Origin of the sequence: Micrococcus sp. (genome assembly GCF_034179925.1) — a bacterium.
Lineage (GTDB): Bacteria > Actinomycetota > Actinomycetes > Actinomycetales > Micrococcaceae > Micrococcus.
The window spans coordinates 1-50421 of record NZ_JAXFPG010000011.1 but is presented as its reverse complement, the minus strand read 5'-3'; the positions used below and the strand labels follow the sequence as shown (position 1 = coordinate 50421).

Here is a 50421-nt window from a genome sequence, read left to right as displayed (position 1 = left end):
GGGGGGGGTGGGGGGGGGGGGGGGGGGTCCCGTGTTGGGGGGCCCGCCCCCCGCACTAGACTCGACCCCGACCCGACGCCCGGAGCGCCCCGCGCCCCGGGCCGTCCTCGAGACCGCGTGAAGGAGATCCATGCCTGAGATCACCCGGGAACAGGTGGAGCATCTGGCCCGCCTGGCCCACATCCGGATGACGGACGAGGAGCTGGCCACCATGTCCGGCGACCTCGAGCAGATCCTGGGGCACGTCTCCCAGGTGCAGGCGGTGGCGGGTGCGGACGTGCCGCCCACCTCGCACCCGATCCCGCTGTCCAACGTGTTCCGCGAGGATGTGCCCACGGGCATGCTCACGCAGGAGCAGGCGCTGGATCAGGCTCCGGACGCGGAGGACGGCCAGTTCAAGGTCCCGGCGATCCTGGACGGGGAGTGATCGGCATGACGCAGACCTTCGACGTGAACGCCCCCCTGGACGCGGACGGGCTCGTCCGCCTCACCGCCCTGCAGATGGCCGAGCGCCTGCGCGCCGGCACCACCACCTCCGAGGAGTTGGTGCAGGCCCACCTGGACCGCATCGCCGCGTATGACGGCGACCCGCGCGCCGAGGCGGCCACTGACCGCGGCGTGCGCTCCTTCCTCCATGTGGACGCCGAGGGTGCCCTGGCGACCGCTCGTGAGGTGGATGCGATCCGCGCCGCCGGCGGCGAGCAGGCCGAGGCCCTGCACCCGATGGCCGGCGTGCCCGTGGCGCTGAAGGACAACATCGTGACGGTGGGCCAGCCCACCACGGCGGCTTCCCGCATGCTCGAGGGCTGGATGAGCCCCTACGACGCGACCGTCGTGGCCCGCATCCGCGAGGCCCGCCTGCCGATCCTCGGCAAGACCAACATGGACGAGTTCGCGATGGGCGGCTCCACCGAGCACTCGGCGTTCGGCCCCACCCGCAACCCCTGGGACCTGGACCGGGTGCCCGGCGGCTCGGGCGGCGGCTCCGCCGCGGCCGTGGCCGCGTTCCTGACCCCCTTCGCCCTCGGCTCGGACACGGGTGGCTCCATCCGTGAGCCTGCCGCGTTCACCGGCACCGTGGGTGTCAAGCCCACCTACGGTGCGGTCTCCCGGTACGGCGTGATCGCCATGGCCTCCTCCCTGGACCAGGTGGGACCGGCTGCCCGCACCGTCGCGGACGCCGCGGCCCTGCAGCAGATCATCGGCGGGCACGACCCGCAGGACTCCACCTCGCTGCCGGATGAGCAGGCCGACCTCCTGGCGGCCGCCCAGGGCGGCGCCCTGGAGGGCCTGCGGGTCGGCGTCGTCGCGGATCTGCTCGGGGAGGGCTTCCACCCCGGTGTGAAGGCCGCCTTCGAGGAGCGCCTGGCCGCGCTGCGCGAGGCCGGCGCGGAGGTTGTGGAGGTCTCCTGCCCGCACTTCGCCGCAGCGCTGGGCGCCTACTACCTGATCATGCCCTCGGAGGCGTCCTCGAACCTCGCCCGGTACGACGGCGTCCGCTACGGCCTGCGGGTCGTGCCGGACGGCGGCGGGACCATCGAGCAGGTCATGGGCGCCACCCGGGCCGCCGGCTTCGGGGACGAGGTCAAGCGCCGCATCATCCTGGGCACCTACGCGCTCTCGGCCGGGTACTACGACGCCTACTACGGGTCCGCGCAGAGGGTCCGCACGCTCGTGCAACGGGACTTCGCCGCGGCCTTCGAGCAGGTGGACGTGCTGCTCACTCCCACCGCGCCGACTCCGGCGTTCGAGCTGGGCGCGCAGACCGCGGACCCGGTGACGATGTACCTCAACGACATCGCCACGATCCCCGCGAACCTGGCCGGCGTGCCGGGCGTCTCGGTGCCCGGCGGTCTGGTGGACGGTCTGCCCTTCGGCCTGCAGCTGATGGCCCCGGCCCGTGAGGACGCCCGCCTGTATGCCGCGGGTGCCGCCGTTGAGCGTCTCGTGGAGGAGCGCCTGGGCGGTCCCGTGTGGGCGCAGGCACCCGAGCTGGAGAAGGGCGCCGAGCGCGCCGCCGCGACGACCCCCGCAGGAGGCCGCAAGTGAGCACCGCAGATGTGATGGACTTCGCCGAGGCGATGGAGCGCTTCGACCCCGTGCTCGGGTTCGAGGTGCACGTGGAGTTGAGCACCGCCACGAAGATCTTCTCCTCCGCGCCCAACGCGTTCGGCGACGAGCCGAACACCAATGTGACCCCGCTGGACCTCGGGCTGCCGGGCACCCTGCCGGTGCTGAACCGGCAGGCCGTGGAGTACGCGATCCGTCTGGGCCTGGCCCTGGACGCCACGATCGCCCCGAGCTGCCGGTTCGCGCGGAAGAACTACTTCTACCCGGACACCCCGAAGAACTTCCAGACCTCCCAGTACGACGAGCCGATCGTCGCCGACGGGCACCTGGATGTCGAGCTCGAGGACGGCACCGTCTTCCGCGTGGAGATCGAGCGGGCGCACCTCGAGGACGACGCCGGCAAGCTCACCCACCAGGGCGGCTCCGGTCGCATCCAGGGCGCCTCGGCGTCGCTGGTGGACTACAACCGCGCCGGTGTGCCGCTGATCGAGATCGTCACCCGGCCCATCGTGGGCGCGGGGGAGCGGGCCCCGGAGATCGCCCGGGCGTACGTGACGGCCCTGCGGGACATCGTCAAGGCGATCGGCATCTCCGAGGCTCGTATGGAACAGGGCAATGTGCGCTGCGATGCGAACGTGTCCCTGATGCCCAAGGGCGCCACGGAGTTCGGCACGCGCACGGAGACGAAGAACGTCGGCTCCACCCGCGCCGTGCAGCAGGCCGTGACCCACGAGATCCAGCGCCAGGCGGCGATCCTCGCCGCCGGGGGCACGATCACGCAGGAGACCCGCCACTGGCACGAGGACACCCGCACCACCACCTCGGGCCGCCCCAAGTCGGACGCGGACGACTACCGCTACTTCCCGGAGCCGGACCTGCTGCCGGTGGTCGTGGACGAGGCCTGGATCGAGCGTGTGCGCGGCGAGCTGCCGGAGCTGCCGGCTGTGCGCAACAGGCGTCTGAAGGCCGAGTGGGGCTTCTCGGACGCGGAGTTCCGCGACGTGGTCAACGCCGGTGTGGCCGAGCAGATCGCCGAGACTGTGCAGGCCGGGGCGACCCCCGCAGCCGCGCGCAAGTGGTGGATGGGCGAGATCGCCCGCCTGGCGAATGTGGCGGAGAAGGAGGTCGCCGAGCTCGGCGTCACCCCCGCGCACGTGGTGGAGGTCGAGGAGCTGATCGCGGCCAAGACCATCAACGACAAGATCGCCAAGCAGGTCCTCGGGTTCGTCGCCGAGGGCGAGGGCACCCCGAAGCAGATCGTCGAGGCCAGGGGCCTGGCGGTGGTCTCCGACGACGGTGCCCTGACCGCCGCCGTGGACGCCGCCATCGCCGAGAACCCGGATGTGGTGGAGAAGATCAAGGGCGGCAAGATGCAGGCCGTCGGCGCCCTGATCGGCCCGGTCATGAAAGCCACCCGTGGTCAGGCCGACGCCGGCCGGGTGCGCGAGATCGTGCTCGAGCGCCTCGGGGTCGGCTGACCGATCCCTGCCCGCGAGGGTGCCGTGGCGGCTGCCACGGCACCCTCGCCCAGCGTGAGCACGTTGGGGCGGGCAGGGAGGTCATGGCCCCGCGCCACGCTCGACAGGCCGCCGCTTCCCACGCAGGCGTCCCTAGCCTGCGGCTCCCACCACTGCTCTTACACTGGCGCCCATGACCGCGCCGGCGCCCCGTACACACCTTCCCGCCCCGTCCGCCCGGACCGTCCGGTGGGAGGTGGTGATTGTCCTGGGCCTGTCCCTGGGGCGTTCGGCGGTGTACGCCGTGGTCCAGCTGCTCGACAGGGCCACGCAGGCGCCCCTGGGCGAGCAGACCACGGTGCTCAACCCCAGCCAGTCGGACCGCTGGGTGTTCGACCTGACCTACCAGCTGTTGGGGATCGGCTTCTCCCTGGTGCCTGTGGCGCTCGTGCTGCACCTGCTGTGGCTGCGCGGCCGGAACCCGTTCCGGGTGCTCGGGCTGGACCTGCGCCGCCCGGGCAGGGATCTGCTGTGGGCGTTGGCTCTGTTCGCGGGCATGGGGGCGGGGACCCTCGCGGTCTATGCGGCCGGGCGCACCCTCGGGGTGACGACGGCGATCGTCGGCTCCGCGATGGACGGCCACTGGTACACGGTGCCGGTGCTGCTGCTCTCGGCCGCCCGGCACGCGCTGCTGGAGGAGGTGATCGTCGGGGCGTGGCTCGTGGACCGGTTCGGGTATCTGCAGCAGCTGCGGGCTGCCGGGCTCGCGCGGGACCCCCAGCCGAGGCTCGCCGCCCCGCGCACCACGCCGGCCGGTCTGTTCCTGCCGGTGCGGGTGTGGTCCGTGCTCCTGGGGCTGGCTGTGCTGCGCGGGGCCTACCACCTCTACCAGGGGGTGGGTCCGGGGGTTGGCAACGCCCTGATGGGGGTGGTGTTCGTGCTTGTGCTGCTGCGGGTGCGGCGGGTCATGCCGCTCGTGCTCGCACACTTTCTCCTGGATGCTGTGGGCTTCGTGGCGTTCCCGCTGCTGCAGCAGGCAGGGTTGCTGGGCGTCTGAGCGGGTGCCTGATCGGCTGCGAGAGGCGGGGCGCGCCGGCTCGGGGCGCCCCGCCGCCGTCGTCGGAGGGTCAGAGAGTGACGTCGCCCTTCGGCGTCGAGAAGGTGACCGCGAGGATTCCGGGGGTGCCGGAGGGGGCCGAGTACTCGAGGTTCACGTCCGCGACCATCGCGTCGTCATCGCCACCGAGCCACTCGCGCAGGCGCTCGGGGGAGCCGGCGATGGAGATCCTCTCGATGGAGGCCTGCGGCTCGGCCGCCTGGGAGGGGTGCATGTCCTCCTGGCCGTCGGCCCAGCGCACGATGAACGGCAGCTGCGGGTCCGAGAGGGTGCCCTTCACGCCGATCTGACGCCAGGTGAGCTCGCGGCCGTCGGGGAAGCGGCGCAGCGCGTGCACGGCTTCGCGCTCGAGGCGGCGCTCGAAGCGGCCGATGTCCGTGGTGGCCACAGCCCAGGACATCCAGCCGCCACCCTGCTCGGAGCGGGCGCGCACGAGCTGGCCGAACGGGGCGCTCAGGGCCGCCGGGTGGTCCAGGGCCTCGACGACCTCGAGGAACTGACCGTTGCGCATCGGGAACACCACGTTCTGGGTGCCGAACCGCGGGTGCACACCGCCCTTGATGCGCTCGATGCCGAGAGCCTCGCGGATGCGCTCGGTGGTCGCTTCCAGGCCCTCGGGGCCGGCGGCGTAGGAGACGTGGTCCATGCGGCAGGTTTTCACGATGCGATCCTCTCGGGGCGCCGCGCGGGACGACGGCGGATTCCAGATGCGAGCGGGAAGGCAACCGTCCTGCGAAGGGGCGGCCGGTCCCCGTGCCGGAAGCGTATCCGTGTGTGACACGGCAGACGAAATCGGCCGCCGTCCAGGGTCTCGACGTCGGCCGGCGTCGGAGCGGGTCGGCCGTACCCTGGTGCCCATGACCGACACCGATGCTCCCACGCCCGCCCCCACCGTCCGCTGGTCCCGCCCCGAGGCGGAGCGCACCGAGCACCTGCTCGTGCTGCTCCACGGCTACGGGGCCAACGAGGACGACCTGTTCGGCCTGGTCCCGCAGCTGCCCGACCACCTCACGGTGGCCGCAGTGCGCGCCCCGCTGACCCTGCAGCCCGGGGCCTACGCCTGGTTCCCGCTCACCCAGGACCCGGCCACCGGGGAGCTCGGCGCTGAGCCCGCCCCCGTGCGAGAGGCGATCGAGGGCCTGCACGCGTGGATCGCCGCGGTCCGGGGCGGGTTCCGCACGGTGTCCCTGCTGGGCTTCTCCCAGGGCATGGCCATGGCCACCTCCCTGCTGCGCCTGGACCCGGAGGCGTACACGTGCACGGTGGGACTGTCCGGGTTCGTGGTGGACCCGGACCGCCAGGAGGGCCTCGGGGACCTGTTCAGCCGGGACGAGGAGGTCGCCCGTGTGCGGCCCAAGGTGTTCTGGGGGCGCGGCCAGGACGACCCGATCATCTCCGAGGCGCGGGTGGAAGCGGCCCACGCCTGGCTCAACGAGCACGTGGACCTCATGAAGGTCGTCTATGCGGGCCTGCCACATGCGATCAACGCCCAGGAGCTCGGGCACGTGGGCGAGTACCTGCAGCACACGGTGCCCCGGGGCTGAGGCCGGGGTCTGCGCCGGGGGCCGTCTCCGGGCCTGCAACCGGACCGGGCATGGCCCGGGCCGGGCTCAGCCCTGCCCGGCCTCCACCACGATCGCCTCACCGTTGAACTCGACGACGTCACCGTCCCGGAGCTGACGGCCTCGGCGGGTCTCCACCTCGCCGTTCACCTCCACCAGCCCCTCCTGGACGACGTCCCGGGCCATCGCCCCGTCCTCCACGAGGGCGGCGAGCTTGAGGGCCTGGCCCAGGCGGATGGACTCGTCGCGGATGGGCAGGGGCTGGGGGGCGGAGATCTCGCTCATGGTGTCCATTGTGGCCGGTACCCTGGGACGGACTGCCCTCCCGCCCCGTCGATGTATACGGATGTGATGCCCCATGGCTGCCAAGTCCCCGCTGGACAACGTGATCAACCTGGCCAAGCGCCGCGGTTTCGTCTTCCAGGCCGGTGAGATCTACGGCGGCTCCCGCTCAGCATGGGACTACGGGCCCCTCGGCGTGGAGCTGAAGGAGAACATCAAGGCGGAGTGGTGGAAGACCTTCGTGCGCTCCCGCGAGGACATGGTCGGTCTGGACTCCTCGATCATCCTGCCCCGTGAGGTGTGGAAGGCCTCCGGCCACGTGGACACCTTCACGGACCCGCTCGTGGAGTCCCTGCACACCCACAAGCGCTACCGCGCGGACCACCTGATCGAGGCGTACGTGGCCAAGCACGGCCACGAGCCGGCCAATGGCCTGGCAGACATCCGGGACCCGGAGACCGGCCAGGAGGGTGCCTGGACCGAGCCGCAGATGTTCTCCGGGCTGATGAAGACCTACCTCGGCCCCGTGGACAACGAGGAGGGCCTGCACTACATGCGCCCGGAGACGGCGCAGGGCATCTTCGTGAACTTCCTCAACGTGGTGGGCGCCGCCCGCAAGAAGCCGCCGTTCGGCATCGGGCAGGTGGGCAAGGCGTTCCGCAACGAGATCACCCCTGGCAACTTCATCTTCCGCACCCGCGAGTTCGAGCAGATGGAGATCGAGTACTTCGTTCCGCCGGCGGAGGCGCAGGAGCACTTCGACCGCTGGGTGGAGGACTGCTGGAACTGGTTCATCGACCTCGGCATCGACCCGGCCCACCTGCGTCGGTTCGACGTGCCCGCCGAGGAGCGCGCCCACTACTCGGACGGCACCATCGACCTCGAGTACAAGTTCGGCTTCGCCGGCGGCGACGGCTGGGGCGAGCTGATGGGTGTGGCGAACCGCACGGACTTCGACCTCACGAGCCACACGAACGCCTCCGGTACCAAGCTGCAGTACTTCGACCAGGCCAACAACGAGCACTACACCCCGTACGTGATCGAGCCCTCCTTCGGCCTGACCCGCTCCATGATGGCCTTCCTCGTGGACGCCTACGCCGAGGACGAGGCCCCCAACGCCAAGGGTGGCACGGACGTGCGCACCGTGCTCAAGCTGGACCCGCGCCTGGCCCCGGTCAAGGCTGCGGTGTTGCCGCTGTCCAAGAAGCCCGAGCTGGCCCCCGCCGCCCGAGGCCTGGCTGCGGAGCTGCGCGGGCTGTGGAACGTGGAGTACGACGACTCCGGTGCGATCGGCCGCCGCTACCGCCGCCAGGACGAGATCGGCACCCCGTTCTGCATCACCGTGGACTTCGACACCCTCGAGGACCAGGCCGTCACCGTGCGCGAGCGGGACACCATGTCCCAGGAGCGCGTGGCGCTGTCCCAGGTGAAGGCCTACCTCGTGGAGCGCCTGGTCAAGTGAGCGGGGACGTGACGCAGTCCGCGCTGGCCCAGGACGACGCCGGCCCCCTCCCCGAGGGTGTCACCGTGCGCCCCTGGCGGGACGGGGACGACCTCGCTCTGCTCCAGGTGTGGGGAGACCCGGCGGACGTCCAGCAGCACCAGGACCGTGCCCTGCTCGGCCCCGATGCGGACACCCCGTGGCGCCGCTGCCTCGTGGCCGAGGAGAACGGCGTGCCCGTGGCGGCCGGCGTCGTGGCGGCCCAGCCGCTGCACCCACGCAGGCTGTGGGCGTATGTGGAGGTCGCCCCGGCCGAACGCCGCCGCGGCATCGGAGCCGGCCTGCTGGGCCGGCTCCGGGCCCTGGCCGCCGAGGCCCACGCAGCCGGCACGGTGCCCACCACCGAGCTGCGCACCCGCTTCGCTGTGGCCTCCCGCCTCGAGGTCGGAGCGGACGGGGAGCCCCGGGAGCCGGACGAGCAGGCTGCCGCAGCCCACGCCGCCCAGGTGGCCGGGACCGAGGCCGCCTGCGTGGCCGCCGGATTCACGCCCGTGCAGCGCTCGCGCCGGGTGGCCGTGGTGCCCGGGGCGGTTGCCCTGCCCGCCCTGCGGGACGAGGACCACCCCGACGCCCCCGTGCTCGAGGAGATCGCCACCGGCTCCGTGGAGCTCACCCGCGCCGTGGCCGAGTTCTACGACGCCGTCCACTCCTGGGACCCCTCCACGATGAGCGTTGGCGCCGCCCAGCGCCTGCTGCTGGCCCCCGAGACCGGTGCCGCTGGGGCCGTGGCCCTGCGCACGGCCCCGCGTGCCGAGGGCGGCCGGGTGCGGGCGTTTGCCGTGTCCTACACGCCCGAACGGCAGGAGGCCCCCACGGACGTCTTCCTCGGCTGGGACCCCGCCCTGCCCGAGGACGAGGCACGCCAGGCCGTCGCCGACCTGCTGGCCATGCTCGTGGCCCAGCACCCGGTGCAGCTCGAGGTGGACGAGGCCATGACGGCCCTCGAACCGATCGTGGACGGTTTGCTGGCCCGGCACGCGGCCCTGACCCTTGTGGACACCCGCATCTGGGTGACGGACCCGCAGTGATCCCCGCCCCCGCAGACCCGCGCCGGGTGCGGGCGCTGCGCGGGACGGTGCTCGCCGTCGCCCTGCTCAACGCCGCCTACATGGTGCTGGAGCTCGTGGTGGCGGTGCGCATCGGCTCGGTGGCGCTCGCGGCGGACTCGGTGGACTTCTTCGAGGACTTCGCCGTCAACCTGCTGATCTTCGTGGCCCTGGGCTGGTCCCTGCGGGCCCGGGCGGTGGCGGGCAGGGCGATGGCCGGGATCATCGTGCTCCCGGCCCTCGCCGCCCTGGTGATGGCCGTGCTGAAGATGGGCGACCCCGAGCCGCCCGCCGCCGGGGCCCTGCTGTGGACCGCGGTCGGTGCCATCGCGGTGAACCTCGTGTGCGTGGGCCTGCTCTCCCGCTTCCGGGCCGACGGCGGCTCCCTCACCCGGGCGGCGTGGCTCGCCGCGCGCAACGACCTGATCGCCGGCGTCGTGTTGATCGCCCTGGCCGGGGCCACCGCCCTGACGGCCTCAGGCTGGGCGGACATCGTCGTGGGGGTGCTGCTGGTGGTGCTCAACGGCTCCGCCGCCAAGGAGGTCTGGGAGGCCGCCACCGAGGAGCACCTGGCCGCCAAGGCCCTGGCCGGGGACTTCGACGACGACTGAGCCGTGCCGCGGCCCTCTGCGATGACGGCGTCGTGAGCGTCGGTCAGTGCCGTGGATGTCCGCCGGGCAGCCGCCCGACGAGGCAGGCGCCCAGCAGGGCGAGGGCGGGGAACAGCCACAGCGCGGCCGGCAGGCCGACCCCTCCTGCGAGCAGCCCGACGCTCGGGTTCAGGGTGAGCCCGGCCAGGCGCATGAGCCAGCTGACGACCGCCAGCCCGGTCTGGTCGGTGAGGCCGGGCACCTCGTCGCCGAGCGCGAAGGCCACGGGCACCACGACGGCGCAGCCCAGTCCCGCGAGCGCCAGCCCGGCGTAGACCACGGGGACGGGCGCGGCGGGGACCAGCACGGCCGCCAGGCCCACGACGACGGCCCCCAGTCCCGCGCGCAGCACACCCTGGCGTCCCAGGGCGCCGATGCGCCGGTCCCCGGTGAGGCGCCCGAGGAACTGGGCGAGCAGCAGAATGCTGGCCCCGAGGGCGGTGGCGGAGGGGCGCAGGCCGCGCTCGGCGTGGAGGTACAGGGCCGTTCAGCCGTTGCCGAACTCCTCCACGGCGAACCCCTCCAGAGCCGCGAGCAGGGCGCCGTTGGTGAAGAACGCGGCGGTCGCCGCCCAGCGGGCGCATACCGCCCGTGCCCGGTCCGGGGGTGTCGGTCACGGACGTGGGCACGGGCGGTGGGCAGGGTGCTGGGCGGAGGCGTGGTCGGGGGCTCAGTCGGTGCCGGACTCGGCGGAGGGAACCTCGATGGGCGGGACCATGTCCGCCGGACGGGGCCGCAGGGCGGGCACGTCCACCTCGATCACGGAGGGGCCGCCCCGCTTGAGGGCCTTCTTCAGGGCCTTGTCGAAGTCCTCGGGGGTGCCCACGAGCTTGTGGCGCAGGCCCACGGACTCCGCGAGGAGCGCGAAGTCCGGGGTGAGCAGGTCCACGGCCCGCTTCGTGACCCCGCGGGCCTTCTGCAGGTTGCGCAGCACGCCGTAGCCGGCGTCGTTGAACACCACGAGCACCACGTCCGGGGTCTCGGCCGCCAGTACCGCCAGCTCACCCTGGTGGACGGCCAGTCCGCCGTCGCCCACGATCGCCAGCACCGGGTCCTTCGGCCGGCCCACGCCGGCGCCGATCGCCATGGCCAGGCCCTGGCCGATGCCGCCGCCGGCGGCGAAGATGTTGTCCCGCGCGTCGTACACGGACAGCAGGCGGTTGCCCCATGAGCTGCCCGGCACGGTCACGTCCCGCACGATCACGGCGCGGCGGGGGAGGCGGTCGCGCATCGCGTCGCAGATCGCCGCGTAGGCACCGATGTCCTTGCGGTGCCCGGCCCGGGCAGCGTCGGCGGCCTCACGTACGCGCTGGTCCCAGCCCTCCTCGGTGGCCGGCTCGCCGAGCTCCTCGAGCAGAGCGGCGACGGCGGAGCGCGCGTCCGCCTGCAGGCCCACCGCGACGGGGAAGTTCAGGCCGATGACCTCGGCGTCGAGGTCGATCTGCACGTGCTTCTCCGGCAGGGGCAGGGTGAAGTTCTGCGTCTCATTGCCCCGTAGGTGCGAGCCGATGGTCAGGAGGCAGTCGGCCTCCTCCCACAGCGCAAGGACAGCCTCGTCTGCCGGGAAGTTTCCGATCAGCAGGCGGTGGTCCTCGGGGACGGTGCCGCGGCCGTTGGTGCCGGTCAGCACCCCCGCGCCCCACGCCTCGGCCAGGGCGAGCACGTCGGCGCCGGCCTGGCGGGCGCCGCCGCCGGCCCAGATGAGGGGGCGGCGGGCCTCACGCAGCAGGGCCGCGGCCCGCTGGATGTCCCGGCGGGCGCCCGTACGCAGGGCCGTGCTGCGCTCCTGCACCGTGTTCTGCTCGTCCGGCTTGGCCAGGTACTGCAGGTCGATCGGCCAGTCCACGCTCACCGGGCCGTTCGGGGCGGACTCGGCCAGGTGGACGGCCTCGGTGCGCACGGCCCGGGCCTGACGGGGGGTCTCCACACGCAGGGCGTGGGCGCTGACGGCCTCGAGCATCTGCAGCTGGCGGGGGACCTCGTGGTAGGCGCCCTTGCCCTCGCCGATGAGGTCCGCGTTGATGTTGCCGGTGATGTGCAGCACCCGGCTGGAGGCCGCCAGGGCCTCGACCATGGCACCGGCCGCGTTGCCCGCTCCGGTTCCCGTGGAGGTCAGGGCGACGCCGATCCGACCCGTGGCCCGGGCGTAGCCGTCCGCCGCGTTCACGGCCGCGGCCTCGTGGCGCACGGGCACGAACCGCAGCTCACGGTCCACGGCCTCCACGAGGGGGAGGTTGTGGATGCTGATGACGCCGAAGGCCACCTCTGCGCCGGCCTCCTTCATCACCTCCACGAGCACGTCGCCGCCGGTGCGAGCATCGCCGGTGAGGCTCTCGGTGGGGATCCGGTGGGCTTCGGTGCTGACAGGGGACGAGGTCGTCATGTGTGGTCCTCTCGTGATCGGGCCCGCCCCTGGTCCGGGGCGCCGGGCGGCCAGCCTATGGGGTGACCTGGGGCGATGTCCCGGGGTGATCGCCCCGACAGTCCCCGCTCCGGACGTCGCACCTCAGGCGCTCCGGGGGCGAAAGTGGCCGGAATTCAGCCCCGATTCCGACCACTTTCGCCCCCGGAGCGTCGAGAGGGGGCTGGCGGGGGCGGTGGGGGGGGAGGAGGGAGGAGAGAGGCTGATGGGGGAGAGGGGACAGCCGAGGTGATGGTGAGGCGGCCCCCCTCTCCCCGGGTGGAAGAATGGTCCGTGACATGACTGCCTCCCACACTCCCGACGGCGCCCCCGCGCCCGCCGCCCCCGCCGCGGACCCGGACGCCGCGCACTACGCGAAGTCCGCCGGCGCCGGCCGTCGCATCGCGGACGACGACCAGCTGCACGAGGGCGGCCACGCCGCGCCCACCTCGGACCGCCTCGCCCTGCCGCCGCTGCGTCTGGGCCCGCTGACCATCGACGTGCCGGTGGTGCTCGCACCCATGGCCGGCATCACGAACACCGCCTTCCGCCGCCTCTGCCGCGAGTACGGCGGCGGCCTCTACATCAACGAGATGGTCACCGCCCGCGCCCTCGTGGAGCGCAAGCCCGAGTCGATGCGCATCATCCAGCACGACCCGGACGAGGTCCCCCGCTCCGTACAGCTGTACTCCGTTGACCCGGTCACCACCGGCGCCGCCGTGCGGATGCTCGTGCAGGAGGACCGTGCCGACCACATCGACCTGAACTTCGGCTGCCCCGTGCCCAAGGTGACCCGCCGCGGCGGCGGCTCGGCCCTGCCGTGGAAGTCGGAGCTGTTCGCCGCCATCGTCAAGGCCGCCGTCACCGAGGCGTCGGCGAAGGACGTCCCGGTCACCGTGAAGATGCGCCGCGGCATCGATGAGGACCACCTCACCTTCCTCGACGCCGGCCGCACCGCCCGGGACCTCGGCGTCGCCGCCGTCACCCTGCACGGGCGCACCACCCGCCAGTTCTACTCCGGCACCGCCGTGTGGGAGGACATCGCCCGGCTGCGCGAGGCCCTGCCGGAGATCCCCGTGCTCGGCAACGGGGACATCTGGTCCGCCGAGGACGCGATCGCCATGGTCGAGCAGACCGGGGTGGACGGCGTCGTGATCGGGCGCGGCTGCCAGGGCCGCCCGTGGCTGTTCGGAGACCTGCAGGCCGCCTTCGAGGGCCGCCCGGACCGCTTCCACCCGGCCCTCGGCATGGTCGCGGACACCCTCTACCGCCACGCCGAGCTGCTTGTGGACACCTTCGAGGGGGACGAGACCAAGGCCCTGCGGGACATCCGCAAGCACGTGGCCTGGTACTTCAAGGGCTACCCGGTGGGATCGGAGGTCCGCACGGGCCTGTCCACCGTGCCGGACCTGGCCACCCTGCGCGAGCTGCTGGACCGCCTGGACCGGGACATCCCCTACCCGGGGGAGGCCGCCGAGGGCCCGCGCGGCCGGGCCGGCGCCCCCAAGCGCCCCCACCTGCCGGACGGGTGGCTGGACTCCCGTGAGCTCAGCGCCGAGCAGCAGGCCATGATCCACGCCGCCGAGCTGGACGTATCCGGTGGCTGAGCCGCACACCCCCGGCACGACGCCGCCGCCGCCCGCCTCCTCCGCGCAGCGCACCTCCCAGCCTGCCCTGTTCGGCCCGGAGGGCCGCCCGCCGTATGCGGGGCGCGCCACCCCGACCCCTGGGTACACCGACTGGGACCGCGAGCGCTGGCTAGCCGAGCCGCCGAAGAACTCCTACCGCTCGGACTTCGAACGGGACCGGGCCCGTGTGCTGCACTCCTCCGCGCTGCGCCGCCTGGGCGCCAAGACGCAGGTGGTCGCCCCGGATGTGGACGACTTCTCCCGCACCCGCCTCACCCACTCTCTCGAGGTCGCCCAGATCGGCCGGGAGCTCGGCCGCTCCCTCGGCTGCGACCCCGACCTTGTGGACACGGCCTGCCTCTCCCACGATCTCGGTCACCCGCCCTTCGGTCACAACGGGGAGACGGCGCTGGACGCCGTCGCGCAGGCCTGCGGCGGCTTCGAGGGCAACGCCCAGACCCTGCGCCTGCTGGCCCGCCTGGAGCAGAAGAAGGCCTTCGACGACGGCACCCCCGCCGGTCTGAACCTCACCCGCGCCGCCCTCGACGCGGCCTGCAAGTATCCGTGGGCTCGTCAGGACGCCCCGCTGCGCCCGGACGGGGTGCGCTCGCGGAAGTTCGGCGTGTATCAGGACGACCTGCCGGTGTTCGTCTGGTTCCGGCAGGGGGTGCCGGCCACACGGAAGTCGATGGAGGCGCAGGTCATGGACCTGGCCGACGACATCTCCTACTCGGTGCACGACGTGGAGGACGGGGTGGTGAACTCCGCCTTTCGGCTGCGGTGGGTCACTGAGCGGGCTGAGCAGCGGGAGCGCGTGGTGGAGACCACGCGGCAGTGGTACCTGCCGGGGGCCGACCCGGCGGAGATCGAGGCGGCCCTAGCGCGGCTGGAGTCGCTGGAGGTGTGGGTCCCGGAGATGGACGGTTCGCGCCGGGCCCTGGCGGCGATGAAGGACATGACCAGTCAGCTGATCGGCCGGTTCTGCTCGGCGGCGTTCGAGGCCACTCGTGAGGTGTTCGGCAATGAGCCGCTCACCCGGCATGGTGCGGATGTGGTGGTGCCGGCGCACACCGAGCATGAGATCGCGGTGATGAAGGGCATCGCTGCGGCGTTCGTGATGACCTCCGAACAGCGCCAGCCGTTGTATGCCCGGCAGCGGGAGCTGCTGATGGAGCTGGTGGAGCTGCTGCGGTCCACGGGGGACCGTTACCTGGAACCGATGTTCGCCGCGGACTGGCGTGAGGCTTGTGATGATGCCGCGCGGGAGCGGGTGGTGATCGACCAGGTGGCCTCGCTGACGGACTCCACGGCGATCGAGTGGCACCGCACCCTGGTGCGTGGGGAGACGTTCACCCGCGCCTGGGTGTGAGGCCAGAATCCGCCCCCGTCTAACATCCAGCGCCCAGCGCTCGGCACCCAGGACCCAGCACCCAGCGCTCCGGGGGGGGAACGGGGCCGCAATTACCCGGAAATACGGGCCCGGTGGCCCCCCGGGCGGGGGGGGCCTCCCGGGGGCCGCCTCCCCCCCTCCCGCCCGCCCCCCCCCCCCCCCGGAGCGGATGAGAGAGGGGCGATGCTGGGCAGTCAGTCGAGCAGTGCGGGCAGCACCGCCCCGGCGGTTCCGCGCAGCACATGCGTCGCCGCAGACGTGAACTCGGTGACGTCCGGGTTCACCTCGACGACGGGCGCCCCGGCTCCCAGCGCCACGAACGGCAGCGTCGCCGCCGGGTGCACCACACCGGAGGTCCCGACCACGAGGCACAGATCGCAGCGCTCGAGGGCCGCGTAGGTGGCCTCCCACTCGCGCTCGGGCAGCATCTCCCCGAACCACACGATCCCCGGGCGCACCCGGCCGACCCCACACACGGTGCACATCGGCGGCTCGATCCGCAGCATCGCCTCCAAGTCGGCCTCGGACCCGGCCGCCGCCGGGGGCGTGCCGACCGGGGCTCCGGGGCCGGCGTCGTCGTGGCCGAGGGCCACCGGATCCACATCCGCCTCCGCGCCGCAGGCGGCGCACCGGAACGCGAACAGGGAACCGTGCAGGTGGGCGAGGACGTCGGCCCCGCCGCGTTCGTGCAGGTCGTCCACGTTCTGGGTCGCCACGGTCAGCTCCGGCACGCGCCGCTGCCACACCCCCACCGCCCGGTGCCCGGCGTTGGGCTCCACGGCGCGCACCATGCGGGCCCGCCACAGGTACCAGGACCACACGAGGGCGGGGTTCGCCAGGAACGACTCCTCCGTGGCGAGCTGCTCGGCCGAGTACTTCTCCCACAGTCCGGTCTGCGCGTCGCGGAAGGTCGGCACACCGGACTCCGCGCTCATGCCCGCGCCGGTGAGGACCACGGGGCGGCGGGCGGTGCGGACAAGGGCCCGGACCTCGTCGAGGGTGCCCGGGTCGAGGGTGCCCGGGCAGAGAGCATCCAGGCCAGGGGCGGCGTCGGGGGCGTCAGCGTCCATGGGCCCACGGTACGGGGTGGGGGTGCGTCCAGGCCCGGGGCCGGCGTCGCCGGGTCCCGACGCCGGCCCTCACCCCGCTGTGCCAGCCCTCACCCCGCCGTGCGGGCCATCGCCGCTCGCACGGAGCGGGCCTTGAGCAGGACCTCGTCGTACTCGGCGTCGGCGTCGGAATCGGCCACGATCGCCCCGCCGGCGCCGATGCTCCACCGGCCCCCGGCCAGCACCGCCGTGCGGATCACGATGTTCAGCTCCACGGCACCGTCCGCCGAGAACATCCCCAGGGCCCCGGAGTACACCCCGCGCGGGGCGGCCTCCCATGCGGTGAGCAGCTCCACGGTGCGCCGCTTCGGGGCCCCGGTCATCGAGCCACCGGGGAACAGGGCCCGCACCACGTCCAGGGGCTCCACACCTTCCCGGGCGGTCCCGGTCACGGTGGAGACGAGCTGGTGGACGCTCGCGTAGGACTCCACCGCCATCAGGGCGGGCACCTGCACGGAGCCGGGCACGCACACGGTGGAGAGGTCGTTGCGCAGCAGGTCCACGATCATCAGGTTCTCGGCGCGCGTCTTGGGGTCCTCGGTGAGCGCCCGGGCGGCGGCGGCGTCCCGCTGGGGGTCGGGTTCGCGGGCGGCGGTGCCCTTGATGGGTTTGGTGCTGTACCGGCCGCCCCTGCCGGAGAGGAAACGTTCGGGGGAGGCCGAGACCACCGCGAGGGGCCCCTCGGGGCCGTGGTGCTCGAACAGCGCAGCGTAGGGGGTCGGGTGGTGTGCGCGCAGGTCCTCGAACAGGGCGAGCGGGTCGATCCGCACGGCCGGGTCCGCCTCGAACCGGGTGGTCAGGCACAGCTCGTAGGACTCGCCGTCGCGCAGGGCACGGTGGCACCGCCGGATCAGCGCGGAGTATGCGGCGTGGTCGTGCCGCCAGCGGCCCTCGACGACGGCGTCCCCCGCCGGCCGCACTCGGCCCGCCTCGGCGCCGTCGCCCGCCTCAGCGTCCCCGACCATTGCGGTGCCCCCGTCCGGCACGGCGGACAGCCCCGCTCGGACGGCCTGCTCCCAGCGGTCGGCGGCGTGCTGCAGCGTGGTCGGGTCCTCACCGACCACGCAGCAGTGCAGCGTGCCGGTGACGTGGTCGAGCACCGCATACCTAGCCGGCCGCACCCACAGGGCGGCGGGCACCTCGCGCCCACCGGGCACCGCCACCCCCAGGCTCGCGACGCCGAGCTCATAGGAGAGGAAGCCGACCCAGCCACCCCTCAGGGGCAGCCCCTCGCCACCGACCACCGTGCGTGGGGCCAGGCGTCGGGTGAGCGTGCCCCACACGGTGGGGTCGGCGGGGTCTTCGAGGCGCAGCACCTCGGGGGCGTCCGCACCGGGCATGGGGCAGGCGTCGCCGAGCACGGACCAGCGGGCACCCTCGTCCTGCTCCCCGGCCGGATCGGTGCGGGCCGAGTCCAGCCAGAACAGGCCGCGGCCGCGCGCGAGAACGCGCGAGGCCAGTGCGGAGCACGCCGACCGCGGGCTGTGGCCGAGGGCGGTCAGGGCGGCCACGTCCAGGGCACGGACGCTCACGTGCAGCACGGGTTCTCCCGGCGTCGCTCCCGGCTCCGCCCTCGCACCCTGGCTGGCTCCCGCCGGCAGGCCCCCGCCGTTCACGCGGACGGCACCACGGCACAGGGGGACTGCACCCGCACTTGCACGGGCCCGGTGCCGGTGCCCCTCACATGGGCGCGCAGCACGGTCCCCTCAGGCAGGGCCACGTCCGCCACGGACTCGTGGCCGCGGTAGTCCACCGACGTCACGACACCGGCCACGCCCACCCTGGACTCGGCCGCACCCGCCCCGGACCCGTTTGTCTGCGTTCCCGCAGCGGCCTCCACAGCGATCGCCTCGGGCCGGACCACCACGAGGTCACCGGGCTGTGCCGCCGCCGCGTGAGGACCGGCCAGGGGCACCGGGCCCAGCACGGTGTGCGCGAGGGGGGTGCCGGCGTCGTCGGCGAGGGCGAGCACCGGCAGGAGAGTGGCCTCGCCCACGAACCCGGCCACCCAGGCATCCGCAGGATGGGTGTACACCTCCTCCGGGGTGCCGAGCTGGCGCAGGCGCCCGTCCTTGAGCACCGCCACCCGGTCTGCCACGGAGAGCGCCTCGGCCTGGTCGTGGGTCACGAGCACCGCGGTGGCACCGTCCTCCTTCAGGGCGGCGCGCACGTCCCGGCGCAGGCCCACGCGCAGGGAGGCGTCGAGAGCGCCGAAGGGCTCATCAAGCAGGATCAGCGGCGGCTTCGGGGCCATGGCCCGGGCCAGGGCCACCCGCTGCTGCTGCCCTCCCGAGAGCTCGTGCGGCATGCGGTCCCCGTAGCCTGCGAGATCCACCAGGGCCAGGCACTCGCGGATCCGGGCCATGCGCCCGGGGCGGCGTCGGCGCAGCCCGAAGCCCACGTTCTCGGCCACGCTCAGGTGCGGGAACAGGGCGCCCTCCTGGGGCACCACGGCCACCTGACGCCGGTGCGCCGGAACATGCACGCGGGGCAGGGCCACCACGGAGTCGGCCAGGCTGATCCGCCCGGCCTCGATCCGCTCGAAGCCGGCCAGGCAGCGCAGGAGGGTGGTCTTGCCGCAGCCGGAGGGCCCGAGCACGGCCAGCAGCTCGCCCGGGGGCAGGTCCATGCTGATGCCCTGCAGCACGGGGTCCTGCCCGTAGGAGGCGGTCAGGTCCGCGACCGAGACGGCCAGGGTGGGGTCAGCTCTGGTGGGCATGCGGGTCATCCTTCCACGGGCACGGCGTCGTCGGCCTCGGCATAGGCGCGGGCGGGGGCCTCACGGTGCGTCCCGGCGACCACCACCCCGGTGCGGTGCACCACCACCCAGGCCGGCACCGCGGCCAGCAGCACGAGGGTGAGCGCGTACGGGGCGGCTTCGGCGTACCGGCCCACCCCGGTGGCACTCCACAGGCGGGTGGCGAGGGTGTCCGTGCCGGTGGGGCGCAGCAGCAGCGTGGCCGGCAGCTCCTTCATGGCGGTCAGCAGCACGAGTGCGGCCCCGGCACCGATGCCCGGCAGCGCCAGCGGCAGCGTCACCCGGCGCACCACCTCGCCAGTGCCGGCGCCGAGGGAGCGGGCGGCCTCCTCGAGGGCGGGGGAGGATTGCGCCACGGCGCCGGCCACGGCCGTCACCCCCATCGGCAGGAACAGCACGGCGTAGGCGAACGCCACCATCCACACGCTCTGGTAGAGCGCCACGGCCACGGAGGTGCCCAGGAACACCAGCGACAGGCCCACCACCACACCGGGCAGCCCGTGGCCCAGGAACGCGGCGCGTTCGGCCAGGCGGGCCACCCGGCCGGGGTGCCGGGCGGCCAGCACGCCCACGGGCAGGGCCAGCAGCATGGTCAGCACCACTCCTGCCAGGGCCAGGGTGAGCGAGCCGGTCACGGCGTCCAGCCAGCGGTCGCCTGCGGCGGACAGCGAGGTGCCTTCGCCCACCCAGCGCACCAGGCTCACCGCCGGCACGCCCAGGGCCGCCACGACGACGGCGCCCGCCGCCGCCGTGCCCGCCCAGCCCCACAGCCCTGCGGGGTGGGGGCGCACCCGGCGGGCGGTGCGGCCGGTGCGCACCCCGTCCGTGCGTCGGCGAATGCGGGACTCGGCGGTGAGCACGAGCACGGTGAGGGCCAGCAGCACGGTGGCCAGGATGAGGGCGAGCTCCCGGTTGAAGCCCACCTCCAGGGCGGTGAAGATCGCCCGGGTGAAGGTGTCCAGGCGCAGAATGGCCACGGCGCCGAAGTCCGAGAGGGCGTAGAGGGCGGCCAGCAGGGCGCCTCCGGCGATGGCCGGGCGCACCTGCGGCAGGGTCACGCGCAGGGCTACGTCCGCCGGTCCGCGGCCGAGGGAGCGGGCCACATCCTCCTGGGCGGTGTCCACCCGGGAGAGGGCGGCGGCCACGGGCAGGTACACGTACGGATAGGTGTAGAGGGTCAGCACGGCCACGGACGGCCAGAACCCCTCGAACCGGTGGGTGGAGCCGCCCGGGAGCAGGTCGGCCACGGACACCCAGGTGAACGCGGCCACATAGGAGGGGACGGCCAGGGGCAGGGCCAGCAGCACGGCGAGCACACCCCGCCCGGGGGCGTCGGTGCGGGTGACGAGCCAGGCCGAGCCCACCCCCACCACCAGGCAGGCCACGGTGACGGCGGCGGTCAGGGCGAGCGACGTCGTCGCCAGCTCTGCCAGGCGGGGGCCGGTGAGCGCGTCGAGCCACCGGTCGGCGCCGGCCTCCACGGCGCGCAGCAGCAGGTAGCCGACGGGGACGAACGCGACCGCCGCGGCCACGAGGGCCGCGACGGTCAGCGCGCGGGGGGCGGGACGGGAGGCTCGCCCGGATCCGGTGGGATGCACGGTCAGAGCAGCCCCGACTCCTGGATCACCGTCACCGTGGACTGCAGGTCGTCCAGGTCGTTGAGGTTCACGTCCGGGGACTGGAGCTCGCTGAGCTCGGGCAGGCCGGCGGGGGCGTCCACGCCGTCCACGAGCGGGTACTCAGAGGTCTCCTCGGCGAAGTACTTCTGGCCCTTCTCGGAGAGCAGGTACTCGATGAGCCGCTTGGCGTCGTCGTCCTCCTGCTCGCCGACCAGGCCGGCACCGGAGACGTTCACGAGGGAGCCGAGGTCGCCGTCGGGGAAGAAGTGCAGGGAGGCCTTCAGGTCCTCCGGGGCCACGCCGCGCTCCTTGGCGAGCTCGTACAGGTAGTAGTGGTTCACCAGGCCCGCGTCGATCTTGCCGGCGTCCACGTCGGCGAGGATCTCCGTGTTCTTCTCACGGATCTGCGGGTCGTTCGCGTCCAGGTCGCTGAGCCAGCTGCGGGCGGCGTCCTCGCCCTTGACCAGGCGCAGGGCGGTCACGAAGGTCTGGAAGGAGGCGTTGGTGGGGGCCACGCCCACGCGGCCGCGCCAGGCGTCGCCGGTGAGGTCGGCGTAGGAGGCCGGCAGCTCGTCGGTGGAGACCTTGTCCTCGTTGTAGGCGAGCACGCGGACGCGTCCGGTGACGCCGACCCAGCGGCCCTCGTCGTCGCGGTAGGCCTCGGGCACGGAGTCGAGGGTGGAGCGGTCCAGCTCGGTGAGCACGCCGGCCTTGGCGGCGGCGCCGAGGGCGCCGGCGTCCTGGGCCAGGAAGAGGTCGGCGGGGGAGCGGTCGCCCTCCTCGATCAGCTGGGCGGCCATGGCGGCGGTCTTGTCGTAGCGGACCTCGACCTTGATGCCGGTGTCCTTGGTGAACTGGTCCAGCAGCGGCTGGACGAGGTTCTCGCTGCGGCCGGAGTAGAGCGTCACGGTGCCGTCGGAGGTCCTGCCGGCCTGGGTGGTGGTCGCATCCGCGGCGGGCGTGGTGGGGGAGGGGTCTGAGGTGCCGCCGGCGCAGGCGGTGAGCCCGAGGGCGAGGGCGGCGACGGTGCCCGTCAGGGCGAGGCGGGGGCTGCGAGGCACGGGGGTCTCCTGGGGTGTCGGACCGCGTGGCGGTCGTCGGCGGTTCAGCGGGTCCTCGATGAGGTGAGGCGACCCTAACTTCAGCACATCAAGCCCGTCCGATGCAATTCCGTCATACCGATGTGACGAAATCGCCTGCCGCGACTGTGGGAAGACCTCCGGGCCCGGCCCCGGCGGGCCTACACTGGCGGGCATGGCCGGACTCATCGTGCGCAAGGACATCGACCTCGTCCGCGAGCGCACGGACCTGAAGGCCGTCGTCGAAGAGTACGTGACGCTGCGCCCGGCCGGCGTTGGCTCCTACAAGGGCCTGTGCCCGTTCCACGACGAGCGCACCCCCTCCTTCCATGTCCGCCCCGGGGTGGGCACCTACCACTGCTTCGGCTGCGGGGCCCACGGGGACGTGATCGGCTTCCTCATGGAGCTCGAGCACACCTCGTTCACCGAGACCGTCGAGCGCCTGGCCGCCGCCGCCGGCGTGGAGCTGCACTACGAGGATGGCGGCACCGGCCCGGACAGGGCGGAGGTGGGGCGCCGGCGTCGCCTGCTCGAGGCGAACAAGGTGGCTGACGAGTACTACCAGGGGCAGCTGGCCACCCCGGAGGCGGCCACGGCCCGGGAGTTCCTCACCGGGCGCGGCTTCACCCGGGACCATGCCGGGCACTTCTGCCTCGGCTACGCCCCGCAGGGGTGGTCGAACCTGCTGGACCACCTGCGAGGCAAGGGCTTCCGGGACGAGGAGCTGCGCGCCACCGGACTGTTCTCCGAGGGCCAGCGAGGGCTCTACGACCGCTTCCGCGGGCGCCTGCTGTGGCCCATCCGGGACATGACCGGGGCCACCATCGGCTTCGGCGCCCGGAAGATCCACGAGGACGACCCCGGCCCCAAGTACCTGAACACCCCGGAGACCCAGCTCTACAAGAAGTCGCAGGTGCTCTACGGCATCGACCTAGCCAAGCGGGAGATCGCCAAGCGGCGCCAGCTCGTGGTGGTGGAGGGGTACACGGACGTGATGGCCGCGCACCTGGCTGGGGTGGGCACGGCGGTGGCCACCTGCGGCACCGCCTTCGGGGCGGACCATGTGAAGGTGGTGCGCCGGCTGATCTCCGACGACGGCACCGGCGGCGAGGTGATCTTCACCTTCGACGGCGACGAGGCCGGGCAGAAGGCCGCGCTCAAGGCGTTCGAGGAGGACCACCGCTTCCTCGCCCAGACGTTCGTGGCCGTGGAGCCCAGCGGCATGGACCCCTCGGACCTGCGTCAGCACAAGGGGGATGAGGCCGTGCGCGCGCTCATCGCCGCCCGCCGGCCGCTGTTCGAGTTCGCGATCCGCTCCGGGCTGCGGGAGTTCGACCTGAACACCGTGGAGGGCCGGGCGGGGGCGCTGCGCCGGGCCGCGCCCATCGTGGCCGGCATCAAGGATCCGATGCTGCGCCCGGGCTACGAGCGGGAGCTGGCCGGCTGGCTCGGCATGGACCCCAACGACGTGCGCCGTGCGGTGGCCAACGCCGGGCGGTCTCTGCCCCGCCGAGGGGTGGAGCCGGCCGGCGAGCAGGCCCCGGCAGCCCCGCGGCCGAGCATCGTGGTGCCCGTGGACCCGCGGGACCCCACGGCCCGGCGCGAGCGCGAGTCCCTCGAGGTGGTGCTGCAGCACCCCACGCTGCTGTCCGCAGAGCAGTGGACGGCCTTCTACCAGGCCCGGTTCACGGTGCCGCAGTACGCGGCCGTGCACCACGGTGTGAAGGTCGCCGGGTCCTCGGGGGCGACCCCGGCCCGGTGGGTGGACGCCATCCGGGACGCGGTCCCGGAGGAGGTGGGCGGCGTCGTCTCGGAACTGGCGGTGCGGGACCTGCCGGCGCGCACCCCCGAGGACGTGGACCGCTACTGCCGGGACATCATGAACCGGCTGTTCGCGCTGCAGATCGTGCACCGCAAGGAGGAGCTGCTCGGTCAGCTCCAGCGGCTCGGCGCCGAGGGGGACCACGAGGAGTTCCTCCGCATCAACGCCGAGCTCATGGAGCTCGAGACCAAGCGGCGGGCGCTGCGGCCGGATTGAATGGCCGGGCTGGGGGCTGGGATACCGGGCTCAGCCCTCGTCGACAGCCAGGATCTCGCCGGTGCGGGCGTCGATGGTCAACTCGGCGCCGCTGGAGCGGTCGGCCCGGTCGAGCTCGACCTCCCAGGTGAGGCGGCCGTCGTCCTCGGAGAGGTCCACCTCGTCCACGCGCTGGTCCTCGCGGCCCAGCAGGGCGGTGCTCACGGCCTGCTCGGCGGTCACCTGGGCGTCCCGGGCCTTGCGGACGTCGTCCTGGTCGGCGTCCCGGTCGGTCTCGGTGACGACGCCGTCCGAGGTGACGTCCAGCTCCTTGACCTGGTCTCCGGTGACGACGTCCACCTCCCAGCGGAGGCCGTCGCCGGAGAGGTCCATCTCCACGATGATGCCGCCGTCGTACTGGGCGAGCACGGTGTCGATCGCGGCGTAGGCCGGGTCGGCGCCGTCGGCGGCCCGAGCGCCGGGAGCCACGGCGGCGGTGGCGGTCGGGGCGGCCGAGCCCGCGGCACTCGAGGCCGCTGCGGTGGTGGAGGCCGCGGAGGTCGAAGCCGCGGAGGACGCGCCGGACTCCGAAGCGGGAGCGGTGGACGCGCTGCCGTCGGCAGAGGGGGAGGAGGTGGCGACGTCGATCGCCGAGCCGGCGGCGGAGGTGGCCTCGGAGGCGGCGGAGGTGGCCACAGAAGCCGCGCTCTGGGCGCTCTGCTCACCCTGGGTGCCGCAGCCGGCGAGCACGGCGGCGGCCAGCAGGGCGGAGCCGGAGAGGGCGAGGGAACGGGTGCGGGAGGTCATGGAGGGTGTGTCCTTTCTGGGTGCGGGCGCAGGCGTCCCCGGAGGGCGCGCTGCCGGGTTCTCCTCCACCAGAACATCCGGACCAGGGGTCTCCGCAAGGGGCCATCTCCTCTGGGATGCCGTCAGGACGGGCGGGGCAGGCGCACCGCCGGTGGCTCGGTTTGAACCACCGCGCAGCAGCTGGTAGTGTTCTCTCCGTTGTCCGGTGGGAGACCACCGGCCCAGCATTCCTCCGTAGCTCAATTGGCAGAGCATTCGACTGTTAATCGAAGGGTTACTGGTTCGAGTCCAGTCGGAGGAGCCACAGTTCGAAGCCCCGGCACCAATACCATCGGTGTCGGGGCTTCGTCATGCCCGCAGTATCCCCGGTCTCACGAGCGTGGCGAGACAGGCAAAGAGTTCCGCTGGATCGAGCGGACCTACCACCACCGGCGCAGACAGCCCGTCTGGGCCGGCCGCCCCCATCGAGGACGAGGGGGCAGGAGCATGGAAGCGATGAGCAGGGGCCACACGCCCACTCACGCGGCGTGGGGATGAACGCCACCTCTGCGCGCATCAGTCCCGGAGCTGTGAAGCGCTCAGCCGCTCAGCCGCTCAGGCGCCCACGGGGCGGCCGTGCCGCACCGCTGCGGCGCCCCACGGAGACTGTCATGCCGAGGCCGAACAGGCCGACTCCCACCAGCACGAGAGCGACGGCGGGCAGATCGACCGCCGCTCCCAGCCCCCCGGCGATCGGGTAGGTGAGCAGGAAGCAGGCGTGCGAGAGGGAGAACTGGGCGGCGAAGAGGGCCGGGGCGGTCCGCTCGTTGCTGTTGCGCCGCAGCAGACGGGAGCTGGGCGTGAGGATGGTGGAGCCTGCGGCGCCGATCAGCATCCAGAGCAGCAGGAGGGCGACCCACTGGGTGGAGCCGGCCGTCCAGGCGATGACGCCGGCGGCGGCCAGCAGGAGGACGGGCAGCGCAGCGGTGCCGGTCAGCATCACCCGGCGGTCGGGCAGTCGGTCGAGCAGTGTCGGCATGCCGAGGGCGACCAGCATCGAACCGAGTCCGTTGGCCCCCAGCAGCACCGCCACGTCGGACTGCGGTCGGCCGAGCTCGCCCTGGACGAGCACGACCGTGTTGACGATCACCATGGCGGTGGCCGTCGCCTCGACGAGGTTCATCCCCATCAGTCCGCGCAGCTCCGGCGTGGTCCAGAAGAGTCGCACGCCGTGCGTGACGCGCTCGTGGAAGGGAGCCTGCTCGGCCGCCTGAACCCTCGGCAGGCTCGTGACGAGCACGAGGGCCGCAGAGCACAGGAATCCGAGCACGGTGCCGACGAAGAGGTCGTGGTAGCCGAGGACGGTCAGCACGGCGGCGGCGAGCATCGGGCTCACAAGAGCCTCGAGGTCGTAGGCGAGGCGAGACAGGGAGAGTGCTCGCGTGTAGTCCTTCTCCTCCGGGAGCACCGAGGGGATGACGGCCTGGAAGGTGGGCGTGAACGTCGCCGACGCCGACTGCAGCAGGAAGATCAAGGCATAGATCTGCCAGGCCTCGGTGACGAAGGGCAGGGACAGTGCCACGCCGGCGCGCAGCAGGTCCGCGACGACGAGCACGGGCTTGCGGGGCAGGCGGGCGACCAGCGCCGTCGCGATGGGGGAGACGGCGACATACGCGATCATCTTGACGGTCATGGCCACACCCATGACGACGCCGGCCTCTCCCCCCGGCGATGTCGAAGGCCAGTAGACCGAGGGCCACGGTGAGCAGTCCTGTTCCCAGGAGGGCGACGATCTGGGCGGTGAAGAGTGTGGCGTAGGTGCGGTGGCGGAGTACGGAGATCATGGCGGGGCCTCGGTGCGTCAGCGGGAGCTGGTGCGGGTCAGTCGCGGACGGGTTCGTGGTGGCGGGGCGGGGTCGATCCGCTGGCCACCGCATGCTCGGCCTGGTGGATCGCCTCCTGCACGAGGGTGAGGGCGTGCTCGTCGATGAGGCGGTAGAGCACGTGAGTGCCCTGCTGGCGGGTGGTGACCATCCGCGCCATGCGCATCTTCGCCAGGTGCTGGGACACGGCCGGGGCCTTGCGCCCGACAGCCCCGGCCAGCGCGTTCACCGAGAGCTCCCCGTGGCGCTGGAGAGTGAGCACGATCCGCATCCGAGTCGGGTCGCTGAGGAGCCGGAGCACCTCGGCCGCGAGCTCAAGGTGCTCATTGAACACTGCATTCCCGTGCATTTCAGTATCTGCGTGCATATGCAGATATTAGTGGGTACTCACGGGCCCGGCCAGGCCTCTCCGGTGCGAGCACGCAGAAGCGCTCAGAGCACAGCAGAACACAGCAACAGGCCCCCGGCTCCGTGGGGAGCCGGGGGCCTGCAGTGGGGACCGGAAGGATCAGTGGTCGGAGTGCTCAGCCTTGTTGAGCTGCTCCATGAGGTCCTCCGGCGTCAGGTTCGCCTGCATGAACTCCTTGGTCACGGGCAGCCGCAGCTGCAGGTCCGTGCCGATGCAGAGCTCGGCCACGCCGCTCTTGAGCTCGTAGTCCACCACGTGCCCGCCCATGGTCCGCTCATCGTCGATGAAGTGGACGTGGCAGCCGGGCACGGAGACCGTCGCCTGGAACTCGGGGGTGCGGAAGCCCGCCAGGACACCCTTGACGTTCTCGAAGCGCAGCACGTCCTCCCCATCGGTGGCCTCCACCAGAGGCGGGTACGGGCGGGTCTGCTTGGCCACAGTGCGGGTGGTCACCCAGTTGAACTCACCGGTGATGCGCACGGCGTACAGGTAGTTCGGGCTGGGCTCCAGCTCGGAGATGATCTGGTTGACGCTCTTGCGCAGCAGATCGCCCTTCAGCTCCGTGCGGAGGGTCGGGACGAAGTTGGTCACCATCGCGTACGGGGTGTTCGCGGACATCGGCGGCTGGCTGATCGAGCCGTCGGAGCGCATCTGGTAGCAGACGCCGTCCAGGACGATCATCTCGCCGTCCAGCGCGTTGAAGGTGCCCAGCCCGAAGGAGCCGTGACCGAGCAGCTCCTGCAGGGTGAGGTCGTCGTCGAAGACACCCGCGGCCAGCGACGCGATCGTGCTGTGCTGGAAGATGCTGTGACGGGGTGTGGTCATGGTGAACCTTTCGTAGAGGCCGGGATGGGAACGGACGGCGCGCCCCGGCGGACCGGGGCGCGCCGGGCGATCAGCTGAGCAGCTCGGTGCGCAGCTGGTGGGCCAGGTAGGTGGCGTTGTTGGAGTAGTCCACCGGCACGTTGATGACGGACGGACCCTCCTCCTCCAGGGCGGCCTTGATGGTGGCGGCCAGCTCGTCGGGGTTGGTGACGGTGTGGCCGTGGGCGCCGAAGGACTCGGCGTAGGCGGCGACGTCGTACTCGCCGAGCTGGATGCTGCAGGTGCGGCCGTACTTCATCTGCTGCTGGAAGGCGACCATGTCGTAGGTGGTGTCGTTGAACACCACGTGCACCAGGTTGCTCTTCAGACGCACGGCCGTCTCCAGCTCCATGGCGGAGAACAGGAAGCCGCCGTCGCCGGAGACGGACACCACCGGCTTGGACGGGTCCACGAGGCTCGCCGCGATGCCCCAGGGCAGGCCCACGCCGAGGGTCTGCTGGCCGTTGGAGAACAGCAGGGTGCGCGGCTGGTAGGTGCGGAAGTAGCGCGCCATGTAGATCTGGTGGGAGCCGATGTCGCAGGTCACCACGGTGTCGTCGCTCAGGCAGGAGCGCAGCGTCTGGACCACGAACAGCGGGTCCAGGCCCTTGGCCTCGGAGCCCACGGGCAGCTCCACCTCGGCGAGCTGGGTGCGCAGGCCCTCGGCGATCGCGCGGGCCTCGTCGGTCATCTGGTAGCCCTTGAGCGCCGAGGCGAGCTCACGCATGGTGGCGGGGATGTCGCCGCGCAGCTCGAGGGACGGCTGGAAGGCGTCGTCGATGTCCTCGTTGATCTCGTCGAGCGAGATGATCTGGCGGGCGTTGTCGGTGTTCCACAGGTGCGCGTCGTACTCGATCTGGTCGTAGCCGATGGTCAGGACCAGGTCCGCCTTGTGCAGGGCGATGTCGCCGGGCTGGTTGCGGAACAGGCCCACGCGGCCCAGGAAGTGGTCCTCCAGGTCGCGGCCGATGACGCCGGCGGCCTGGAAGGTCTCCACGACCTGCAGGTCGGCCGCGGACAGCAGCTCGTGCAGGGCCTGGGTGCCCTCGTTGCAGGCCATGCGCATGCCCGCGAGGATCACGGGGAAGCGGGCGGCCTTGATGGCCTCGGCGGCCTTCTCGATCGCCGGGCGCGGGGCCGGGCCCATCTCAGGGTCGACCAGCGTGGAGGTGATGGAACGGGTGGTCTTCTCGGCGAGGACGTCGCTCGGCAGCACCACGGCGGTGGCACCGCGCGGCATGGCCTCGGCGCGGCGGAAGGCGTTCGCCACGGTGGCGGCCACGTTGTCACCCGCGTTGACCTCGCCGGTGGACTTCGTGACGGCGCTCAGGAAGACCGCCGCGTCCAGGGACTGGTGGGTGTGCTTGAGACGGTCGGCACGCGGCACGGCACCGCAGAGCGCGACCATCGGGTCACCCTCGGCGGTGGCGGTCAGCAGACCGGTGGCGAGGTTCGTCACACCGGGGCCGGAGGTGGCGATGGTCACGCCGGGGGTGCCGGTGAGGCGGCCCACGGCGGCGGCCATGAACGCGGCGTTCTGCTCGTGGCGGCAGGCCACCACGTCGATGTCCGAATCGAGAAGCGCATCGAACAGCTGGTCGATCTTGGCGCCGGGAACGCCGAAGACCGTCTTGACGCCCTGCGCCGCGAGGACCTCAACAATTCGCTCGGCGCTACGGCGACCCTCGAGCTCTTCAGACATGAAAACTTACTCCTTCACATGGAATGGGGACATGACCGCGACACCAGAACGTCCAGGGGAGGATCGTCTGGGCCTGCGTCGGAGGACGCGGCAGACCAGCGGCCGGGTGGGTCGGAGGTCGTCGCCGGTGCACTCGTGCCGGGCGGCGGGGACACGGACCCCCGTGTCCGCGGATGCGGCGCACGGGCGTGCCTCGGGGCCCGGAGGGCGGTCATCTCAGGTGGCGAGGCCGGCCTCGGAGAGGACCGGGTGCATGTGGTTCTCGCCACCGTCGATGCGGTCGGCGATCCGCTGCGCAGTGGATCTCGCAGCCGTCGTCGTGCCTGCCCTCCTGGTTGGGTTCCGGGGGCGCAGTCATGCTCGCACCGTACCACCTGAATCCGGGGACTCCCCCAGGTGAAGCGACCTGGTCGGGGCCGGCCGGTGCCCACCCCCGGCCCGGGCGGGCCGGCCCGGCCGCTAGGCTCGCCCGCATGCGCCCCCGCCCCACCCCGCACCGCCTCATCGCGGACGTCGACACCGGCATCGACGACGCCTGTGCCCTGCTTCACCTCATCGGCGCACGGCGGCTCGGGGTGGGCCCGGAGATCGTGGCGGTCACCACTACCGGCGGCAACGCCACCGCCCGGGACTGCGCCCTGAACTCGGCCGCCGTCCTGGACCTGGCCGGGCGCCCGGACGTGCCCGTCGTCGTCGGGGCCGAGGCGCCGCTGCGCCGCCCCGCCGTCACCACCCCCGAGACCCACGGGGAGCACGGGCTCGGCCACGCCCGCCTGCCGCAGGACCCGGCCCGCCTCGCCGAACGGGACGCCGTGGACCTCTGGCTCGCCGAGCTCCACGCCCACCCCGGTCGGACCACCCTGCTGTGCACCGCGCCCCTGACCAACCTCGCCCTCGCCCTGCGCGCCGAGCCGGAGCTGCCCCGCCTGGCCCGGTCCATTGTGATCATGGGCGGCGCCTTCTATTACCCGGGCAACACCACCCCCACCGCCGAGTGGAACACGTGGGTGGACCCGGACGCCGCCAAGGAGGTGTTCGCCGCCTGCGAGGGCCTGCCCGAGGAGCAGCTGCCCCTGCTGTGCCCGCTGGAGACCACCGAGCGCTTCGCCTACACGCCCGCCCTGCTGGACGCCCTCCTGCACGACGCCGGCGCCCGCCCCGTGCGCTGGGGCGCCGCCGACGAGCGCGTGGCCGGGCCCGCCGCGGACACCGGTCACCCGGTCACGGACGCGCTTGCGGACGCCCTGCGCTTCTACTTCGAGTTCCACCACGACTACGACCAGGGGTACATCGCGCACCTGCACGACCTGTTCGCCGCGCAGGTGGCCACCGGTCAGGCCGACGCCGTCGCGGAGCCGACCGTGGTGGACGTCGAGGCCGACTCCGAGCTGCTGCGCGGCACCACCGTGCACGACTCCAGAGACATCTGGGGCCGCCGCCCCAACGCACGGCGCGTCACGGGTGGCGACCCCAGTCAGGTCTTCGCGGCCTTCGCTCAGGCGGTGGCCGCCGTCGTGGGCTCAGGGGAGAGCACGGGGCGGTAGGTCGGCTCGACTCGCTTGAGCCAGCGGATCACCAGCAGCGTCACCGGCACGATGAGGATCTCGACGAGGCACTTGTAGATGTAGCCGGTGGCCGTGTAGTTGAACAGCTCGGCCAGGGTCACGACGCCGCCGAAGGCGATCACGCAGAAGATCACCGTGTCCAGCAGCTGCCCGACCAGGGTGGACAGGATCAGGCGCAGGGCCACGCTGCGCTCGGCCATGCGGGCCTTCATGCGGGCGACGATCGTCGCATTCACGAGCGAACCCACCACGAACCCGGCCAGGCCGGCCAGGGCGATGCGCGGGGCGGGGGCCAGGGCCTGGTCCCAGACCTCGAAGCCCTCGACGGGCGTGGTCAGCGAGACCACCCAGTAGGTCAGGGCGGCCAGGCCCAGCAGGGCGAAGCCCACGAGGATCGCCCGGCGGGCCCGGCGGAAGCCGTAGACCTCGGCGAGGATGTCGCCGATGATGTAGGAGAGCGGGAACAGGAAGGCGCCGCCGTCGAAGATGAGGCGCTCGCCGCCGGCGAAGAGCTCGCTGAAGCCTGGGATGTACGGGCCGTAGAACAGCTTGGCGGCGGTCACGCCGGAGAGCAGGATCAGGGCCACGAAGACGGCCACGAAGATGTCGTAGTAGCTGTGGGGCACCTCGGCGTAGGCCGGGGTGCCCTGCCCAGAGGCGGGGCGGTCGGGGGAGGAGTGTTCGGGGTGCGTGTGCATGGCCGCCATCCTCCCATCCGGGGCACCGACGATGCGGCCGCCCGGCCCGTCCGCGTAGCGTGGACTCCCATGGACATCTCCGCCACGCGCTCCGACGACCGCCCCGACCTGGACCTGGACCGCGTGCGTGCGGACCTGGAGGCCGCCCTGGAGGCCGCCCGCGAGGTGACCGACGGTGAGCCCTCCGAGTACCTCACGGAGATCGAGAATCCTCCCGTGGACGGCCTGGCCGCCGCCGTGTGCACCGCTGCCGGGGACGTCGTCTGCCGCGGCGACGACGAGCAGCGCTTCGCCCTGCAGTCCGTGTCCAAGGCGCTCGCCTTCGCCGTCGCCCTGGAGGAGGTCGGCCTGGAGCGCATCGAGGAGCACGTGGGCATCGAGCCCTCCGGGGAGGCCTTCAACCACCTCTCCCTCCACGACGACGGCCGCCCCTTCAACCCGATGATCAACGCCGGGGCGATCATGGTCCACGCCCTCCTGCCCGGCGACGGCCCCGAGGACCGCGCCGCCCGCCTGCTGGACCGGTTCAGCCGGATGGCGGCCGCGGAGCTGAGCCTCAAGGAGGACGTGCTCGAGGCCGAACGCGACCTCGCCGACCGCAACCTCGGCCTCGCCCACCTGCTCGCCGACGCCGGCACCCTGCCGACCCTGCCCGCCGAGGCCGTGGAGGGCTACCTGCGACAGTGCGCCGTGGGCGTCACCGTCCGCGAGCTCGCGATCATGGGGGCCACGCTCGCCGCCGGCGGCGTCAACCCCCTCACCGACGAGCGCGTGCTCGGCGAGGACGTCGCCCGGCTCACCATGACCGTCATGCTCACCTGCGGCATGTACGACGCCTCCGGCCAGTGGGCCGCCGAGGTCGGCATCCCCGCCAAGTCCGGGGTCTCCGGGGCCGTCCTCGGCGCCGTGCCCGGTGCGCTGGGCATCGCCACCTGGTCGCCCCGCCTCGACGACCGCGGCACCTCCACGCGCGGCATCGCGGTCTTCGAGCGCCTCAGCGACGACTGGGACCTGCACGTGCTGCGCCACCGCGACGCACTCGCGGGCCTGCGGGTGGACTGACCGGGCCCGACGACGGCGGCCACCGGGCCTTGTCAGGACCCGGCGTGCCGGGTCTAGGGTCGCCCCATGAGCGATCAGAGGACCCCGAAGGACGCAGGCCAGCTCGCCCACGACGACCCGCGCAGCCGCCACCCCCGCCAGAGCGCCCCCGAGCAGCACCAGCCCGAGCCCGGTCTGGACGTTCGCACGGAGCCGGTGCCGGACATCGGCCTGGACTCCTATGTGGGCCTGGGCCGCCTGGCCGGCCGCAGGGCCCTGGTGACCGGCGGCGACTCCGGCATCGGCGCCGCCGTCGCCGTGGCCTTCGCCCGTGAGGGCGCGGACGTGGCCATCGCCTACCTACCGGACGAGCAGGAGGACGCCGAGCGGGTCCTGGCGGCCGTGCGCGAGGCCGGCCGCACCGCCGTCGCCCTGCCCGGCGACCTCATGGACGAGGCCTACCGGACCTCCGTGGTGGACGACGCCGTCGCGCAGCTCGGCGGGCTCGACATCCTCGTGAACAACGCCGGCAAGCAGATCTTCGTGGAGGACATCGCCGAGCTCACCGACCAGCAGGTCCTGGAGACCTACACGGTGAACGTGCTGGCGATGTTCACCCTCTCCCGGGCGGCCGCGGCACACATGGGCCCAGGCTCCACGATCATCAACACCACCTCCATCCAGGCGTACAAGCCGAACCCCACGCTCCTGGACTACGCCTCCTCGAAGGCCGCGATCAACGCCTTCACCAAGGGCCTGGCCCAGCAGCTGGCCCCGAAGGGCATCCGGGTGAACGCCGTGGCCCCCGGACCGGTGTGGTCCGTGCTGCAGGTGACCGACGGCCAGCCCAAGGAGAAGCTGCCGGAGTTCGGCAAGAACACCCCGCTGGGCCGCTGCGGCCAGCCCGTGGAGATGGCCCCGGCCTACGTGTTCCTCGCCTCGGGCGAGTCCAGCTACGTGGTGGGGGAGACCCTCAACGCCAACGGCGGCACTCCCAGCCCGTGACGGCAGCGGCGCCCACGCCCGCCGCCCACCCTCTCCCTCCGCACCGTCCACCCCTGAGGAGAAGCACATGACCACCGTCCCGCAGACCCCGTTCCACGACGGCCGCTCCATCCCGCAGCTCGGGTACGGGGTGTGGCAGGTCGAGGACGAGGTGGCCGCGGACGTCGTCGAGCAGGCGATCCGCGCCGGCTACCGGCACATCGACACCGCAGCGATCTACGGCAACGAGAAGGGTGTGGGCCGGGCCGTGGCCGCCTCCGGGGTGCCCCGCGAGGAGCTGTTCATCACCACGAAGGTGTGGAACTCCGACCACGGCTACGAGGAGGCCCTGGCCGCGCTGGACACCTCCCTGGCCAAGCTCGGCACCGACTATGTGGACCTCTGGCTCATCCACTGGGCCAAGCCGACGCAGGGCAGGTACCTGGAGACCTGGAAGGCCCTCATCGAGGCCCAGCGCCGGGGCCGGGTCCGCTCCATCGGCGTCTCCAACTTCCCGGCCGAGCAGCTCGAGGAGATCATCGAGGCCACCGGTGTGGTCCCGGTCATCCACCAGGTGGAGACCCACCCCTACTTCCAGCAGCGCGCGCTGCGGGAGCTCGAGCAGCGCCACGGCATCCTCCACGAGTCCTGGTCGCCGCTGGGCCAGGGCGGCGAGCTGCTGGCGGACCCGGTGATCACCAGGATCGCCGAGGCCAAAGGGACGACGCCGGCCCAGGTGGTCCTCGCCTGGCACCTCGCCCACGGCTTCGTGGTGATCCCCAAGTCCGTGACCCCGGAGCGGATCGTCTCCAACCTGGAGGCGGTCGGTCTCGTGCTCTCCGATGAGGAGGTCGCGCGCATCGACGCGCTCGACCGCGAGGACGGCCGCATCGGCCCCGATCCGGCTCACATCGAGTTCTGACCCCCTCCTGATCGACCGCCGTCCGCCCCCGGACTCCGGGGGCGTGCGGTGATAGTTTGGACCGCAATGACCTCTGGCGGGCCGCCCGGGCGGCCGCCGGACCGACCACCCTCACGGAAGGCCCGTCCCATGTCCCACGCCGCCCCCTCCGGCGCCGCCGAGCGGACCCGCGCTCCCCGTCCCACCACGCCGGTGACCGCCCAGACGCGCGCCACGCCGATCGTCGACCTCCTCGGCGCCGTGGTCCGCCTGCTGCCGCTGCAGGTCAAGGACGAGCTCGCCCTCGCCAAGGGCCACCTGAAGGCCTCGGGCAAGAAGGCGGGCATCGGTGCGGGGCTGGCCGTCGTCGGCCTGTTCCTCCTCGCCCTGATGACCGTCGCCCTGGTCGTGGCGCTGATCGGAGCCTTCGCCGACCCGACCTTCTGGTTCCCGGCCCTGATGGTGGCTGCGGCCTTCCTGGTCCTCGGCCTCCTGTTCGCCGTGCCTGGCCTGCTGATGGTCAAGGGCGCCATGCCTCTCGTGCCGCCGGAGACCGTGCGCAACATCGAGCACGACCTCGGCTACCTCAAGGAGGGCAACGACTTCGACCCGGCCGAGTACGACCGCCTCAAAGCCGAGCGCGCCGAAGCCAAGCGGGTGGAGAAGCAGCGCGAGGCCGAGCGCGGCAAGATCGAGGAGCGCGAGAACAAGAAGGCCCGCAAGGAGGGTCGTGCGGCCCCGCACCCGGAGCAGGACGACGCCTCGGAGAACGAGATCCGCCGCCGTGCCGAGCTGCGCCGCCGTCACCTCGGGGACATCCGCTCCGGCCTCGAGGAGCGCGCCTCCGTGAAGGGCCAGCTGCAGGCCTTCGCCGCCCAGCGCAGGGGCCGCGGCGTCACCGCGGACACCGCCCACGCCACCGAGCCCACCGCCCCGTACACCGGCGCAGCCCGCGCCGGTGAGCAGGCCGCGGCCGCCGAGGACTTCATCAAGGACCGCTGGCAGCCGCTGGCCCTGCTGGGCGCCTCGTCCACCGCATTCGCGGTGCTCGCCGGCCGCCTGCGCAAGCGCTGACCCGGCCCGCCCACCCCGCCCACGACGCCCCGATTCCGGCAGGATCGGGGCGTCGTTCCGCACGGAACAGCCAGGAGGCACCACATGATCCGAGACACCCATGAGAGCCCGCTGACCGTGCTCATCGCCGCGGACACCTATCCGCCGGATGTGAACGGAGCCGCCGTGTTCTGCCACCGCCTGGCCACCGCCCTGCACGAGCGCGGCCACGATGTGCACGTGGTGGCCGCCCGCTCCGAAGCGGGGGAGGACATGGTGGAGCACCGCCCCGAGGCCACCGTGCACCGGCTGCGCTCGCACCGGGCGTTCACCCACGAGTACTACCGTCTCGTGACCCCGTGGCACGCCGCCCGCGCGATCGACGCGCTGCTGGCCGAGATCCGCCCCGACGTGGTCCACGCCCAGTGCCACTACATGATCGGTCAGGCCGCGGTGAACGCCGCCGAGCGCCGGCGCGTGCGCACCGTCTCCACCAACCACTTCATGCCGGAGAACCTGGACCCGTTCCTGCCGTTCCCGCAGTGGGTCCGGGACATCGTCTCCCGCAACTCCTGGCGGGACATGGGCCGGATCATGGGCAAGGGCGTCATGGTGACCACCCCGACCGCCCTCGCCGCGAAGGCGATGTCCGAGCACGCCGGCCTGCACGGGGTGCTGCCGATCTCCAACGGGATCGACGCCGCCAAGTACGAGCTCGCCCCCGGGGAGGTCGTGGACCGCCCCGGACACCCCGTGGTGCTGTTCGTCGGGCGCCTGGCGGTGGAGAAGAACGTGGACGTGCTGATCCGCGCGGTGGCCCACCTGGCCCGGGTGCGCCCGGACCTGGACGTGCATCTGGAGATCGTGGGCGACGGCGAGCAGCGCGACCGCCTCGACCGGATCACCGAGGAGGAGGGGGTGCAGGGCCGGGTCCGCCGCCTCGGGCACGTCTCCGAGGAGGAGCTGCGCGCCGCCTACCTGCGGGCGGACGTGTTCTGCCAGCCCGGCACGGCCGAGCTGCAGTCCCTCGTGTCTCTGGAGGCCATGAGCGCCTCCACACCCGTGGTGCTTGCGGACGCCATGGCCCTGCCGCATCTCGTGGATGAGGGGGTGAACGGCTGGATGTTCCCTCCGGGGGACCATGTGGCCCTGGCGGAGCGGATCGCCCGGGTGCTGGATCTGCCGGAGGCCGAGCGTGCCGCCTACGGGGCCGCCTCCCACGCCAAGGCTATGCAGCACTCGGCCCGCCGCACGGTGGACGTGTTCGAGGCGATCTACCGGGGGGCGACCCCCGCCGAGGTCCGCGCGATGCTCTGAGCCGGGCGAGGGCCCCAAGCCCGGTGGGCTGCGGCCGTGCCGGTGGGCGCACGCCTCGCGGCTAGGATGGACCGGGCGACGGCGCAGGCCGTCGCGTCCGGTCCGGGGCGTTAGCTCAGTCGGTCAGAGCAGGGGACTCATAATCCTTGGGTCGCGGGTTCAAGTCCCGCACGCCCTACAGGGAACGGCCCCCTCCGCCATGGCGGAGGGGGCCGTTCGTGTGTCCGGGGCCGGGGCCGGGGCTCAGTAGCGGCCGGCGGTGGGCACGAGGTTCGAGGTCATGATGTTGACCGAGGTGACGGTGATGCCGTCGGAGGGGTTGAGGGCGTGGGCCACCTGGCCGCCGCCGATGTACACGGCCACGTGGTACACGCGGCCGGTGGACTGGTTGGCCCAGAAGACCAGGTCGCCGGGCTGGGCCTGGGAGAGCGGCACGCGGGTGGGGGCGGCGAGGTGCTGTTCGTGGGCGGTGCGCGGCACGGTGACGCCGGCGGAGGCCATGGCGGCCTTGGTCAGGCCGGAGCAGTCGAAGCCGTAGGGGCCGTTGCCGCCCCAGACGTAGTAGGCGGCCGGGTGGTTCGCCTTCTCCAGGGCGTAGGCGACGGCGTCCTGCGCGGAGGCCTCCGGCTGGGCGGGGGCGACCGGTGCGGCCTGGCGGACCACCGGGGACACGACGGCGACGGGCTCCGTGAGGAGCGCCGGGGCAGCCGGGGCCGGAGCGGGAGCGGCGGCGGGTGCCGGGGCGGCGGTGGTGCCGGGGGTGGTCTTCAGGACCATGTTGGGGTGCAGCATGGAGGCGGCGGTCATGCCGTTGTAGGACTGCAGCTGGTCCATGGTGAGGCCGGCGCGGCGGGCGACGCTCCACCAGCCCTCGCCGGCGCGGACGGTCACGGTGGTCTCGACGGCCTGGGCCTGCTCGGCGAGGACGGCGGAGCCGGTGGTGGCTGCCACGCCGGCGCCGAGGGAGAGGGCGAGCGAGGCGGCGAGCGTGCGCGGAGTGCGGCGGGACGATGCGGTGGTCTGGGCGTGAGAGGACTCGGTCATGGCGTCTACTTCCCGTGAAGGCCGTTGCGGTCGGGGATGGGATCGCGCAACGGGGCGTTCGGTGACTGATCGGTGAAGGCGCCGGGCGATGGGAGCACGGGCCGGGTGGGCCCGTGATCGGACCGTGATCAAACATAGCGGATCGTTATTGAACCGCAACCCTTCTCGACGCAATCCCCCGAGAAATGGCCATTGCGAGATTCATCACTGTTCGCTGGGCCACAGCACAGACGGCCCGCTCCAGCCCAGGAGCACCAACGGATCGAGGTAGCGGTCGAAGCGGGCTGCCCCCACCTGCCAGTCGTCCTCGCGCCGCACGCCCCAATGCAGACAACTGGTCGCACAGTGCAGGCAGCCGGTCGCGCAGTGCGGTGGAGCGGCGGCCACCTCGCCGATCGTCTCGCCGGCTGAGACCCGTGTGCCGACCTCCACGAGAGGCTCCACCGGCTCCATCGAGCTCACGGTGCCGTCGTCGTGGACCACGGTGAGCACAGGGCGGTCCACCACCTGCCCGGCGTAGCGCACCACCCCGTCCGCCGGGGCGACGACGGCGGCCCCCGCCGGTGCGTCCAGGTCCAGGCCGCGGTGGCCCCGTCCCCAGGGCTGCAGGGGTGCGGCGAAGGCGCGGCGGACCGCCGCCGGGCCCGCCCCGCGGATCGGCGGGACCATGGTGGCCTGCCGGGCCGGGGCGTCGCGGAGCAGGACCGCCGCCTCCGGCGCCCCGGGCGCAGGCCCCGACGGCGGGGCGGCACCCGATGCCCCGGAGGCCAGCACCAGGACGACCAGGGTCAGGGCGGCCAGGAAGGCGGCCGCCGCGCGTCGGAGCGGGTGGGATCCGGTCGGGGCTGCGGCGGGGGAGGGGGTCATGGCTCCAGTCTCCGGCCGCGGCCGGGCCCCGCGCTGGGGAAGTTGGCGCCGCTGGGGACGGGAGCCGGACCCCGGTGCCCTGTGCAGGAGCGGAGCCCTGTGCAGGAGTCAGGCCCGGTCCGGGTCGGTCTCGTGGGGTAGGATCGGGCCAGCGGTGTCGTGTCACCGGCGTTCTGCCGTGCCTCGACGCCGACTCCGCGCATCGCGGTGGGTCCGCTCGTCGGGCCCAGCCCCCACCGTCGGTCCCCCTCCGCCCTGCCGGGCGGGTGGGGTGCGAGTGGGGCCCGGCCCTCCGCCGTCGTGATGCCAGGGGCCGCACCCCGTGCGGCCGCCCAACCGACAACCACCACGACCGGCAGACCGCCCGTGCGCGAAGCGCGGGGTTGACCACGGCTGCCACTGAAGGGAACGTCATGCCCGCCGTGACCATGCGCCAGCTCCTCGACTCCGGTGTCCACTTCGGCCACCAGACCCGCCGCTGGAACCCCAAGATGAAGCGCTTCATCCTCACCGAGCGCAACGGCATCTACATCATCGACCTGCAGCAGTCGCTGACCCACATCGACCGCGCCTACGAGTTCGTCAAGCAGACGGTCGCCCACGGCGGCACCATCCTGTTCGTCGGCACCAAGAAGCAGGCCCAGGAGGCCATCGCCGAGCAGGCCGGCCGTGTGGGAATGCCCTACGTGAACCACCGTTGGCTCGGCGGCATGCTGACCAACTTCTCCACCGTCTCCAAGCGCGTGCAGCGCATGAAGGAGCTCGAGGAGATCGACTTCGAGGACGTGGCCGGCTCCGGTCACACCAAGAAGGAGCTCCTGCTGCTCTCCCGTGAGCTGGAGAAGCTCCAGGCCAACCTGGGCGGCATCCGCAACATGTCCAAGACCCCCTCCGCCGTGTGGGTCGTGGACACCAAGAAGGAGCACCTCGCCGTCGACGAGGCCCAGAAGCTCGGCATCCCGGTGGTGGCCATCCTGGACACCAACTGCGATCCGGACGAGGTCGCCTACCCGATCCCGGGCAACGACGACGCCATCCGCTCCGTCAACCTGCTCACCCGCGTCGTGGCCGACGCCGTCGCCGAGGGCCTGATCGCCCGCCAGGGCGGCAAGTCCGGTTCGGCCTCCGCCGAGCCGATGGCCGAGTGGGAGCGCGAGCTGCTTGAGCAGCACACCGCCGAGCAGGCCGCCCCGGCCGCCGCCGAGGAGCAGGCCGCTCCCGCCGAGCAGCAGGGTGAGGCCTCCGCCGAGGCCGCTCCCGCCGAGTGATTCGTCCCGCTCCGGCCGCCCGTCCACCGGGTGGGCGGCCGGAGCGGACGCCACCCCCGCACATCCCGAACACCCAATCCCCCGGGAAGGACCGAACGAGCATGGCGAACTACACCGCTGCCGATATCAAGGCCCTGCGCGAGCGCACCGGCGCCGGCATGATGGACGTGAAGAAGGCGCTGGACGAGGCCAACGGCGACGCCGAGAAGGCCATCGAGATCATCCGCGTGAAGGGCCTCAAGGGCGCCACCAAGCGCGAGGGCCGCTCCGCCGCCGAGGGCCTCGTGGCCGCGACCGTCGAGAACGGCGTCGGCGTGATGATCGAGCTCAACTGCGAGACCGACTTCGTGGCCAAGGCCGAGAAGTTCATGAACCTCGGCAACGTCGTGCTGAAGGCCGCTGTGGCCTCCGGCGCCGCCGACGTCGAGGCCCTGCTGGCCTCCGAGTACGAGGGTCGCACCCTCGGCGACCACGTCACCGAGGAGGGTGCCCTGCTCGGCGAGAAGGTGGCCGTGCGCCGCGTCGCCCGCGTCGAGGGCGCCTACGTGGACGCCTACCTCCACAAGACCTCCAAGGACCTGCCGGCGCAGGTGGGCGTGCTGCTCGCCGTGGACGCCGACTCCGCCGAGGCCAAGACGGCCGCGCACGACATCGCCGTGCACACCGCCGCCTACTCGCCCACGTTCCTCACCCGTGAGGACGTGCCGGAGGAGACCGTCTCCAACGAGCGTCGCATCGCCGAGGAGACCGCCCGCGCCGAGGGCAAGCCGGAGCAGGCCATGACCAAGATCGTCGAGGGCCGTCTGACCGGTTTCTTCAAGGAGATCGTGCTGGAGGACCAGCCGTTCGCCAAGGACCCCAAGACCACCGTCGGCAAGGTGGCCTCTGAGGCCGGGACCAAGGTCACCGGCTTCGCCCGCTTCCGCGTGGGCAACTGACCCGGCCGGGCGCGCACTGCGCCCACCCGGATCCCCGACGCCCCCGTCTCCGCCTCGGAGACGGGGGCGTCGTCGTCCGGCACGGCGGTAGGATCGGTGCTGATCCCACCGAGGCCGGCCCGCGTGCCCGGCACGGTCCTGCCCTCGAGCGCCAGGAGGCCGACACCATGACCCTCACCCCCCAGGAGCAGTCCCTCGGGGACTCCCACACCTCGGACGAGACCGGTCGCCGCCGCGTCCTGCTGAAGCTCTCCGGTGAGGTCTTCGGCGGCGGGAAGGTGGGCGTGGACCCGGAGACCGTCCGCGGCATCGCCGAGCAGATCGCCGCGGCCGCCGACCGGGTGGAGATCGCCATCGTGGTGGGCGGCGGCAACTTCTTCCGCGGCGCGGAGCTGTCCGAGAACGGCATGGACCGCCGCCGCGCGGACTACATGGGCATGCTCGGCACCGTGATGAACTGCCTCGCACTGCAGGACTTCCTCCTGCAGGCAGGGGTGTCCACCCGGGTGCAGTCCGCCATCCACATGGAGCAGGTGGCCGAGTCCTACATCCCGCTGCGGGCCATCCGCCACATGCAGAAGGGCCGCGTGGTGGTGTTCGGGGCCGGCACCGGCCTGCCGTACTTCTCCACGGACACCGTGGCCGCCCAGCGCGCCCTCGAGGTCGGTGCGGACGAGGTGCTCATGGCCAAGTCCGGCGTGGACGGCGTGTACACCGCGGACCCCAAGAAGGACCCGACCGCCCAGCGCCTCGAGCACCTCACCTACGACGACGCCCTGCGCCGGAACATCCGCGTGATGGACCTGACCGCCATGACGATGTGCAAGGACAACGACCTCAGCATGCGGGTGTTCGGCATGGAGGGCCCGGGCAACGTGACCCGTGCCCTGCTCGGCGAGGAGATCGGCACCTCCGTCACTCCCTGACCCCCGGCCCTGACTGCCCTCCGCGGCCTGCGTAGGATGGGCCGCAGACCCGCACCACCCCCCACTGAGGAGAGATCGTGATCCAGGAGACCCTGCAGTCCGCCCAGGAGCAGATGGAGCGCACCGTCGAGGCGACCCGGGAGGACTTCGCCGGCGTCCGCACCGGCCGCGCCAACCCGGGCCTCTACTCGAAGGTGATGGTCGACTACTACGGCTCCTATACCCCGCTGCAGCAGCTGGCGTCCTTCACCACCACCGACGCCCGCACCCTGCTCATCACGCCGTTCGACGTGTCCGCCCTGCGCAACATCGAGAAGGCGCTGTCCGAGTCGGAGGTGGGTGCCAACCCCTCCAACGACGGCAAGGTCATCCGTGTGGTCATGCCGGAGCTGACGGAGGAGCGCCGCAAGGAGTACGTCAAGCTCGTGAAGTCCAAGGCGGAGGAGCACAAGGTGTCCGTCCGCAACGCCCGCCGCAAGGCCAAGGACGCCATGGACAAGGCCGTCAAGGAGGGCGAGATCGGTGAGGACGAGGGCGCCCGCGGCGAGAAGGACCTCGACGCCCTGACCAAGAAGCATGTGGACCTCATCGAGGACATGGCCAAGAAGAAGGAGGCGGAGCTGCTCGAGGTCTGAGCCGCCCCGCCCTCGGCCGTCACATCATGCCCGACTCCCAGTCTGCTCCCGCACCCCCGCGCGGCGGCCGCGACCTCCGGTCCGCCGTCGTCGTGGGGGTGGGGCTGCTGGCCGTGGCCGTCGTCGGGCTGGTGTGGCTGGAGGGCCTGCTGGTCGCCCTCATGGCGGCGCTGCTGGTCGGCGCGGTCTCCGAGATCGCGACGGCGGTGCGGGGCATCGGCATGGACGTGCCGCGCCCGCCGCTGTGGCTGGGGGCCGTGGCCATGCCTGTGGCGGCCTGGCTCGGCGGGGTCCCCGCCCTGTTCCTCGCGCTCGTCGCCTCCCTTCTGCTGATGTGCCTGTGGACGGCGGCCACCCGGCGTCGGCCCACCGGCCAGTTCATGCTGGCCGGGGTGTTCGTGCTGCTGTGGGCGCCGTTCCTGCTCTCCTTCGCCGCCGCCCTGCTCGGCCGCGAGCACGGCCCGGCCATGGTGCTGATCCTGCTGCTCATGGTGGTCTCGAACGACACGTTCGGGTACATCGTGGGCTACCGCTTCGGCCGCACTCCCATCGCTGCGCGGATCAGCCCGAAGAAGTCCTGGGAAGGACTGGCCGGTTCGCTGGCCGGTGCCGTGGCCGTGGGCTCCGTCCTCACCCCGCTGCTCGTGGGGCTGCCGTGGTGGAGCGGCGCCCTGGTGGGCGTGCTCGCCGTCGCGGCGGCCACATGCGGGGACTTCTCCGAGTCGATGGTCAAGCGTGAGCTCGGGATCAAGGACATGTCCTCGGTCCTGCCCGGCCATGGCGGCGTGATGGACCGCCTCGACTCGCTCGTCTTCGCGGCGCCCGTGGCCTACACGGTGCTGGCGCTGCCCCTCATTTGACCCCACCCCTTCCGCCCCGTCGGGGCGCCGACCCTCGCAGGAGACCTGATGACCCCCACCACCCCCTCTGCCGGCCGCACCTCGTTCGACCGTGTCGGTGAGGACGAGATCGGCTACGAGCCCGCCCACGTGGACGCGTTCATGGAGCGGGCTTCCCGCACCGGCTCCGGTGAGGGCTCCCTCACCGCGGAGGATGTGCGCCAGGCGCGCTTCGCCACCGTCGGCGGCGGCTACGCCACCGACCAGGTGGACGACGAGCTGGACCGCATGGAGGAGGAACTCGTCTCCGCCGAGCGCGCCGCGTGGGCGGAGAGCCATGGCGGGCGCTCCTGGGATGAGGACCTCGCCGACCGTGTGCGCGAGCTGCGGGCGCGGGCGGACCGTGCCCCGGCCGAGCGCTTCCGCCGCCCCTCCCGTGAGGAGGCCGAGAGCTACGACGTCGGCCAGGTGGACGCGCTCGTGGACCGCATCGACGCGACCCTCGCCGGGGACACCGACGATGCCGTGAGCGCCGACGACGTCCGCCGTGCCGCGTTCGCTTCCGCCGAGGGGCGTGACGGCTACGAGGAGGCTCAGGTGGACGCCTACCTGGACGCCGTCGTCGACGTGCTGCTGCGCCGCGCCTGAGGTGGTCTGGCCCGTCGTTGAGGCGGGCTGACCTGCACCTTTTCACGATATGTGACTAGAATCACACCCATCGAGGCGGAGGCCGACGATGGGCGCCACCCCTGCCCGGCGGACCCCGCCTGACGTGAACTCCACGCGACCGCGCACCCCGGCGGCCGCCCAGAGGAAGGACCGTGCATGACCGACGTCGACCTCACGACGCCCCCCGCCACCGCCCCGCCCGAGCAGGAGCGCGAGTTCCTGCAGGTCATCGCCCCGGACGGCACCCGCCGGGCCGAACCGGAGCTGGAGCCGTGGCTCGAGGACGTCGACACGGACCTGATCGCCCGCCTCCACCGCGAGATGGTGCTCGTGCGGCGCCTCGACACCGAGGCCACCCACCTGCAGCGCCAGGGCGAACTGGCCCTGTGGCCGCCGCTGCTGGGCCAGGAGGCCTCGCAGGTCGGCTCGGCCGGCGCCATGCGGGCTCAGGACTTCATGTTCCCCTCCTACCGGGAGAACGGCGTGATCCTGCTGCGCGGGGTCAGCGCCCTGGACGTGCTGCGGGTGTGGCGCGGGTCCACCTTCCGCGGCTGGGACCCGGTGGCCTCGCAGGTCGCCCCCCAGCAGATCATCATCGGTGCCCAGACCCTCCACGCGGTCGGCTACGCCATGGGCGTGGCCCGGGACGGCGAGGACGCCGCAACCGTCGTGTACTTCGGGGACGGCGCCACCAGCCAGGGCGACGTCAGCGAGTCCCTCGTGTTCTCCGCCTCCTACCAGGCGCCCGTCGTGTTCTTCTGCCAGAACAACCACTGGGCCATCTCCGAGCCGGTGCGCCTGCAGAGCCGTGGACACCTGGCCGACCGCGCCCGGGGCTTCGGCATCCCCTCGATGCGCGTGGACGGCAACGACGTCCTCGCCGTGCTCGCCGCCACGCGGGCAGCCGTGGCCCGGGCATCCCAGGGTGGCGGACCGACCTTCATCGAGGCAGTCACCTACCGGATGGGCCCGCACACCACCGCGGACGACCCCACCCGCTATCAGGCCCCCGAGGAGCTCGAGCAGTGGCGCCAGCGGGACCCGATCGACCGGATCGAGGCCCACCTGGCCTCCCTCGGCGCGGACATGGACGCCCTGCGGGCCGAGGCCGCCGAGGCCGCCGACGCGCTCGCCGCGGACGTGCGCGCGGCCCTGGGCGAGATGGAGGAGGCGGCGCCGTCGTCGATGTTCCACCACGTGTACGCCGAACCGCACCAGGGCCTGGCACGCCAGGCCCGCGAGCACGCGCTGTACCTGGCCCAGTTCCACGGAGAGGAGGCCGGCGCATGAGTGAGCGCATGACCCTGGGCCGCGCGATCAACCGCGGCCTGCACCGCGCCCTGTCGGAGGACCCGAAGGTCCTGCTCATGGGTGAGGACATCGGCACCCTGGGAGGGGTCTTCCGCATCACGGACGGCCTCCATCAGGAGTTCGGCCCGGACCGGGTGGTGGACACCCCGCTGGCTGAGTCCGGGATCGTCGGCACCGCGATCGGTCTGGCGATGCGCGGATACCGGCCCGTCGTGGAGGTCCAGTTCGACGGATTCGTGTACCCGGCGTTCGATCAGATCGTGGACAACCTCGCCCGGCTGCGCTCCCGCACTCGCGGAAGCCTGCCGATGCCGGTGACCATCCGCATCCCGTTCGGCGGTGGGATCGGCTCGCCCGAGCACCACTCGGAGTCGCCGGAGGCGTACTTCATGCACACCCCGGGCCTGCGGGTGGTCTCGCCGTCCTCGCCGCAGGAGGGGTACGACCTCATCCGTCAGGCGATCGCCTCGGATGACCCGGTGATCTACCTCGAGCCCAAGCGCCGGTACCACGACAAGGGCGAGGTGGACCTCGAGGCCGAGGGCCGCCCCATGTCCACCGGCGCTGTGCTCCGTGAGGGCGGTGACGCCACGCTGGTGGCCTACGGCCCCATGGTGAAGACGGCCCTGCAGGCAGCTGAGGTCGCCGCGGAGGAGGGCACGGAGCTCGAGGTGATCGACCTGCGCAGCCTGTCCCCGATCGACACGGGCCTCGTGGAGGCCTCGGTGCGCCGCACAGGCCGGCTCGTGGTGGTCCACGAGGCCTGCCGCACGGGCGGGCTGGGCGCCGAGTTGGTGGCCACCGTGGCCGAGCGCGCCTTCCACTGGCTGGAGGCACCGCCGGTGCGTGTGACGGGACTGGACATCCCGTATCCGCCGGCGAAGCTGGAGCACTTGTACCTGCCGGACCTGGACCGCATCCTGGACGGTGTCGACCGTGTGCTGGGCCGGCCGAACTCGCTGGACTCCGTGGACGCGTTCGCCGCGCCGCAGACCGCCGCGCAGTTCCTGGCCGAGCACACCGAGCAGAACGGAGGCCGATGATGGCCCAGAAGGTCTTCCGGCTCCCCGACCTCGGGGAGGGGCTCACCGAGTCCGAGGTCGTCACGTGGCGTGTGGCGGTGGGCGACGAGGTCACCGTGAACCAGATCCTCGCCGAGGTGGAGACCGCCAAGGCGGTCGTGGAGGTCTCGAGCCCGTTCGCGGGCACCGTGGCCGGCCTGCACGCGGAGGAGGGCGCCACGGTGGACGTGGGCGCCCCGCTGGTCACCTTCGAGGTGGAGGGCGCCGGCGACGACGCCCCCGCCGACGTCCCGCCGCCGGGCACCGGCGCCGGGGAGGAGGAGGGGCGCGTGCCCACGCTGGTCGGCTACGGTGCCGCACCCGAGTCCGGGGTGCCCGCGCGTCGGCGTCGGGGCCGGTCCGCTGCTTCCGCACCGGCTGCCGCGCCCTTGGAGGTGCCCGTGCAGGCGCCCGCCGCCCCTGCGGACCCTGCGCCTGCTGGCGGGGCGGCCTCCGCCACGGAGGGCACGACGTCGGCCGAGCGCCCGCGCTCGACCCCGCCGGTCCGCCTGTTCGCCCGGCAGGTCGGGGTGGACCTGACCTGCGTCGAGGGCACCGGTGAGCACGGGGTGATCACCCGTCAGGACGTCGAACGGGCCCGGGATGCCGAGGCCCTGACCGCCCCGCAGGCGGCGGACGGTGCCACGGCTGCGGGCCTGCGCACCCTGGGGGGGCGTCCCCGGACGGAGACGGTGCCGGTGCGCGGCGTGCGCCGGGCGACCGCGGCGGCCATGGTGAGCTCCGCGTTCACCGCCCCGCACGTGACCGAGTTCCTCACGGTGGACGTCACCGAGTCCGTGGAGCTGCTCGAGGAGCTCCGCCGGGACCGCGAGTTCCGGGATGTGAAGCTCACCCTGACCACACTGACGGCCCGGGCCTGCATTCTCGCGATGGAGCGCACCCCGGACGTCAACGCCCGGTGGGACGAGCAGTCCGGGTCCATCGTGCGGCAGAACTTCGTCAACTTCGGGTTCGCGGCGGCCACGCCCCGTGGTCTGATGGTGCCGAACGTGAAGGACGCCCAGGCCCAGGGGCTGCGCACCCTGGCTGAGTCCATCGCCGAGCTCACGGGGCGGGCCCGTGAGGGTTCCCTGGCCCCGGCCGAGCTCACCGGGGGCACCTTCACGCTCACCAACGTGGGCGTGTTCGGGGTGGACGCCGGCACACCGATCATCAACCCGGGGGAGGCGGCGATCCTCTGCCTGGGTGCCGCACGGCGTCAGCCGTGGGAGCACCGGGGCGAGATCGCGCTGCGGGACGTGCTCACCCTGTCCCTGTCCTTCGACCACCGTCTGGTGGACGGGGAGCAGGGATCGCGTTTCCTCGCGGACGTCGGGGCCATGCTCCGCCGCCCGGGCATGACGCTCGCCCTGGCATGATGGCCCGGTGACCCACGGAACCCTCACGGACTTCACGCACCCCTCCTTCCCCGCCGACGACGCCGGCCCGCGCGCCGTCGCGCTGATCGGATCCACCGGGTCCATCGGCACCCAGGGGCTGGAGGTGATCGCCGACGCGCCCGAGCGCTTCCGCGCCGTGGCGCTGGCGGGCGGATCGAACACCGGGCTGCTGGCCGAGCAGGCGGTGCGGTTCGCGGTCGAGGCGGTGGGTGCCGCTGTCGGGTCGGTCGAGCAGGTGCGCGCGGCGATCGCTGAGGCCGCTGAACGGCTGAGCCTGCCGGATCCGTGCCCGGAGGTCGTGGTCGGCCCCGAGGCCGCCGAGCGCATCGCCGCCTGGCCCGGGGCAGACACCGTGCTCAACGGGATCACCGGCTCCATCGGGCTGCGCCCCACCCTGGCCGCGCTCGGGGCAGGGCACCGGCTGGCGCTGGCGAACAAGGAGTCGCTGATCGTGGGCGGCGCCCTCGTGAAGGCGGCGGCCGCCCCGGGCCAGCTGGTCCCGGTGGACTCCGAGCACTCGGCCCTGGCCCAGGCGCTGCGCGGGGGCACCGCCGAGGAGGTGCGCCGGCTCGTGCTCACCGCCTCGGGCGGCCCGTTCCGCGGCCGCACCGCCGAGCAGCTGCGCGAGGTGACCCCCGCCGAGGCGCTCGCACACCCCACGTGGGATATGGGCCGTGTGGTCACCACCAACTCCGCCTCGCTCGTGAACAAGGCGCTCGAGGTGGTCGAGGCCCATCTGCTCTTCGACGTTCCCCTGGACCGGATCGACGTTGTGGTGCATCCGCAGTCCGTGGTGCACTCGATGGTCGAGTTCGTGGACGGCTCCACCCTCGCCCAGGCCTCCCCGCCGGACATGCGCCTGCCCATCGCGCTGGGGATCGGCTGGCCGCACCGCGTGCCCGGTGCCGCCCCCGGCTGCGACTGGACTGCCGCCGCCACGTGGACGTTCGAGCCTCTCGATGAGCAGGCGTTCCCGGCGGTCGGCCTGGCCAAGGAGGCTGCCGCGGCCTCGCCCACCCACATGGCCGTGTTCAACGCCGCGAACGAGGAGGCCGTGGATGCCTTCCATGACGGTCGGATCCGCTTCGACGAGATCCTCGAGACCGTCCGTGCGGTGCTCGGCGACTACCAACCCGAGCAGGTGGCCGCTGCGGCCGGCCTCGACCCGCACGAGCTGACCGTGGAGGCTGTGCTCGCGGCCGAGCGCCACGCCCGCCGGGCTGCGCGGGAGCGGTGGTGAGCGTCGTGGAGGCTCTGTGGTTCATCGGCGGGGTGGTCGCCGTCGCTCTCGGGCTGGCACTGTCCATCGCTCTGCACGAGGTCGGGCATCTGCTGCCGGCCAAGCTGTTCGGGGTGCGCGTCACCCAGTACATGGTGGGGTTCGGGCCGACGCTGGTCTCGTGGCGGCGTGGGGAGACCGAGTACGGGATCAAGGCGATCCCGCTGGGTGGGTACGTGGCCATGGTCGGGATGCTGCCGCCCCCGAAGGGCGGGGTGGTCCCGCGCACGGGGGCCACGGGGCTGCTGGCCCGGTACGGTCGGATGGCCGAGGACGCCCGTGCCCAGGCCGCGGAGGAGCTGAGCGCCGCGGACGAGGGCCGGCAGTTCATCCAGCTGCCGGTGTGGAAGCGTGTGGTGATCATGCTCGGCGGCCCGTTCATGAACCTGCTCATCGCCCTGGGGCTGACGGCGGTGCTGGTGAGCGCGTTCGGCACGGCCCAGCCCTCCACCACGGTGGCGGAGGTGCACCGCTGCGTGCTCACCCAGGCCGAGCAGCGTGCCCGCGCCGCCGGCGGTGAGGGCCAGCAGTGCCGGCCCTCGGACCCGGAGGGTCCGGCCTATGCGGCGGGCCTGCGCCCGGGGGACACCGTGGTGGAGTTCGACGGGCGCCCCGTCCACGGCTGGGATGAGCTCTCCGCTGCCATCCGTGCCCGCGCGGATCAGCCGACCGCGCTGGTCTATGAGCGGGCGGGGGAGCGAGTCGAGGCACGTCTCACCCCGCGCCTGACCGAGCGTCCCGTCCTGGACGCCCTCGGCCGGCCCGAGCGCGCCCCCGACGGCGGCCCGGTGCTGCAGCAGGTCGGGTTCATCGGCATGGCCTCCCAGGTTCAGACGGTCCGCCGGCCCCCGTGGGAGGCGGTGCCGTTGATCGCCCGGCAGGTGGGCGGCGTCGTCGACGTCGTCACGGCGCTGCCCCAGCGCCTGTGGGACACCGCCGTGGCGGTGGTGACCCCGGCTGAGCGTGATCCGGATGGGCCCATGTCCGTGGTGGGGGTGGGGCGGATCGCCGGCGAGGCCGCCGCCCTGGACACCGCCAGCACCGCGGACAAGGCGGCCACCGTGCTCTCGTTGGTGGCCGGGGTGAACGTCGCCCTCATGGTGTTCAACCTCATCCCGCTGCCCCCGCTCGACGGCGGCCACGTGGCCGGGGCACTCTACGAGGGTGTCCGGCGGCGCTGGGCCCGGCTGCGTGGGAGGCCCGACCCCGGCCCCTTCGACCTGGCCCGCATGCTGCCGGTGACCTACACGGTGGGGGCGCTGCTGCTGGGCATGGGCGTGCTGCTGATCGTCGCG

General features: G+C 72.7%; 44 protein-coding genes, 2 tRNA genes and 1 pseudogene. 30 read left to right on the top strand and 17 right to left on the bottom strand.

Annotation, left to right across the window (positions count from 1 at the left end; translation table 11 throughout):
- The first annotated feature begins 130 nt into the window (after nt 1-130).
- From gatC to SPI96_RS02385, 4 genes are all read left to right on the top strand, one after another.
- The gene (gatC, locus tag SPI96_RS02400) at nt 131-427 is read left to right on the top strand and encodes an Asp-tRNA(Asn)/Glu-tRNA(Gln) amidotransferase subunit GatC (RefSeq protein WP_321080774.1); all 297 of its coding nucleotides are present in this window, start codon (nt 131-133) and stop codon (nt 425-427) included.
- 5 nt (nt 428-432) lie between these two features.
- A complete protein-coding gene (gene gatA / locus SPI96_RS02395) occupies nt 433-2049 on the top strand; it encodes an Asp-tRNA(Asn)/Glu-tRNA(Gln) amidotransferase subunit GatA (RefSeq protein ID WP_321080773.1) in 1617 nt (538 codons plus the stop codon).
- A complete protein-coding gene (gatB, locus tag SPI96_RS02390) occupies nt 2046-3548 on the top strand; it encodes an Asp-tRNA(Asn)/Glu-tRNA(Gln) amidotransferase subunit GatB (protein ID WP_321080772.1) in 1503 nt (500 codons plus the stop codon). The genes gatA and gatB overlap by 4 nt, the downstream gene beginning before the upstream one ends.
- A gap of 172 nt (nt 3549-3720) precedes the next feature.
- Complete coding sequence (locus SPI96_RS02385; protein ID WP_321080771.1) at nt 3721-4584, top strand: type II CAAX prenyl endopeptidase Rce1 family protein; 864 nt, start codon at nt 3721-3723, stop codon at nt 4582-4584.
- Between the two features lie 70 nt (nt 4585-4654).
- On the opposite strand, the gene SPI96_RS02380 is transcribed toward SPI96_RS02385, so the two are convergent.
- On the bottom strand, nt 4655-5305 hold the full coding sequence (locus SPI96_RS02380; protein WP_321080770.1) for a VOC family protein: 651 nt from the start codon (nt 5303-5305) through the stop codon (nt 4655-4657).
- Nucleotides 5306-5501: 196 nt separating this feature from the next.
- Here SPI96_RS02380 and SPI96_RS02375 point away from each other — a divergent pair, with 196 nt between their 5' ends.
- A complete protein-coding gene (locus tag SPI96_RS02375; protein WP_321080769.1) occupies nt 5502-6188 on the top strand; it encodes a phospholipase in 687 nt (228 codons plus the stop codon).
- Nucleotides 6189-6254: 66 nt separating this feature from the next.
- Here the strand turns inward: SPI96_RS02375 and SPI96_RS02370 are convergent, their stop codons facing one another.
- Complete coding sequence (locus SPI96_RS02370; protein ID WP_321080768.1) at nt 6255-6491, bottom strand: RNA-binding S4 domain-containing protein; 237 nt, start codon at nt 6489-6491, stop codon at nt 6255-6257.
- A 73-nt stretch (nt 6492-6564) separates the two neighbouring features.
- On the opposite strand from SPI96_RS02370, the gene SPI96_RS02365 reads away from it, so the two are divergent.
- The 3 genes from SPI96_RS02365 to SPI96_RS02355 are packed head-to-tail and all read left to right on the top strand — an operon-like array spanning nt 6565 to nt 9646.
- On the top strand, nt 6565-7950 hold the full coding sequence (locus SPI96_RS02365; RefSeq protein ID WP_321080767.1) for a glycine--tRNA ligase: 1386 nt from the start codon (nt 6565-6567) through the stop codon (nt 7948-7950).
- Nucleotides 7947-9017: a GNAT family N-acetyltransferase gene (locus SPI96_RS02360; RefSeq protein ID WP_321080766.1), complete on the top strand. Its 1071-nt coding sequence runs from the start codon at nt 7947-7949 to the stop codon at nt 9015-9017. Before SPI96_RS02365 ends, SPI96_RS02360 begins: the two co-directional genes overlap by 4 nt.
- On the top strand, nt 9014-9646 hold the full coding sequence (locus tag SPI96_RS02355; protein ID WP_321080765.1) for a cation transporter: 633 nt from the start codon (nt 9014-9016) through the stop codon (nt 9644-9646). Before SPI96_RS02360 ends, SPI96_RS02355 begins: the two co-directional genes overlap by 4 nt.
- A gap of 43 nt (nt 9647-9689) precedes the next feature.
- Here the strand turns inward: SPI96_RS02355 and SPI96_RS02350 are convergent, their stop codons facing one another.
- Together SPI96_RS02350 and SPI96_RS02345 are read right to left on the bottom strand one after the other, a co-directional pair.
- Nucleotides 9690-10037, bottom strand: coding sequence for a hypothetical protein (locus SPI96_RS02350; protein ID WP_321080764.1), 348 nt, complete (start codon nt 10035-10037; stop codon nt 9690-9692).
- A 318-nt stretch (nt 10038-10355) separates the two neighbouring features.
- The gene (locus SPI96_RS02345) at nt 10356-12068 is read right to left on the bottom strand and encodes a thiamine pyrophosphate-binding protein (protein ID WP_321080763.1); all 1713 of its coding nucleotides are present in this window, start codon (nt 12066-12068) and stop codon (nt 10356-10358) included.
- Nucleotides 12069-12385: 317 nt separating this feature from the next.
- Between SPI96_RS02345 and dusB the strand changes: the two genes are divergently transcribed.
- On the top strand, nt 12386-13693 hold the full coding sequence (gene dusB / locus SPI96_RS02340) for a tRNA dihydrouridine synthase DusB (RefSeq protein ID WP_321080762.1): 1308 nt from the start codon (nt 12386-12388) through the stop codon (nt 13691-13693).
- A gap of 67 nt (nt 13694-13760) precedes the next feature.
- Entirely contained in the window at nt 13761-15083 is a 1323-nt protein-coding gene (locus SPI96_RS02335; protein WP_321080775.1) for a deoxyguanosinetriphosphate triphosphohydrolase, read from the top strand.
- Between the two features lie 215 nt (nt 15084-15298).
- Here the strand turns inward: SPI96_RS02335 and SPI96_RS02330 are convergent, their stop codons facing one another.
- The 5 genes from SPI96_RS02330 to SPI96_RS02310 all read right to left on the bottom strand — a co-directional run bounded on the left by SPI96_RS02330 (nt 15299) and on the right by SPI96_RS02310 (nt 21651).
- Nucleotides 15299-16174, bottom strand: a complete 876-nt coding sequence (locus tag SPI96_RS02330) for an NAD-dependent deacylase (protein ID WP_321080761.1) — start codon at nt 16172-16174, stop codon at nt 15299-15301.
- An 89-nt stretch (nt 16175-16263) separates the two neighbouring features.
- Nucleotides 16264-17754: an anthranilate synthase component I family protein gene (locus SPI96_RS02325; protein ID WP_321080760.1), complete on the bottom strand. Its 1491-nt coding sequence runs from the start codon at nt 17752-17754 to the stop codon at nt 16264-16266.
- Nucleotides 17755-17825: 71 nt separating this feature from the next.
- A complete protein-coding gene (locus SPI96_RS02320; protein WP_321080759.1) occupies nt 17826-18932 on the bottom strand; it encodes an ABC transporter ATP-binding protein in 1107 nt (368 codons plus the stop codon).
- Nucleotides 18933-18937: 5 nt separating this feature from the next.
- Complete coding sequence (locus SPI96_RS02315) at nt 18938-20503, bottom strand: ABC transporter permease (RefSeq protein ID WP_414601894.1); 1566 nt, start codon at nt 20501-20503, stop codon at nt 18938-18940.
- A gap of 68 nt (nt 20504-20571) precedes the next feature.
- On the bottom strand, nt 20572-21651 hold the full coding sequence (locus SPI96_RS02310; RefSeq protein WP_321080757.1) for an iron ABC transporter substrate-binding protein: 1080 nt from the start codon (nt 21649-21651) through the stop codon (nt 20572-20574).
- Between the two features lie 193 nt (nt 21652-21844).
- On the opposite strand from SPI96_RS02310, the gene dnaG reads away from it, so the two are divergent.
- On the top strand, nt 21845-23707 hold the full coding sequence (gene dnaG, locus SPI96_RS02305; RefSeq protein ID WP_321080756.1) for a DNA primase: 1863 nt from the start codon (nt 21845-21847) through the stop codon (nt 23705-23707).
- A 30-nt stretch (nt 23708-23737) separates the two neighbouring features.
- Here the strand turns inward: dnaG and SPI96_RS02300 are convergent, their stop codons facing one another.
- On the bottom strand, nt 23738-24493 hold the full coding sequence (locus tag SPI96_RS02300; protein WP_321080755.1) for a PepSY domain-containing protein: 756 nt from the start codon (nt 24491-24493) through the stop codon (nt 23738-23740).
- Between the two features lie 228 nt (nt 24494-24721).
- On the opposite strand from SPI96_RS02300, the gene SPI96_RS02295 reads away from it, so the two are divergent.
- Nucleotides 24722-24797 (top strand) — tRNA-Asn (locus SPI96_RS02295).
- 282 nt (nt 24798-25079) lie between these two features.
- Here SPI96_RS02295 and SPI96_RS02290 read toward each other — a convergent pair.
- The 4 genes and pseudogenes from SPI96_RS02290 to alsS form a co-directional block, all read right to left on the bottom strand.
- Nucleotides 25080-26316: pseudogene (locus tag SPI96_RS02290) on the bottom strand (MFS transporter).
- A gap of 37 nt (nt 26317-26353) precedes the next feature.
- The gene (locus SPI96_RS02285) at nt 26354-26704 is read right to left on the bottom strand and encodes a metalloregulator ArsR/SmtB family transcription factor (RefSeq protein WP_321080753.1); all 351 of its coding nucleotides are present in this window, start codon (nt 26702-26704) and stop codon (nt 26354-26356) included.
- 159 nt (nt 26705-26863) lie between these two features.
- Nucleotides 26864-27589, bottom strand: a complete 726-nt coding sequence (budA, locus tag SPI96_RS02280; RefSeq protein WP_321080752.1) for an acetolactate decarboxylase — start codon at nt 27587-27589, stop codon at nt 26864-26866.
- A gap of 70 nt (nt 27590-27659) precedes the next feature.
- Complete coding sequence (gene alsS / locus SPI96_RS02275) at nt 27660-29330, bottom strand: acetolactate synthase AlsS (RefSeq protein WP_321080751.1); 1671 nt, start codon at nt 29328-29330, stop codon at nt 27660-27662.
- A 473-nt stretch (nt 29331-29803) separates the two neighbouring features.
- On the opposite strand from alsS, the gene SPI96_RS02270 reads away from it, so the two are divergent.
- Complete coding sequence (locus SPI96_RS02270) at nt 29804-30874, top strand: nucleoside hydrolase (RefSeq protein ID WP_321080750.1); 1071 nt, start codon at nt 29804-29806, stop codon at nt 30872-30874.
- Here SPI96_RS02270 and SPI96_RS02265 read toward each other — a convergent pair.
- Nucleotides 30826-31593, bottom strand: coding sequence for a queuosine precursor transporter (locus tag SPI96_RS02265; RefSeq protein ID WP_321080749.1), 768 nt, complete (start codon nt 31591-31593; stop codon nt 30826-30828). The two genes, SPI96_RS02270 and SPI96_RS02265, sit on opposite strands and share 49 nt — an antisense overlap.
- Nucleotides 31594-31662: 69 nt before the next feature.
- Between SPI96_RS02265 and glsA the strand changes: the two genes are divergently transcribed.
- The 6 genes from glsA (at nt 31663) to SPI96_RS02235 (ending at nt 37067) form a co-directional block, all read left to right on the top strand.
- Nucleotides 31663-32655 (top strand): glutaminase A, encoded by a 993-nt coding sequence (glsA, locus tag SPI96_RS02260; RefSeq protein ID WP_321080748.1) that lies wholly within the window; start codon nt 31663-31665, stop codon nt 32653-32655.
- Nucleotides 32656-32721: 66 nt separating this feature from the next.
- Nucleotides 32722-33639, top strand: a complete 918-nt coding sequence (locus SPI96_RS02255; RefSeq protein WP_321080747.1) for an SDR family oxidoreductase — start codon at nt 32722-32724, stop codon at nt 33637-33639.
- Nucleotides 33640-33706: 67 nt separating this feature from the next.
- The gene (locus SPI96_RS02250) at nt 33707-34540 is read left to right on the top strand and encodes an aldo/keto reductase (protein WP_321080746.1); all 834 of its coding nucleotides are present in this window, start codon (nt 33707-33709) and stop codon (nt 34538-34540) included.
- Nucleotides 34541-34669: 129 nt separating this feature from the next.
- A complete protein-coding gene (locus tag SPI96_RS02245) occupies nt 34670-35593 on the top strand; it encodes a phage holin family protein (protein ID WP_321080745.1) in 924 nt (307 codons plus the stop codon).
- A gap of 84 nt (nt 35594-35677) precedes the next feature.
- Nucleotides 35678-36889, top strand: a complete 1212-nt coding sequence (locus SPI96_RS02240; RefSeq protein WP_321080744.1) for a glycosyltransferase — start codon at nt 35678-35680, stop codon at nt 36887-36889.
- A gap of 104 nt (nt 36890-36993) precedes the next feature.
- Nucleotides 36994-37067 (top strand) — tRNA-Ile (locus SPI96_RS02235).
- Between the two features lie 65 nt (nt 37068-37132).
- Here the strand turns inward: SPI96_RS02235 and SPI96_RS02230 are convergent.
- Both SPI96_RS02230 and SPI96_RS02225 read right to left on the bottom strand, forming a co-directional pair.
- Nucleotides 37133-37933 carry a C40 family peptidase gene (locus SPI96_RS02230; protein ID WP_321080743.1) on the bottom strand — a complete coding sequence of 267 codons (801 nt, stop codon included), beginning with the start codon at nt 37931-37933 and terminating at the stop codon, nt 37133-37135.
- 204 nt (nt 37934-38137) lie between these two features.
- Nucleotides 38138-38800, bottom strand: a complete 663-nt coding sequence (locus SPI96_RS02225) for a M23 family metallopeptidase (RefSeq protein WP_321080742.1) — start codon at nt 38798-38800, stop codon at nt 38138-38140.
- A gap of 413 nt (nt 38801-39213) precedes the next feature.
- Here SPI96_RS02225 and rpsB point away from each other — a divergent pair, with 413 nt between their 5' ends.
- The 11 genes from rpsB to SPI96_RS02170 form a co-directional block, all read left to right on the top strand.
- The gene (rpsB, locus tag SPI96_RS02220) at nt 39214-40068 is read left to right on the top strand and encodes a 30S ribosomal protein S2 (protein WP_321080741.1); all 855 of its coding nucleotides are present in this window, start codon (nt 39214-39216) and stop codon (nt 40066-40068) included.
- A 101-nt stretch (nt 40069-40169) separates the two neighbouring features.
- Nucleotides 40170-41006, top strand: coding sequence for a translation elongation factor Ts (tsf, locus tag SPI96_RS02215; protein ID WP_321080740.1), 837 nt, complete (start codon nt 40170-40172; stop codon nt 41004-41006).
- 167 nt (nt 41007-41173) lie between these two features.
- Nucleotides 41174-41932, top strand: coding sequence for a UMP kinase (pyrH, locus tag SPI96_RS02210; protein WP_321080739.1), 759 nt, complete (start codon nt 41174-41176; stop codon nt 41930-41932).
- A gap of 77 nt (nt 41933-42009) precedes the next feature.
- Entirely contained in the window at nt 42010-42567 is a 558-nt protein-coding gene (gene frr / locus SPI96_RS02205; protein ID WP_321080738.1) for a ribosome recycling factor, read from the top strand.
- Between the two features lie 26 nt (nt 42568-42593).
- The gene (locus tag SPI96_RS02200) at nt 42594-43427 is read left to right on the top strand and encodes a phosphatidate cytidylyltransferase (RefSeq protein WP_321080737.1); all 834 of its coding nucleotides are present in this window, start codon (nt 42594-42596) and stop codon (nt 43425-43427) included.
- Nucleotides 43428-43475: 48 nt separating this feature from the next.
- On the top strand, nt 43476-44054 hold the full coding sequence (locus tag SPI96_RS02195; RefSeq protein WP_321080736.1) for a DivIVA domain-containing protein: 579 nt from the start codon (nt 43476-43478) through the stop codon (nt 44052-44054).
- Between the two features lie 177 nt (nt 44055-44231).
- The gene (gene pdhA, locus SPI96_RS02190) at nt 44232-45365 is read left to right on the top strand and encodes a pyruvate dehydrogenase (acetyl-transferring) E1 component subunit alpha (RefSeq protein ID WP_321080735.1); all 1134 of its coding nucleotides are present in this window, start codon (nt 44232-44234) and stop codon (nt 45363-45365) included.
- Nucleotides 45362-46429, top strand: coding sequence for an alpha-ketoacid dehydrogenase subunit beta (locus SPI96_RS02185; protein ID WP_321080734.1), 1068 nt, complete (start codon nt 45362-45364; stop codon nt 46427-46429). Before pdhA ends, SPI96_RS02185 begins: the two co-directional genes overlap by 4 nt.
- The gene (locus tag SPI96_RS02180; protein ID WP_321080733.1) at nt 46429-47826 is read left to right on the top strand and encodes a dihydrolipoamide acetyltransferase family protein; all 1398 of its coding nucleotides are present in this window, start codon (nt 46429-46431) and stop codon (nt 47824-47826) included. The genes SPI96_RS02185 and SPI96_RS02180 overlap by 1 nt, the downstream gene beginning before the upstream one ends.
- A gap of 7 nt (nt 47827-47833) precedes the next feature.
- The gene (dxr, locus tag SPI96_RS02175) at nt 47834-49087 is read left to right on the top strand and encodes a 1-deoxy-D-xylulose-5-phosphate reductoisomerase (RefSeq protein WP_321080732.1); all 1254 of its coding nucleotides are present in this window, start codon (nt 47834-47836) and stop codon (nt 49085-49087) included.
- Nucleotides 49084-50421 (top strand): M50 family metallopeptidase (locus tag SPI96_RS02170; protein WP_321080731.1); only part of this gene is annotated, 1338 nt, incomplete at its 3' end. The genes dxr and SPI96_RS02170, both read left to right, overlap by 4 nt.

Bases quoted from the DNA above. Each gene is read 5' to 3' on its own strand.
- SPI96_RS02255 (WP_321080747.1), top strand. From the start codon at position 32,722: ATGAGCGATCAGAGGACCCCGAAGGACGCAGGCCAGCTCGCCCACGAC.
- tsf (WP_321080740.1), top strand. From the start codon at position 40,170: ATGGCGAACTACACCGCTGCCGATATCAAGGCCCTGCGCGAGCGCACC.
- SPI96_RS02385 (WP_321080771.1), top strand. From the start codon at position 3,721: ATGACCGCGCCGGCGCCCCGTACACACCTTCCCGCCCCGTCCGCCCGG.
- gatC (WP_321080774.1), top strand. From the start codon at position 131: ATGCCTGAGATCACCCGGGAACAGGTGGAGCATCTGGCCCGCCTGGCC.
- budA (WP_321080752.1), bottom strand. From the start codon at position 27,589: ATGACCACACCCCGTCACAGCATCTTCCAGCACAGCACGATCGCGTCG.
- SPI96_RS02230 (WP_321080743.1), bottom strand. From the start codon at position 37,933: ATGACCGAGTCCTCTCACGCCCAGACCACCGCATCGTCCCGCCGCACT.
- SPI96_RS02285 (WP_321080753.1), bottom strand. From the start codon at position 26,704: ATGCACGGGAATGCAGTGTTCAATGAGCACCTTGAGCTCGCGGCCGAG.
- SPI96_RS02240 (WP_321080744.1), top strand. From the start codon at position 35,678: ATGATCCGAGACACCCATGAGAGCCCGCTGACCGTGCTCATCGCCGCG.
- dnaG (WP_321080756.1), top strand. From the start codon at position 21,845: ATGGCCGGACTCATCGTGCGCAAGGACATCGACCTCGTCCGCGAGCGC.
- SPI96_RS02375 (WP_321080769.1), top strand. From the start codon at position 5,502: ATGACCGACACCGATGCTCCCACGCCCGCCCCCACCGTCCGCTGGTCC.
- SPI96_RS02320 (WP_321080759.1), bottom strand. From the start codon at position 18,932: ATGCCCACCAGAGCTGACCCCACCCTGGCCGTCTCGGTCGCGGACCTG.
- SPI96_RS02250 (WP_321080746.1), top strand. From the start codon at position 33,707: ATGACCACCGTCCCGCAGACCCCGTTCCACGACGGCCGCTCCATCCCG.
- SPI96_RS02265 (WP_321080749.1), bottom strand. From the start codon at position 31,593: ATGCACACGCACCCCGAACACTCCTCCCCCGACCGCCCCGCCTCTGGG.
- SPI96_RS02180 (WP_321080733.1), top strand. From the start codon at position 46,429: ATGGCCCAGAAGGTCTTCCGGCTCCCCGACCTCGGGGAGGGGCTCACC.
- glsA (WP_321080748.1), top strand. From the start codon at position 31,663: ATGGACATCTCCGCCACGCGCTCCGACGACCGCCCCGACCTGGACCTG.
- pdhA (WP_321080735.1), top strand. From the start codon at position 44,232: ATGACCGACGTCGACCTCACGACGCCCCCCGCCACCGCCCCGCCCGAG.
- SPI96_RS02185 (WP_321080734.1), top strand. From the start codon at position 45,362: ATGAGTGAGCGCATGACCCTGGGCCGCGCGATCAACCGCGGCCTGCAC.
- SPI96_RS02195 (WP_321080736.1), top strand. From the start codon at position 43,476: ATGACCCCCACCACCCCCTCTGCCGGCCGCACCTCGTTCGACCGTGTC.
- pyrH (WP_321080739.1), top strand. From the start codon at position 41,174: ATGACCCTCACCCCCCAGGAGCAGTCCCTCGGGGACTCCCACACCTCG.
- SPI96_RS02330 (WP_321080761.1), bottom strand. From the start codon at position 16,174: ATGGACGCTGACGCCCCCGACGCCGCCCCTGGCCTGGATGCTCTCTGC.
- SPI96_RS02245 (WP_321080745.1), top strand. From the start codon at position 34,670: ATGTCCCACGCCGCCCCCTCCGGCGCCGCCGAGCGGACCCGCGCTCCC.
- rpsB (WP_321080741.1), top strand. From the start codon at position 39,214: ATGCCCGCCGTGACCATGCGCCAGCTCCTCGACTCCGGTGTCCACTTC.
- SPI96_RS02365 (WP_321080767.1), top strand. From the start codon at position 6,565: ATGGCTGCCAAGTCCCCGCTGGACAACGTGATCAACCTGGCCAAGCGC.
- SPI96_RS02345 (WP_321080763.1), bottom strand. From the start codon at position 12,068: ATGACGACCTCGTCCCCTGTCAGCACCGAAGCCCACCGGATCCCCACC.
- SPI96_RS02270 (WP_321080750.1), top strand. From the start codon at position 29,804: ATGCGCCCCCGCCCCACCCCGCACCGCCTCATCGCGGACGTCGACACC.
- SPI96_RS02300 (WP_321080755.1), bottom strand. From the start codon at position 24,493: ATGACCTCCCGCACCCGTTCCCTCGCCCTCTCCGGCTCCGCCCTGCTG.
- dusB (WP_321080762.1), top strand. From the start codon at position 12,386: ATGACTGCCTCCCACACTCCCGACGGCGCCCCCGCGCCCGCCGCCCCC.
- SPI96_RS02225 (WP_321080742.1), bottom strand. From the start codon at position 38,800: ATGACCCCCTCCCCCGCCGCAGCCCCGACCGGATCCCACCCGCTCCGA.
- alsS (WP_321080751.1), bottom strand. From the start codon at position 29,330: ATGTCTGAAGAGCTCGAGGGTCGCCGTAGCGCCGAGCGAATTGTTGAG.
- SPI96_RS02370 (WP_321080768.1), bottom strand. From the start codon at position 6,491: ATGAGCGAGATCTCCGCCCCCCAGCCCCTGCCCATCCGCGACGAGTCC.
- SPI96_RS02200 (WP_321080737.1), top strand. From the start codon at position 42,594: ATGCCCGACTCCCAGTCTGCTCCCGCACCCCCGCGCGGCGGCCGCGAC.
- gatA (WP_321080773.1), top strand. From the start codon at position 433: ATGACGCAGACCTTCGACGTGAACGCCCCCCTGGACGCGGACGGGCTC.